The organism is Staphylococcus devriesei (genome assembly GCF_002902625.1).
GTDB classification, from domain to species: domain Bacteria; phylum Bacillota; class Bacilli; order Staphylococcales; family Staphylococcaceae; genus Staphylococcus; species Staphylococcus devriesei.
Genome location: NZ_PPRG01000031.1, coordinates 1 through 57,671, shown reverse-complemented (window position 1 = coordinate 57,671; position 57,671 = coordinate 1). Strand labels below are relative to the sequence as shown.

The window sequence follows — 57,671 nt, the reverse complement described above, 5'->3', positions numbered from 1 at the left end:
TTCAAAACCAGTTGCCAGTAAAATATAATCATACGTTACTTTCTGATTTTCAGTAATAATAGAATGATCCTCTATAGAGGTAATCTTCTCTTTATGAATTATCAAACGTCCAGATTGAACATGTTTTTTCAAGCGTAAATATAACTCTTGAGGCATAGAACCTTTGTGTCTTTCTTTTAAAAGAATTTCAAATTTTTCATCTGAAGATTTAGTATTTAAGAATGACGTCATATTTTTAGGCCCAAGCCAGCCAGGATCGGCATCGAAATGATGAATTGCTATATCTTTATTCATCCACAAATGTACCACTTTATCATGAGAGCGATTTAATAACTTCAACGTTAAATGAGCCGCCGAAATGCCACTACCCACAACATGCGATGCCTTATCATACATAATAGCATCGAAATTCTCATTGAAAATATGGCAGACATCGTCTTTATGTTGATATAAGTCAGGAATGAAAGGTTTATGGTTACAACCTTGGGCGAGCACGACACAGTCAGTTTGAAGTTCTTGAGAGTCAGATAAAGTAATCGACCAACCATTATTTTGTTGTGTCAATTCTTTTACGTAGCCCTGTATATGACAAGTATTAAGATTATAATGATGAACTTGTTCATGCACATGATGCATAAACATATCTGTTTGAGGACGTTGATAGCGTCCATAAGTTGCATTTGTATATTGTTGCACTTTAGCGAATTGCTTTAAGTGGAAAGGATTAGGGTGAATGTGATGTACGATAGGAGACCGTAAAAATGGCATGCTGATTCTATGAGTAAAGTCATTAAATTGTTCACATAAAGAGCTATAAGGATCGATAATAGTTAATTGTTCAATAGGAAGCCCTGCTTCGCGTAATTTTAGCGCGATGGTCGTACCTTGAATGCCGCCACCAATAATAGTCCAATGCATAGAAACACTTCTTTCTTATAAAACGTAATTATTACGATTTATGATAACATGTTTTTAACTTAAAGCCAATATAAAGTTACACATAAATAACTTATTATTATCGGCGAGCCTCTAAAAGAAAGGTCTTAGTGGCTAAGTTAGGCAGTAGTTGACTGAAATGAAGATGCGTTTGAGCCTCACTCTCTTCACTTCTAGTCAACCTTGCCGGGGCGTGACAACGAAATCTTAGAAATTACATTAGATTTCTGTCGCCGTTCCCCCCAGGAAATGCAATCCAATCATTACGAAGTATTAATATAAAAAAGACGTAGAGATGAATTCATATTTGAATACCTCTACGTCTATATGGAGATTTAACTCTTATTTTCAATAATAAAGAAAAGCTAAATTATATTTTCTTATTCTTAAATTCGTCTTTAATTTCATCTATTTTCGTATCTTTAGTATAAGGTGTTCTATTATTATACGAAGCTCTCATAATTAAATGGCTTGAAAGTGGACCAGTGATTAAGATAAATACAATACCTAAAATCAACTGCATATTAATGTAACCCTCTGCACCAATAAAGTATAAGAATGTTCCAAATAGTAGAAAGATCGCACCTAGTGTGGCAGATTTTCCGGCAGCATGGCCACGTGAATAGATATCTTTTAAGCGAATAATACCAATGGCTGTAACGGCACTTATTAAAGCACCTAAGATAACAAAGATAAGCGCTAAACTAATGATGATGTTTGCTATCACGTTCCATCACCTTACCTTTATCCATATATTTTGAAAAGACCGCTGTGCCTAAAAACGCTAAAATACCAATTAATAATATAGCAACAAGTAGATATTGCGCGCCTATAAAAATACTATATAGAGCGATACATGCCATTAATTGTAAACCTATCGCATCAAGTGCTAATATACGATCTGCTAAAGAGGGGCCCTTAATAATTCGAATAAACATAGCCAACATTGATATGACGACAATAATTAAAGCAATAATAATTATTATTTTTACCATCAGCCTTCGCCCACCTCTCTAACTACTTTTTCAAGTGACGATTTAATACCTTCAACTTCTTCCTCTTTAGTACTAAAATCAATTGAATGTATATAAATCTTTGTTCTGTCATCACTTATCCCAAGTACTACTGTTCCAGGTGTAAGAGTAATTAAATTAGATAATAATACAATTTGCCAATCAGTCTTTAAATCCGTGTCATAAATAAAGAAACCGGGCTGATTTTTCAATGTAGGTTGTAAGACGATTTTTAACACATCGATGTTAGCTTTAATTAACTCGATGAAAAAGACTACGACAAGTTTAATAATCTTGTACACTTTAATTAAATAAAATTTACCAGGTAAGACTTTATTAAATAAGTAGACCAAACCTATCCCTAAGATAAATCCTAATAAAAGGTTATTTAGGGTATAGCTACCACTTAAGAACAGCCATATAAAAGCTAAAATAAAATTTAAAATGATTTGAATGGCCATAATTACTTACCTCCTAACACGCTTTTAATGTAAAAGCTAGGATCATAGAATGATTTAGCCGCTTCAGAGACAAGTGGATAGAGTAAATCAGCAGATAAACCGAATAATACTGTAATGACTACTGCTACAATAGAAATAGTCATAGCATGGGTTACATTTACTTTGTGTTGTACATTATATCCTTTTGGCTCTCCGAAAAAGCCTTTTAAGAAAATACGAATAACTGAATACAATACTACTAAACTTGAAAGTAAGACGATCACGCCACTTACATAAAAGCCCTTTTCAAAAGTAGCCTGTACAATATAATACTTACCGTAAAAACCACTCAATGGCGGTATACCAGCTAAACTTAAGGCAGCTATAAAGAATGACCAACCAAGGACTGGGTACGTTTTAATGAGTCCTCCGAATTCTTTAAGGTTAGTGGATTTAGTGATTTGATACATTACACCAATTAATAGGAATAGAGAAGTCTTCACTAACATATCGTGAAGTGTATAATAAATTGCTCCTATAATTCCCGCTTCATTCATCATTGCGACACCAACTAAAATCACACCGACAGCAATCATAATATTGTAAATGATGATTTTTTTAGTGTCGTAATATGCAATGGCTCCGATTGAACCAAAGATAATCGTTAATAATGCTAAGAATAAAATTGTGTAGTGTGAGAAACTCATCGTATCGTTGAAGAATAAACTCAACGTTCTTAAAATTGCATAGACACCTACTTTTGTAAGTAATGCGCCGAAGAAGGCGATAATAGCAAAAGGTGGTGCATAGTAAGAACCAGGTAACCACACATACATAGGGAAGGCTCCGGCTTTAGTTGCAAATACGAAGATGAAAAGAATAAATACTATGCTTAACAGTCCACCATGTGTACTAGATAGACTAGTCAATTTCTCGCTAATATCAGCCATATTAAGTGTGCCAACGATTGAATATAAAATCGCCACCGCAATAACAAAGAATGTAGATGTCACAATATTTACGAGTAAATATTTTACCGTTTCACGTAGCTGAATACGTGTGCCACCTAGTACTAGTAACGCGTATGAAGACATCAAGAATACTTCAAAGAATACGAACAAGTTAAAAATATCTCCAGTTGTAAACGCACCAATAATACCTACTAACATAAACGTGATTGAAAAGTGGAAGTAATAGCGTTCTCTATCAATTCCAGCAGTCGTAATCGAATATGCAGTAATAAGTATCGTGATAATAATGCTTGTTACGATTAACATGGCACTAAAACTATCAAGTAAAAAGATAATGCCGTAAGGTGCTGGCCAAGAACCTAATTCTACTTTCAATGGGCCATCAACCACTACATTTCTTAAATTGATGATGGCAACTACTAAGGTAAGGGCAAGGCCTATCAATGTGACATAGCGTTTAATTCGATAACGTTGTCCTAAAAATATAAGGATAATAGCAGTAATGATCGGCACTACTAACGTCAGAACAACTAAATTAGTTTCTATCATCATTAGGCACTCCCTTCATCTGTTCTACGTTGTCTGTACCTAATTCTTTGTAGGTTCTAAATGCCAAGACTAAGAAGAAAGCTGTCGTTGCAAAGGCAATAACAATAGCTGTAAGTATTAATGCATGTGGGATAGGATCAACATATTGAGAGATGCCTTTTTCATAAATTGGCATTTCACCATGTTTTAATCCACCCATTGTAATTAAAAATAAATTTGAAGCATGTGTAATTAAAGTCGTCCCCATAACAATTCGTATCAAACTTTTAGATAAAACGAGATAGACACTGATTGCTGTGAGAATACCACATACAAATATCATAATTATTTCCACTATTCGTTCTCTCCAATCGCTAAAATAATTGTCATAATCGTACCAACTACTGCACATAAAACACCAAAGTCAAAGAACATAGGTGTATTCATATGAACAGGTTGGAGTAGGGGCAACGGGATATTAAACTCTGTATGAGTAAAGAATTGACTGCCGTAGAACCAACTTGCAATAGGCGTACCGACGCAGAATAATAAGCCAATACCAATTAGAATTTTAAAATCCCAAGGGAAGACTTTGCGCATCGTTTTAATATCAAACGCTATTGCAATAATAGTTAATGCACAAGATAAAAGTAATCCTCCTACGAAACCTCCGCCAGGTGTATAGTGACCGGCAAAGAATAAAGCAATACCAAATAAGGCGATTAAAAAGGCGATAATAACAGCAGCATATTGAAACATTAAATTATTGTTCTGTCTGTTCATCACGCTTCACCTCACTTGTTTTATGTTTACGGCGTAGTTTAATCATTGTATAGACGCCTAATCCAGCAATGCCTAATACAGATGATTCGAACAACGTATCCATACCACGGAAGTCTACAAGGATAACGTTGACCATGTTTTTACCATGAGCTAAGTCGTAAACGTGATCTTTATAATATTCTCCAATAGAAGTAAAGTGTCTATTGCCATAAGCAATTAAGCCTAAGATAATGACGACTAATCCTACCCCAATTGAAATTACTGCATTCGTTAGCTTAAATGAAATTTTTTCATTATAACGGTTTAAATTTGGTAAATAGTAGAAACATAATAAGAACAAGCCAGTCGAAATTGATTCAACTACGAACTGTGTTAAAGCTAAATCAGGCGCTTTAAAGAATACAAATAGCACTGATACCGTATATCCGACTACACCAAGCATGATAATGCTAAATAAACGTGACTTAGCAATCACTACCATGAATGCTGCTACTACAAGTAAAACTAAGATGATAATTTCGTAGAGATGTATCGTATTAATATCTTTAAAATCAAAGTTGAAAGGCACGCTTAACAGTGTAACTGCAGTGACTATAATTAACATGCCGAAGATAATAACTAAGCCATCTCGAACATATCCGTTAACATAGCTATTTGTCATATTTGCTGAGTATGATGGCAGCCATTTTCCAGCTGAATCATACCAATGATTAAATGTAAGACGCGTAGGTTGTGCTTGTAATAAACGAATCCAATAGCCAAATGTTAACAATAGTATAATTCCTATAATCCAAATAATTAATGTTGAAATGAATGCAGGCGTAATACCATGGAATAAGTGGAATTCTGCATGTACATTTGTCGCTCCACTAATTGCTGTTGTCGCTGGCTCAATGATAGATTGTGTTAGTAATCCAGGGAATAAACCGAAGACGATAACGAGTACAGCCAAGATAACAGGAGAGATTAACATTAATAATGAAACTTCATGCGCCTTTTTAGGTAGAACATCGGGCTTGTGTTTTCCGAAAAAAACATGTAAGACGAATTTAATCGAATATACAAATGTAAAGATACTACCTACAATAGCTAAAATTGGGAAGATTATTCCTAATGTATTGAGACTAAAAAGATCTGCGTGAGACGCTTCAATCATGGCTTCTAAGAATTTTTCTTTAGATAAGAAACCATTAAAAGGTGGTACACCGGCCATGCTCAATGCTGTGATAATAGTGATTGTAAACGAAATTGGCATGATAGTAAGTAAGCCACCAAGTTTCTTCACATCACGCGTACCAGTCGCATGGTCAACCGCGCCGGTTACCATAAATAGAGCGCCTTTGAAAGTCGCATGGTTAACTAAATGGAAGACTGCTGCAGTAAAGCCAGCTATATATAATTGGCTTTGTTGGCCTTCGAAATGATAGCTAACTGCACCAATACCTAGCATAGACATAATCATACCGAGTTGTGACACAGTAGAGAATGCTAAGATACCTTTTAAATCTTGTTGTTTAGTCGCATTGAATGATGCCCAAAAGAGGGTGATTAAACCGACTAGAGTAATTGTCCAAATCCATCCTTGTGAAATGGCAAATAAAGGCGTCACACGGGCCACTAAATATAGTCCCGCTTTTACCATTGTTGCTGAGTGTAAATAGGCACTAACGGGCGTAGGTGCTTCCATTGCGTCGGGCAACCAAACATAGAATGGGACTTGTGCAGATTTAGTGAATGCACCTAACATGATTAATATCATGGCGAATGTAAAATAAGGACTGTGCTGTATTTTAGATGCATTATCTAGTAAATGATGTACACTCATTGAATCGCCTGCTAACGATATAAGGATAAAGCCACCTAATAAGCTTAAGCCCCCAAATACAGTGATAATAAGTGACTTTTGCGCACCGTAAATTGATGCTTGTTTTTCTCGCCAAAATGAGATGAGTAAGAAACTTGAAAATGAAGTTAATTCCCAAAACAAATAAAGCATAATTAAATTATCTGAGAGTAAAACTCCCAACATTGCACCCATGAAAAGTAATAAATAACAGTAAAAGTTTCCGAGTTGTTCAGACTTACTAAGGTAGCCTACAGAGTATAATACGACGAGGCTCCCAATACCTGTAATAAGTAAACTGAATAACACGCTTAAGCCATCGAGATATAAATCAAAATTCATACCGATATGAGGCATCCAATTCAAAGTTTTTATTACTGTATTACCTGATTGAGTAGTTGAAATATGAGTTAAGAAATAAATAAATAAGACAACAGGAATAGGTAATACAAACCAACCTAAATGAATCTTTTTAAAGAATCGATAAAGGATTGGAATAATGAGTGCGAATATTAGCGGTAAGAGTACCGCAATATGTAACAAACTCACTATGTTGGCCTCCTTTAAAAATGTTTATGGCATACATTATACATGAATCATATTATTCTGAAAAACGTCAATCGTGCTTACAGACAGTGATTTTCCAGAACTTATTAAATAAGAAGAAACACGTGAAAAATGCCTAGAAAAATTTTTGTTTATATTGAATTGAGTAATGGCTTGTTGTAATGATTCTTCATATTTCATTTCTTCAACATTGAATTCACGAAGTTTTGAACGCGTAGCATAACGCTTTTCATAATGACTTAACGCGAGTCTTTCATGAAAGAACACACCTTCTACTTTCCCAGGATTATGTAAATCACCTTGTTTAGGGTGTTTAATTACTTGTTCCACTTGAACTAGCACTTGGTTATCATTTTCTTCTTTAATACTTACACCATACGTGCCTGTCTTGTGTGAGAATCGATATAACATGCTATATTACTTCCTTTCAAATATGTTAAGATGTATCTATATCATCATAACATGAATGGAGAATCTAAATGACTAACTATCCACAGTTAACTAAAGAAATACAAGACAACGAAATTAAAGTTGTTATGCATACAAATAAAGGCGATATGACATTCAAACTATTCCCAGATATCGCTCCTAAAACAGTTGAAAATTTTGTGACACATGCAAAAAATGGCTATTACGATGGTATTACATTCCATCGTGTTATCAATGACTTTATGATTCAAGGTGGCGACCCAACTGCAACAGGTATGGGTGGTGAAAGTATCTATGGTGAATCATTTGAAGATGAGTTCTCATTAGAAGCGTTTAACTTATATGGCGCTTTATCAATGGCTAATGCTGGTCCTAATACAAACGGCTCACAATTCTTCGTCGTTCAAATGAAAGAAGTACCTGAAACGATGTTAAATCAATTAGAAGACGGTGGTTGGCCAAAACCAATTGCTGAAGCTTATGCTGAAAAGGGCGGTACACCTTGGTTAGATCAAAAACATACTGTATTTGGTCAATTAATTGAAGGCGAAACAACTCTAGAAGATATTGCTAATACTAAAGTTGGCGCTCAAGACAAACCAGTTCATGATGTTGTCATCGAATCAATCGACGTTGAAGAAAAATAAGTGTAAGTCTAGCAAATAGTGTTGGACATTCAACATATAAATATTCGTTTTTATTTCATCCTAAAATGATGTCATGTTAAGTACGTTAACTGTCATGAATCATTTTAGGTTTTTTTATTGAAAAAGTTCGCAAACTGAAAGCGATAAAATACGATACTAGAGTGTATGAAAGGCATAATGTTGTACAATCAATCAACTTCTTAAAATATAATAAATGCGAACTTTTAATTTTAAAATAATTCATAAAATATTAAATTTCTGAAAAATAATAGAGTTTTCTCGTTTTATGATTAGTCCAAGTTTGTGATTTATGCTATTATTATTATGTTAAGAAATCGAAATAAGGGGTTATCAAGTTGAATAATCACTATAAAGAAGGTCAGCATATTAAAGTGCGTGTGACTGGAATTCAACCGTATGGCGCTTTTGTTGAGACCCCTGACCATACTGAAGGACTCATCCACATTTCAGAAATCATGGATGATTATGTTCATAACCTAAAAAAATTTCTATCAGAAGGGCAAATTGTTAAAGCGAAGATTTTATCAATTGACGATGAAGGAAAACTTAATTTGTCACTTAAAGATAATGATTACTTTAAGAACTACGAACGAAAAAAAGAAAAGCAGTCAGTATTAGATGAAATTAAAGAAACAGAAAAGTATGGGTTTCAAACACTCGAAGAACGCCTGCCGGTCTGGATTAAGCAGTCTAAACGTGCGATTCGTAATAATTAATTGACTGTCAACACGCTTAGCTAACATTACTTATCAATAGTAGTGTTAGCTTTTTTATGTTGGAAGAAACTATATTCTATGAATGATTTTTTTGATTTTCGGGAAGAAGAGAGTTGAGTAGTAAAGCACACATAAGCATATAGTTAGAGGATAATTATTCTTCCGTGCTATAGTGTGTGCATGATTAAGAAGGAGAGAATAGTTATGAATAATAAATATGAGAAGTTATTTGAAACTGTTACATTACCTAACGGCGTTGAACTAAGAAATCGCTTCGTATTAGCGCCACTTACACACGTATCATCAAATGATGATGGTACAATTTCTGATGTAGAAATTCCATATATTGAAAAGCGTTCTAAAGATGTTGGATTAGCTATTAGTGCTGCAAGTAACGTTAACGACATTGGGAAAGCTTTTCCAGGTCAACCATCAGTAGCACACGATTCAGATTTAGATGGTTTAAAACGCTTAGCTACTGCAATGAAGAAAAATGGTGCTAAAGCTTTAGTCCAAATTCATCACGGGGGGGCGCAAGCTTTACCTAATTTAACACCAAATGGCGACGTGGTTGCACCAAGCCCAATTTCCTTAAAAAGTTTTGGACAACAAGAAGAACATCAGGCTAGAGAGATTACTTCAGAAGAAATTGAACAAACAATTAAGGACTTTGGTGAAGCAACACGTCGTGCGATTGAAGCGGGCTTTGACGGTGTGGAAATCCATGGTGCCAATCATTATCTAATACATCAGTTCGTATCTCCTTATTACAATAGAAGAAATGATGAATGGGCAGATCATATGAAATTCCCAACAGCAGTTATTGATGAAGTTTTAAAAGCTAAAGAACAATATGCGAATAATGACTTTATCGTAGGTTATAGACTTTCTCCTGAAGAAGCAGAATCGCCAGGAATATCAATGGAAATCACTGAACAATTAGTGAATACTATCACTGAAAAAGCGATTGATTATATTCACATTTCTCTTGGTGATATTCATTCTGAAACACGTGAAGGTAAATATGCGGGTCAAGAACGCTTGAAATTAATTCATGAATGGACTAATGGACGCGTGCCAGTTATAGGTATTGGCTCGGTATTTACTGCTGACGATGCCTTAGATGCGATTGAGACAACAGGCATTGAACTTGTGGCACTTGGTCGTGAAATCTTACTAGATTATAATTTTGTGAGCAAAATTAAAGAAGGTAACGAAGACGAAATTATCTCATACTTCGATCCAAAACGTGAAGACAACCATGAATTACCCCCAAATTTATGGAAACAATTCAATGAAGGTTTCTATCCATTACCACGTAAAGATGAAAATACAGATAGCAAATCTTAATATCTAGAAATAATAAATATTATAGTATGCTCCCTTAAAGTAATCAGATACTGAAAACTTTATAGGGAGTTTTTTACGCTTAATCTTAAAAAGATCAAATCTTTTAATTATCGGAAAATTTTCATTATTTTCACTTGTAAAATATTAACATAATGTGTCATTATATCTGTAAGGGCTTTTATTTAGATACACAAGTCATCGAAAGCCGATAACGTATGGCCACTAGTTTTAATATAATTTTAAACAAAGGGGAGATATTATGACTAAGTCAGAACAAATCATTGAATTAACAAACCATTATGGAGCACGTAACTATGTACCTCTACCAATCGTTGTAGCAGAAGCAGAAGGTATTTGGGTAACTGATCCTGAAGGTAATAAATATATGGATATGTTGTCAGCATATTCAGCAGTAAACCAAGGTCACCGTCATCCTAAAATTATCCAAGCGTTAAAAGATCAAGCGGATAAAGTGACATTAGTATCACGCGCCTTCCACAGTGATAACTTAGGGGAATGGTATGAAAAAATTTGTAAATTAGCAGGTAAAGACAAAGCATTACCAATGAATACAGGAGCTGAAGCGGTAGAAACTGCATTAAAAGCTGCACGTCGTTGGGCATATGATGTCAAAGGTCTTGAACCAAATAAAGCCGAAATTATTGCTTTAAATGGCAACTTCCATGGACGTACAATGGCGCCCGTATCATTATCATCTGAAGCGGAATATCAACGTGGCTACGGCCCATTACTTGACGGTTTCCGTAAAGTCGACTTCGGAGACGTAGATCAATTAAAAGAAGCTATTAATGAAAATACAGCAGCTATCTTAGTTGAGCCTATTCAAGGTGAAGCAGGCATCAACATCCCACCAGAAGGCTATTTAAAAACGATTAGAGAGTTATGTGATGAACATAATGTACTATTTATTGCCGATGAAATTCAAGCTGGTTTAGGCCGTTCAGGTAAATTATTTGCTACTGATTGGGATAACGTTAAACCAGATGTTTATATTTTAGGAAAAGCACTTGGCGGAGGTGTCTTACCAATTTCAGTAGTCCTAGCTGATAATGAAGTGTTAGATGTCTTTACACCAGGTTCACATGGTTCAACATTTGGTGGTAATCCATTAGCATGCGCAGTATCAATCGCTGCATTAGATGTTATTATCGATGAGGATTTACCAGTACGTTCACAAGAACTAGGTGAATACTTCAAATCTGAATTACAAAAAATTAATCATCCAGCAATTAAAGAAGTTCGTGGTCGCGGTCTCTTTATTGGTGTGGAATTACATGAAAGTGCAAGACCGTTCTGTGAAGCTTTAAAAGAAAAAGGCTTATTATGTAAAGAAACACACGATACGGTGATTCGTTTTGCACCTCCTTTAGTTATTTCTAAAGAAGAATTAGACGATGCATTAGACAGAATTAGAAGCGTATTTAAATAAGTTCAAAAAGTTGTAACATTCATTTTGAAAACCCTTTAAAAAGCAAAGACATGTGTTACAATATGTATGAAAGCGAAATCATTTGTTAAAAAAGAGGCGAAAGTGATCATGACTGAGAATAATAATTTAGTGACTTCTACACAAAGTATTATTAAAGAAGCATTACACAAATTGGGATTTGACGATGGTATGTATGATTTAATCAAAGAACCATTAAGATTCTTACAAGTTCGCATCCCAGTGCGTATGGATGACGGAACAGTTAAAACATTTACTGGTTATCGTGCACAACATAACGATGCAGTAGGTCCTACTAAGGGTGGGGTTCGTTTCCACCCAGAAGTAGATGAAGAAGAAGTTAAAGCATTATCTATGTGGATGACTTTAAAATGCGGTATCGTTAACTTACCATACGGTGGTGGTAAAGGTGGTATCGTATGTGACCCACGCCAAATGAGTATTCATGAAGTAGAACGTTTATCACGTGGCTACGTGCGTGCAATTTCTCAATTCGTAGGGCCAACTAAAGATATTCCAGCACCAGATGTATTTACAAACTCTCAAATTATGGCTTGGATGATGGACGAATATAGTGTATTAGATAAATTTAACTCACCAGGCTTTATTACAGGTAAACCAATCGTATTAGGTGGTTCACAAGGACGTGACCGTTCAACTGCACTAGGTGTAGTTATCGCAATTGAACAAGCCGCTAAACGTAGAGGTAAAGAAATTAAAGGTTCTCGTGTAGTTATCCAAGGCTTTGGTAACGCAGGTAGTTTCCTTGCTAAATTCTTATACGATATGGGTGCAAAAGTAGTTGGTATTTCTGATGCATATGGCGCTTTACACGATCCAGAAGGTTTAGATATCGATTACTTATTAGATCGTCGTGATAGTTTCGGTACTGTAACAAACTTATTTGATGAAACAATTTCTAATAAAGAATTGTTCGAATTAGATTGTGATATCTTAGTACCAGCAGCGATTTCTAACCAAATCACTGAAGATAATGCACATGAAATTAAAGCAGATATCGTAGTTGAAGCCGCTAATGGACCAACAACACCTGCTGCAACACGTATTTTAACTGAACATGGCATTTTATTAGTACCAGACGTATTAGCAAGTGCAGGTGGCGTAACAGTGTCTTACTTCGAATGGGTACAAAATAACCAAGGTTATTATTGGTCAGAAGAAGAAGTAAACGAAAAATTACGCGAAAAATTAGTAGATGCGTTTGATACGATTTACGAATTAGCACAAAATAGAAAAATTGATATGAGATTAGCAGCCTACATCGTTGGTATTAAACGTACTGCTGAAGCAGCACGTTACCGTGGTTGGGCATAAGATATAGTTAGTAGTAGGAGAGCGACAGAAATCTAATGTGGTTATAAAGATTTCATCGGACTCGTTCAGTAAGTGGGATTGAGACATTTATATAGTGTCTCAATCCTTTTTTGATTTTGAAAAAAGTAAACTAATTAGATGTATAGTAATGAAATGCTAAATTGACTTTGATTGAATATGGAAGAAATTAATTTAATCGCTACACCGACTATAAGTATAATGCCTGCTTTTCTGCCGCCTAAATAATGTGTTAATAATAAAGCTATAAATGGAAGTACAGAATTAGTTGAGGTGTTCTGTATAAACATTATCAGTAATCGTAATTTAACATTTGGTTGTAATTTCATAAGCTGTCTCTCCATTCATAACCTTGCTAATATAAGATTATGTTTAAATATACAAAACCCCTATGCACACTACTAGAGTATGATAGGGGTTTTGGTTACTTATCTTGTAAGATATGTTCTGCTACTTCTAGTTGGTGTCGTACTGCATCCTGGCCAGTGGAACCGTAGCTCTTTCTACGATTCAGGCAACTTTCAGGTTTTAAATAATCATAGACATCTGTATCAATTTGCTCGTTTAATTCTTGATAACGCTCTAGCGGTATATCTAATAAATAAATACCTTGTTGAATACATTCGAAGACAATTTTACCAACGATTTCATGTGCTTTTCTGAATGGGACATTTTTAGCAACTAAATAATCTGCCAACTCAGTCGCATTTGAAAAGTCTTGATGTACCGTTTCGTTTAAACGATCCGTATTAACAGTCAATGTATCTAACATACCTTCAAATATACGTAATGAACCTTTAACCGTACGTACAGAATCGAATAAACCTTCTTTGTCTTCTTGTAAATCTTTATTATATGCGAGTGGTAAACCCTTCAATGTCATAAGCATGCTCATCAAATAACCAGTTGTGCGTCCGACTTTACCACGAATTAATTCAGCCATATCTGGATTCTTTTTCTGTGGCATAATCGATGAGCCTGTAGAGAACGCATCAGATAAAGTGATGAATTTAGCTTCGTCAGTAGACCAAAAGATAATTTCTTCTGCAAAGCGTGATAAATGTATCATTGTAAGTGAAATATTATGCAATGTTTCAATAATGTAATCACGGTCACTCACAGCATCTAAACTATTTTCATAAATATAATCAAATTCTAGAAGTTGTTGTGTCTCATGACGATCGATAGGGTGCGTTGTACCGCTAAGTGCTGCTGCTCCTAGTGGTGAAATGTTGATACGTTTCATACTATCTTCAAAACGAGAATAGTCACGTTCAAGCATCCAGAAGTACGTCATAATATGATGCGCAAAGGAAATAGGTTGCGCACGTTGAAGGTGTGTATAACCTGGCATAATTGTATCAACATGAGATTGCGCAAGTTCTAAAATTGATGCTTGGAATGAACGTATTAAAGTTTGAATGCCTTGAACTTCTTTTTTTACGTATAAATGTAAATCAGTCGCTACTTGGTCATTTCTACTACGACTTGTATGCAATTTACCACCTGCATCACCGATACGTTGAATCAGTTCATGTTCAATATTTAAATGAATATCTTCAAGGGATTTTTTGAATTCTAGCTTATTATTATGAAAATCTTGTTGTATTGCTTTTAAACCATCAATGATAGCATCTTTATCGTCGTTAGTAATGATATGTTGGTGCGCTAACATCGTGGCATGGGCAATACTGCCTTGGATATCTTCATCCAACAACGTTTGGTCGAATTCGATGGACGCGTTAAATTCATCCACCCAGTCTTCAGGTTGTTGTTGAAATCGACCTCCCCATGCTTTATCACTCATTACTATAACCTCCGTGTAATTGTGCATTTACTTGAGTAGGTAAACCGTAAATATCAATAAATCCTACTGCAGCTGATTGATTAAATGCATCTTCTTTTGTATACGTTGCTAATTTTTCATCATATAACGTATATGGTGATTTTCTACCATTTACAATAGCGTTACCTTTGAATAATTTAATTCTCACATCACCTTCGACGTGTTTTTGCGTACTATCAATAAATAGTTTTAAGCTATCTGTTAAAGGTGAGAACCACAAACCATTATATGTTTGTTCGGCAAATTGTTTTTCAATCACTGGTTTGAAGTGCGCAATATCTTTAGTTAGCGTTAATGTTTCTAAAGCTTTATGTGCTTTTAGAATGACTTCTGCCCCAGGTGTTTCATAAATTTCACGAGATTTAATACCTACGAGACGGTTTTCAACATGGTCAATACGTCCAATTCCATGTTTACCAGCTAATTCGTTTAACGTTAAGATTAATTGATCTAAGTCATAATCTTTGTTGTTAAGTTTTACCGGTATGCCTTCTTTAAATGAAAGGATAATTTCATCCGGTGTATCTGGTGTATCTTCTAATTCGGCAGTTAGATCATATGCATCTTTAGGAGGTGCTGCATATGGATCTTCTAAGATACCACATTCGTTGGCACGGCCCCATAAGTTTTGGTCGATTGAATATGGAGAGTCATAATTTATGCCTACTGGGATATTGTGTTTAAGGGCATAATCAATTTCTTCTTCACGACTCCAACCCCATTCTCTTACTGGCGCAAATGCTTTAAGGTTAGGATTTAATGCTTTGATAGCAACTTCGAAACGTACTTGGTCATTACCTTTACCAGTACAACCATGTGCAATACCGACAGAATTCGTTTTTTCAGCAATTTCGACTAATTTTTTAGCGATAAGAGGACGTGATAATGCTGAAACGAGTGGGTAGCTATTTTCATACATTAAATTACCTTTAATAGCGTAACTTACATAATCATCACTAAATTCTTTTGTAGCATCGATAATATGACATTCAACTGCGCTCATATCCAATGCTTTTGAATGAACGACGTCTAAGTCTTTACCTTCACCTACATCTAAACAAACAGCTACCACATCGTAACCTTTATCAATAAGCCATTTAACGGCTACACTTGTGTCTAATCCACCTGAATATGCTAATACGATTTTCTCGTTCATATTGTCACCTCATTATTTTTCTGAAAATTATTATAAATTTATACTAACAGATATGTAATGAAAATAAAACCATTATTTTACATAAATATACAAAAAATTATTCGAGCGTAAAATATTTTTAAATGTTATAAATAGCTTAATTTGGAGAAAATTAGGTTATTGTAGCTTTTTTGAGTATTAATAAATTATTCATTTTCAAAAAATAAAAAATGGCTAAAAATTGTCTATATTATATAGAAATATGTGAATTTATAATCATGTCAATTGAATAGAGAACATAAAGTTAGTAGAATTAAGTTAATAAGGATATACAGGAGGCTTTTAAATGACTCACATTCAATTAGATTATGGCAAAACTTTAGAATTTTTTGGGCAACATGAACTTGATCAACAAAAAGATATTGTTAAAACTATCCATAAAACAATCCATGAAGGAACTGGTGCAGGTAACGATTTCTTAGGATGGGTTGATTTACCTGAAGACTACGATAAAGAAGAATTTTCAAGAATTGTAGAAGCGTCTAAACGTATTAAATCCAATTCAGATGTATTAGTTGTTATTGGAATTGGTGGTTCATACCTAGGTGCACGTGCAGCGATTGAAATGTTGACTTCTTCATTCCGTAACAGCACTGAATACCCTGAAATTGTCTTTGTGGGTAATCATTTATCTTCTAGCTACACACAAGAATTAGTTGACTATTTAGCAGATAAAGACTTTTCAGTGAACGTAATTTCTAAATCAGGTACGACTACTGAACCAGCAGTTGCATTTAGATTGTTTAAACAATTAGTAGAAGACAAATATGGTAAAAAAGAAGCGAAAGAACGTATTTTCGCGACTACTGATAAAGCGAAAGGTGCTTTAAAACAATTAGCTGATAATGAAGGCTATGAAACGTTTGTAGTGCCTGATGATGTTGGCGGACGTTATTCTGTCTTAACAGCAGTAGGTTTATTACCAATTGCAACGGCGGGTATTAATATTGAATCAATTATGATCGGTGCTAACAAAGCACGTAAAGAACTTGCATCTGATAATTTAGATGAAAATATTGCATATCAATATGCTACTATCCGTAACATTTTATATAGCAAAGGTTATACTACTGAAATGTTAATTAACTACGAGCCTTCAATGCAATATTTCAACGAATGGTGGAAACAATTATACGGCGAATCTGAAGGTAAAGATTTCAAAGGCATCTATCCATCAAGTGCTAACTATACAACTGATTTACATTCATTAGGTCAATATGTTCAAGAAGGACGTCGCTTCTTATTTGAAACAGTTGTGAAAGTAAATAATCCTAAACATGACATTACGATTGAAGAAGATAGTGATGATTTAGATGGATTAAATTATTTAGCAGGTAAAACGATTGATGAAGTTAATACAAAAGCCTTCGAAGGTACATTATTAGCCCACACTGATGGTGGCGTTCCTAACGTAGTAGTCAATATTCCACGTTTAGACGAAGAAACATTCGGTTATGTGGTTTACTTCTTTGAATTAGCTTGTGCGATGAGTGGCTATCAATTAGGTGTTAATCCATTTAACCAACCAGGTGTTGAAGCATATAAACAAAATATGTTTGCTTTATTAGGTAAACCTGGATATGAAGATAAGAAAAAAGAATTAGAAGATCGTTTATAAGTTTAAATAAATGAATATACTTTAGAATTTTAAAGTCGGTATGGATGAAATTCCATATCGACTTTTTGAGTTTTATACGTTTATATTAAATCTAAGGTATAAATTTGAACTACTACCTGTGACTGATTTATTAAGTTTATGGTAGATTTATATAGTAAACAGTGTAAAATATTTCTATGAAACAATGATTGTTATTAATTTAGGAAGGATTTGATGTTACAGTGTTTCATCAAATTGAACAATGGTTTAACTTGCTACAAGATTTAGGATATTTCGCAGGCTTTATATTGCTTTATTTTAGAGCCATTGTACCCGTACTTCCCTTAACGTTATACGTTATTTTGAATGTTCATGCATATGGGTTTTTAGTAGGAACTATCATCAGTTGGTTAGGGATTGTAGCAGGGACGTTTACAGTCTTTTTCTTTTGCCGGAAATTTGTAAACGCTAAATTTATGCAACAAATTAGAACACGTAAATCTGTTGAAAGATTGATACATTTTATAGATAGACAAGGATTATTGCCAATATTTATATTGATGTGCTTTCCTTTTACCCCGAATACTCTAGTTAATTTCGTGGCGAGTTTATCTCACATTAAAGCGAAGTATTATTTTGTGATTTTACTCGTTTCAAAATTAATTTCTATTACTTTTATAGCGGTGATGGGAAGAAGTGTAACTACATTTTTTACACATCCTATTAGAGCGATTACGCTAGTTTTAATTACCATTGCATTATGGTTTGTTGGGAAAAAAGTTGAACGCCACTTTATGGGCATTAACAAGGAGTGACATAGTGCGTCGAATAATCAAACTACTTATAACTATTGTACTAGCTATATTATTTGTGTTGTTTATCCAAACATTCATTATTAGAGGTGGTATTGTTCCTAATAATGAAATGGCTTCTACCTTGAATAAAGGCGATCGCGTTATAGTCAATAAAATCAAGGTGACTTTTAATTTATTGAATGATGGGGATATTATTATGTATCGTCAAAATAATAACCTTCATTTTAGTAGAATTATAGGAAAGCCTGGCGAATCGATTGAAGTAAGAGATGGCAAATTATATAGAGATGATAGACAAGTTAATAAAAATTATGCTAAAAATAGAGATATTAATAATTTTGCATTGCGTGATATAGATGAAGCTGACGGAGATATTATACCGCCAAATTCATATTTTGTGTTAAACGATAATGGTAATGAAAAAAGTGATTCTCGTACATATGGACTCATTGACGAAAAAGACATCGTGGGAGATGTGAGTTTAAAGTATTATCCATTTAAGGAATTTACCTATCAGTTTAATAAGTAGATGAGGTGTTAAGTTTGAAGAAAGAAATAATCGAATGGATTGTCGCTATAGCAATAGGTTTATTACTTGTATGGGTAATGATAAACTTTGTCGCTAAATCGTATACAATAAAGGGCGACTCAATGGATCCGACTTTAAAAGACGGCCAACATGTGATGGTTAATATCTTAGGTTATAAAGTAGGCGATGTTAAAAAGGGCAATGTCATTGTCTTTCATGCAAATAAAAGCGATGATTATGTAAAACGTGTAATTGGCGTACCTGGGGACAACGTAACTTATAAAGACGATAAACTTTATATTAACGGTAAGAAAATTAAAGAACCTTACTTAGACTATAATGAGAAACGTAAACAGGGTGAATATATTACTGGTTCATTTGAAACTAAAGATTTACCAAATGCTAATTCAAACTCAAATGTTATTCCTAAAGGTAAATATTTAGTACTTGGAGATAATCGTGAAGTGAGTAAAGACAGTCGTGCATTCGGTTTGATTGATAAGGACCAAATAGTAGGTAAAGTTTCATTTAGATTTTGGCCATTAAGTGATTTTAAATTTAATTTTAACCCGGATAATGATAAATAGAATAATTTGGATATGTGGTTTTAAAGTAATTATGAATAGTGGGGATTGGATATAGAAATTCAAGTTTGAATTCTAGTCCAATCCCTTTTTATAACTTTGTAAAATTATAATGATAAAACTTTTTAAGAACATATGTTCTATGATAAAATAGTTTCAAAGGAGTGTGGGGAAGAATGGAATTAAATACATATCTTGGTAGAGCGGGGACAGGCAAATCCCACTATATGATTGAAAATATTAAACAGCAAATGAAAAAAGATCCTTTAGGAGATCCAATCATTTTAATTGCACCTACACAAAGTACGTTTCAATTAGAGCAATCATTTGTAAATGACAAAGAGTTAAATGGTAGCTTAAGAACGGAAGTACTCCACTTCGAACGTTTAAGTTATAGGATTTTTCAAGAAATTGGAGGATTAACTGAAGAACGATTAACGCAAGCAGCTACAGAGATGATGATATATAATCTTGTTCAACAACATAAGTCAGAGTTAAAACTGTACAAATCCCAAGTGAATTATTATGGATTTAGTGAGAAGTTAACTGAGCAAATACAAGATTTTAAAAAATATTCAGTAACACCAGACCATTTACAAGCCTTTTTACAAGAAAATGAAATTCAAACAAGAACGCGCCATAAATTAGAAGACATCTCTCTGATTTATCATTACTTTGAAGAGCGTATTAACGATAAATTTATTACTGCAGAAGATAGTTTAAATCATTTTATTGAAATTATGCATCAATCAGAGTGGATTAAACGTGCTGAAATCTACATAGATGGTTTCCATAACTTTTCGACATTAGAATATCAAATTATTAAAGCATTCGTTCAAAATGCTAAACAAGTTACCGTACTTTTAACAACAGATGGTAATGAAGACCCGTTTAGTTTGTTTAGAAAACCGTCAGAAGTACTTACACATTTACAAGAGATAGCTAATGACTTAGGTATTACCTTAAACCGTCAATATTTTAGAAAACAATATCGTTTTAATAATAAAGATTTACTCCAATTAGAACAGCAATTTGATGCGTTGCAAGTGACACCTAAAGCTCATGAAGGTAATATCAAAATTTTAGAATCTTCAAATATGCGAGAAGAAGTCAATGAAATAGCGCGTCAAATTATTAAAGATACTCGTGATGAGCATTATAGATACCAGGATATTGCAATTTTGTATCGTGATGAAACATACGCATATCTGTTTGATTCAGTGTTACCCCAATATAATATCCCGTTTAATATTGATACTAAAAAATCTATGACACATCATCCAATTATGGAGATGGTTCGTTCGCTTTTAGAAGTTATTCAAACAAATTGGAATATCAGTCCAATGATGCGTTTATTTAAAACGAATATCTTGTCACATCAATTTAAAGATAGCGATTATTTAATTGATTTACTGGAGAATTTTGTCGTTGAAAGGGGCATTTATGGTAAGCGCTGGTTAGACGAACAATTATTTAGTGTAGATAATTTCACTAAAATGGGACGCAAAGAACATAAACTTTCAGAAGAAGAGCGTGAAACATTTGAACAAGTGGTTAATTTGAAAGTTGATGTTATAGATAAAATATTAAGTTTCGAAAAAGCTATGAACAATGCTTCGAATGTAAAAGGCTTTGCGACGGCTTTCTATGAGACTATGGAGTCCTTTGATTTACCGAAATATTTGATGGCTAAGCGAGATCAACTTGATGTGGATGGTTATCATGAAGAAGCGGAAGAAATTGATCAAATTTGGAACGGTCTAATTCAAATATTAGATGATTTAGTTACTGTATTTGATGAAGAAGAAATGACGCTTAAACGCTTTTTAGAGGTATTTGATATTGGGCTAGAGCAACTTGAATTTGTGATGATTCCACAAACGCTTGATCAAGTAAGTATTGGTACAATGGATTTAGCGAAAGTTGATAATAAAAAGCATATTTATATGGTGGGAATGAATGATGGCGCTATGCCACAACCCGTATCTTCATCAAGCTTGATTACTGATGAAGAAAAGAAAATATTTGAGCAACAAGCACAAGTCGAATTAAGTCCGACTGCTGATATTTTACAAATGGATGAAGCGTTTGTATGTTATATCGCTATGACACGCGGGTGTGACCGTGTAACATTTTCTTATAGTTTGATGGGAGTACAAGGTGACGACAAAGAGAAGAGTCCTTTCCTTAATCAAATTGAAGAGTTGTTTAATGGCCTTGAAGTAACAAATATACACTATATTCATAATTCACAACCATTAACATTGATGGAACATCCACATCAAACAAAAGTTGCATTATTCGAAGCTTTAAAAGCTTGGCTCGAAGATGAAGCGGTAGCAGAAACATGGCTAGATGCATATCAGGTTATGCGTGATAACGATGATTTAAACGACGGGTTAACTTACTTATTAACCTCTCTTACCTACGACAACGAAACTATTCAACTAGGTGAACAATTAGCTACGTCACTATACGGTACAACGATTAATGCTAGTGTATCGCGTTTTGAAGGTTATAATGATTGTCCATTTAAGCACTATGCAAATTACGGTTTACGCTTAAATGAGCGTACGAAGTATAAGCTTGAAAATTTTGATTTAGGAAATATATTCCACACAGCATTAAAATATATATCCGACAAAATAGAAGGCGATTTTAGACATCTAGATAATAAAAAAATTCACGCTTTAACTGTCGAAGCGTTAGAAAATGTGTTGCCACATGTTCAGTTTAATTTAATGGACTCGAATGCTTATTATCGTTATGTCTCTAAACGTATTGGAGTAATAGTTGAAAGTACGCTTAAAGCACTTCGCTATCAAAACGAAAATACCAAATTTAGACCTCAACGATTTGAAACAGGATTTAGAAAGACACCACGTAATGAGGAAGAACTAATAGCACAACCTCTTATTACTAAACAGGGGATTCCAATTAATATACGTGGTCAAATTGACCGCATTGATGCTTATACGAAAGACAATATAAGCTATGTTAATATCGTTGATTATAAATCCTCAGATACTAGCGCTAAGCTAGATTTGAAAAAAGTATATTATGGTAAGCAAATGCAGATGATGACGTATATGGATGTAGCATTACAAAATGCACAACGTTTAGGTCTTACTGAAGAAATAAAACCGGGCGGACTACTTTATTTCCATGTCCATGATGAACGACTCAAGTTTGATTCATGGGGAAAAATGAAAGATGATGCTTTAGAAGAAAATAATTTAAATAAAGCTTTTCTCAAAAAATATAAATTACGTGGATTAGTTAATAGTGATATGGACGTTGTCGATGCGTTGGATATTCGATTGGATGATACACCTCGATCAGATATTGTGCCTGTAACATTGAAAAAAGACGGTAACTTTTCGACTAGAGATAGTAGCGTAGCAGATGAAACAACAATTCATAAATTTATAAAACACAATAAAGACAACTTTATAGAAACGGCATCAAATATTTTAGACGGCCATACAGAAGTTGCGCCACTTAAATTTGATAATAGATTACCATGTGAATTTTGTAGTTTTAAGTCGGTCTGTCATGTAGATAACCTTATTGATAATAAAAACTATCACTATGTAGATGAATCGATAGATCCGATACAAGCAATTCAAGACGTAGAGTTAGAAAGCGGTGAAAATGATGAATAATATACCAGTTAAACCACCAGAGGCACAATGGACGGATGCCCAATGGCAGAGTATCTATGCGAACGGGCAAGATACGCTTGTGGCTGCCGCAGCTGGCTCAGGTAAAACGGCTGTTTTAGTAGAACGTATTATTCAAAAAATTATTAGAGATGAAATAGATGTTGATAAATTATTAGTAGTAAGCTTTACCAACTTAAGTGCTCGAGAGATGAAACATCGTGTTGACCAACGTATTCAACAAGCATCAATCGACGACCCAAGTAATGAGCATCTCAAAAATCAACGTATAAAAATTCATCAAGCTCAAATTTCAACCTTACACAGTTTTTGTTTGAAAATTATTCAACAACATTATGATGTGATTGACCTTGATCCTAACTTTCGTACTATAACTGATATGGAGAATGAATTATTATTAGATCAATCTATTGATGAAGTTCTAGAAACACATTATGAAGATCCTGCCGTGGAGTTCGTAACGTTAGTAGAGCAACTTTCTAATGACCGTAACGATGAAAACTTTCGTAGAATATTAAAAAACTTTTATAAATTTAGTATCGCTAATCCTTCTCCATATGAATGGTTAGATCGTTTGGTTAAGCCTTATGAAGATGAAGAGATGTATCAATTATTGCTAAACGAATTGTCTAATATAGCTAATGTTCAAATTACGGCAGCTTATGATGCACTAAGAGAAGCGGAAAGTCTCTTATTAAGCTGTAATGCCGTTGAAAAACATATTGATGTAGTTAAGACTGAAAGAGCTTTTTGTGAAAAAGTAATAGAAGGTGGCTTGCTTAATAAAGAAATATTAATTGAACATGAACCAAGTAAATTTCCAATGATGTCTGCCAAAATAAAAAAAGAAAATGATAATGATGAGTTATTAGAAAATATTAAAGAATTCTATAAGAGTTATAGAAATAAAGTCATTGATGTAAAAAATGAATACTTCATGCGTTCGACTGAAGATTTAAAACAAGATATGCGTAAGTTAGTTCCGAGAGTGCAATATCTTATACGTGTAGTTAAAGATATTATTGAGACATTTGGCCACAAAAAACGTAATAGAAATGTATTAGATTTTTCTGATTATGAACAATTTGCATTGCAGATTTTAACAGATGAACAAGGCAACCCATCTTCAATTGCACAAGATTACCGTCGCCAATTTGAAGAAATACTCATTGACGAATATCAAGATACCAACCAAGTTCAAGAAGCTATTATTTCAAAGATTAAGCGTGGAGATGAATCCAACGGTAACTTATTTATGGTAGGAGATGTTAAGCAATCGATCTATAAATTTAGACAGGCCGATCCTACATTATTTATGGGTAAGTACAATAGATTTGAAAAAGACAATGACGGTACTGGATTGCGTATTGATTTATCTAAGAACTTTCGTTCAAGACAAGAAGTACTCTATACTACTAATTATCTTTTTAATCATATGATGGATAAAGAGGTAGGAGAAATTGATTATGACGCTGATGCTCGTTTATATTATGGTGCTACTCAATACTCACAAAAGAGAATGCCATTTGAATTACATGCATTAGTGAAGTCGGAAGATGTCTCACTTGATAAAGATAAAAAAGAGCAAGAAGCATATTACATTGTTGAACAGGTCAAACATATTTTAGAAGAGCAAGAAGTTTATGATATGAAGACAGGTAGGCATCGCAAGCCATCTTATAAAGATATTGTGATTTTAAGTAGAGATGTGAAGAATTCACGTAATATACAGAAAGCCTTTAAGAACAGTCGTATTCCATTTCACGTTAACAGTAAAGAAGGATATTTTGATCAGACCGAAGTTCGTCTAGTCTTGTCATTTTTAAGAACAGTAGATAACCCGCTTCAAGATATCTATCTTGTTGGGTTAATGCGTTCAGTCATCTATCAATTTACTGAAGATGAATTAGCACAAATTCGTGTTACAAGTTCTAATGATGATTATTTTTATCAATCTATTATGCATTACATACAAGATGATGCATCTCCAAAAGAAGTGGTTGCGAAATTGCAGTACTTTATTAATGATTTAGAAATGTATCAAGACTATAGTCAAGACCATGCCGTGTATCAATTAATAGACAAATTTTATAATGACCATTTTGTGATTCAATATTTTAGTGGCTTAATAGGAGGGAAAGCTAGACGTGCTAACCTTTACGGGCTATTTAATAAAGCTATTGAATTCGAAAATTCAACGTTTAGAGGGTTATATCAATTTATTAGATATATCGATGAATTAATTGAACGAAATCAAGATTTTGGTGAAGAAAATGTGATAGGCCCTAATGATGATGTTGTTCGTATGATGACAGTTCACAGTAGTAAGGGACTTGAATTTCCTTTCGTCATTTATGTCGGATTGACTAAAGAATATAAAGTAAAAGAATTAGGTGCGCCACTTCTGCTTAATCAAAAATATGGACTCGGCTTGCAATATTATGATTTAGAACAAAATATTTCTTTCCCATCTCTTCTCTCGTTAATTATTAAAGAAAATGCGAAAAGAGAAATGATTTCTGAAGAGATGCGTTTGATTTATGTTGCTTTAACTCGTGCTAAAGAGCAACTAATCCTTATTGGAACAGTTGATAAAGAAGATAAATTGCTCAGTTATGAAAAGAAAACTATTTCAAATGATCTATTAGCATCACATGAACGACTTGAAGCTAAATCATCATTCGAATTAATTTTCAGTATACTAGCAAAGCATAAGTCGACATCGCTCGTTCCAGAATATCAATTTGAACGCTCAATTGAGGACTTAGAAGATAGCCTATATCCAACTGTTGACGTTAAGGTCCAACACTTTGATGACCTTGATATTGCGATAGATAATGAAGAAAGCGAGTATCGTACTATTGAAGATATTGAAACGGGTGGTTCAAACGATGATAGGTTAAAACAACAAATTAATGAACAGTTATCGTTTAAGTATCCTTTTATAAAAGATACAGAAAAGCCTTCGAAACAATCAGTATCTGAGTTGAAACGTCAATTAGAAACTGAGGAAAGTGGGACTAGCTACGAGAGAGTACGTCAATATAGAATAGGCGTTTCAACATATGAACGACCTAAGTTCCTTCGAGAAGATAAGAAACGTAAGGCTAATGAAAGAGGTACGTTAATGCATACGGTTATGCAACACTTACCATTTAAAGAAGAACGGTTAACTGAAACTGAGTTAGACGATTATATAGATAAGTTGATTGACAATCATATTATAGAAGAAGATGCTAAAAAAGATATTCAGTATGAAGAAGTTATGAGATTTATTCGAAGTGACTTGTATATGAGAATAACGCAAGCAGATAAAGTCTTTCGAGAGTTGCCATTCGTCGTTAATCAGGCAAGGGTAGATGAAATGCCAGAGGAAGATGAGGATGTATCTATTATACAAGGGATGATTGATTTGATTTTCTTAGAAGATAATCAATACTACTTTGTAGATTATAAAACGGATGCTTTTAACAGACGACGTGGTTTAACTGATGAAGAGATTGGTGTTCAACTTCGCGATAAATATAAAATTCAAATGAAATATTATAAAAACACATTAGAGACTATTTTAAAGTCTAAAGTATATGGCTATCTTTATTTCTTCCAATTTGGCCAATTGAGTATAGAAGAAGATAAATAATATATCCGTATCATGAGATATTAAAAAAAGAACATACTAAATTTCTAAAATTTCAGATAGATATATTTGTGATTTAATTATATTTAAAGTTATAATATGAACTAAGATATAGATGAGGAGTTGATACTGAATGAAATTTTTATCATTCAAATATAAAGACGCTGAATCTTACGGCGTTAAAGTTAAGCGTGAAGACGCAGTATGGGATTTGAAACAAGTTTTTGCTGAATTTGGTGAAGGAGATTTTCATCCTAAAACGTTATTAGAAGGTTTACAACAAAACCAAACGATTGATTTCCAAGAACAAGTTCGTAAAGCTGTTGTAGCTGCAGAAGATAGTGGCAAAGCTGATAATTATAAAATTGCGTTTAGTGACATTGAATTTTTACCACCAGTAACGCCTACAAATAACGTAATTGCGTTTGGTCGTAATTATCAAGATCATGCAAGCGAGTTAAACCATGAAGTACAACGCTTATATGTGTTTACTAAAGCCGCTTCATCTTTAACTGGTAGTGAATCAACAATTCCAAATCATAAAGATATCACAGACCAATTAGATTACGAAGGTGAACTAGGTATTGTAATTGGTAAATCTGGAGAAAAAATTCCTAAAGCTTTAGCATTAGACTATATTTACGGTTATACAATTATCAATGATATCACTGACCGTACTGCTCAAAATTCCCAAGATCAAGCATTCTTATCTAAAAGTTTAACTGGTGGTTGCCCAATGGGTCCATACATTGTAACCAAAGACGAATTACCAACGCCGGAAAATGTTAACATTGTCACTAAAGTGAATAATGAAATTCGCCAAGATGGTAATACGAGTCAAATGATTAACAAAATTGACGGTTTAATCGAAGAAATTTCTAAATATGTAGCATTACATCCTGGTGATATTATTGCTACAGGTACGCCAGCTGGTGTAGGTGCAGGTTTAGAACCACCTCGTTTCTTACAACCGGGTGATGAAGTTAAAGTTACAATTGACAATATCGGTACGTTAACTACGTACATTGCAGAAGACAGTGAATAATTCGAATGATTAATTTAAAGGCTGGGACATTTCTATAAATGTTTCAGTCTTTTAGTTTATGTAGTAATAGATGGAAATGAATATGAGTTAAAATCCTACTTGATTCATTTCTAGTTACTTTTAGTAGTTAGGAGAACAAAATCATTGAAGTTTCATTAGATTATTAGTGGCATTTTCTTATTTTGAAATTTTTAATCTTTATAAAAGTCGTATATGTTATGATAAATAGGTGAAATGAAATTATAAGTATTGGGGGAATTCGGTCTTGTTACATATGCATATATTAAGTTGGGTATTAACAATTGTGTTATACGTAATTGCTTTCTTACACATTTCTAAATCTCAAGGTCCAACACCTATGTTCAAACCTTTACAAATGGCGTTAAGAGTCTTTATGTTATTAACACTATTCTCAGGTTTTTGGATTTTAATTCAAGAATTTATCGCCGCTAGTCATGGTGGTGGAGGCAACCACATGCTATTAACATTGAAAATGTTATGTGGCCTTGCCGTAGTCGCACTTATGGAAGTATCGATTGCGAAAAGAAAGAAACACGAAGCAAGTCACGGTTTATTCTGGACAACCATCGTCTTAATCATTATTACAATGTTATTAGGCGTTATTCTACCTTGGGGACCACTAACGAAAATGTTTGGCCTAGGTTAGACGCATTAAAATAAACAAGTAAAAACTCGAACGTGTGAGAAACGTCCATCTAAGGATTTCCTTCTCACACGCTCGAGTTTATTTTTTGCTTTTCTGTCAAATTAGAGTGATAAAAATCGATTTGATTTAGTATAGAAGATTTTTTACAAATCGCGTGACTTATAACCTATCATATTGATTAAATCTTTAGGATGGCTATATGGTGGGGCATAAGCGACTTCAAATTCTGTAAGTTCATCAACTGTCATACCATTCATCATTGCCATTGTTAATACATCAATGCGTTTATCTACGCCTTCTTTACCTACTGCTGCAGCACGTAAAAGTTGACGATCATCTTTATTAAAGTAAACACGTAAATGTATATCACTATTTCCAGGGTAATAACCGGCATGAGCACCTGAAGTTACTTCCACCATTTTATAATCAAACTGATTTAATTCAGAAGGTTTCACACCAACACTTGAAAATGTATAATCAAAGAATTTTACAATATTTGCTCCAAGATATCCTTTAAAAGTGATGTTTTGATTGCCTGCAAATTGTTCAGCTATCACACTAGCACCACGATGAGCACCCCAAGCTAAAGGCACTTGTGCTTTTAAATCTACATGACGATAAAATGAACTAATCACATCGCCTAATGCATAAATGTTAGGTATGTTTGTTTCAAATTTGTCGTTCACAGGTATGAAACCTTTTTCATCTAACTTAATATTTGATGATTGAATAAAGTTTGAATTAGGATGTGTTCCAACACCTTCGACAATTAAGTCGTAATCTTCTTGAATACCAGATTTAAATGTCACTGTATGTCCTTCGACCTTTGTTATTTCTTCATTTAAGCGATAAGTAATATTGCGGTTATTTAATTCATCAAAGATAGCTTGATTCATATCTTGGTCCATTAGTTTATTCACACTTTCAGAACGATGAATCAATGTCACATCTAAGCCACGATGATAAAGATTCTCCAACACTTCTAATGAAATATAGCCGGCACCTACAACTAGTGCTTTTTTAGCTTGATGTTTATTAATATATTGATCAATAGCATCGGTATCTTCCATATTTCTTAAAGTGAATATCATGTCGCTTTCGAAACCTAAAGTATTAGCGCTAGCGCCAGGACTTAATATTAATTTATCGTAAGTTTCTTCAAATTTCTCATTAGTTTGGCGATTTAATACGGTTACAGTTTGTTTGCTATCGTTAATTTCAATTACTTCATGATATGTTTTCACTGTAATATCTTTTTTATTTTTAAACGTTTCTGGGGTGATTGGTAGGAGTTTATCTCGTTCTGTAATAACTTGACCGATATAGTAAGGTAAGCCACAATTGGCAAAACTCATATCGCGATCCTTTTCAAAAATTATAATTTCGCTTTCTTTATCAAGACGACGTATTTGGCTGGCACAAGTAGCGCCACCTGCGACTGCTCCGACGACTATAATCTTATTCATATACAATCCTCCATAATTATCTATCATTAAAAAGAGGTGAGCGTGCATATTAGTTAAAGTGTTATTCTCACCTCTAGAACTTGGTTTATCCTTTGTAAGGTATATTAAGTTTAAAGAAATCGTTAAGATAACGGCCGATGCCATCTTCATTGTTAGAAAATGTAATGTGGTTAGCAATATGTTTCAATTCATCAAGACCGTTCTCCATTGCGATACCATATTTAGCATATTTAATCATTTCAATATCATTATCTTCATCGCCGAATGCAATAATACGAGATGAATCAATATTCAAGTAATCTTTTACATGGTCGATACCTCGTGCTTTACTTATGCCACGTTTGACGATTTCAATAACCGGGAACGGAGCGCCCCAACGACGATGTTCAATATTTTCCGCATAAAAACGCGTCAACATTTGTTTAAGACGAGGAATATTAACTTCTTCTGCTTCTACTAAGATAGAAGTTGGCGCTTCATTTAAACCTTCCAGTAGATTACCTGTTTCTATTTTAGGATTGCCCATTGAGAAGCCTTCAAAGAGGCGGGGGTCATGACTATTAATAAATACATGATCTCGAACTTCAGCAATAATGTTAGTAACATTTGCTTTTTGAAGCATTTCTATCATATTTCTAGCTAAATCAACGTCTAATACTTCATGAGTTGTTTCGAAATCATCTGATTTTGGATGATGGACATAGGCACCATTAAAATTGACAATTGGCGTATTCATATCTAGTTCGTGATAGTAAATTTGACTAGCACGGTATGGGCGACCAGTTGCAATCATAATTTGATGGCCTTGTTTTTTCAATGTTGTTAAAACTTGTTTTGTATAAACATTAATTTCTTTATCATCATTTAATAACGTTCCGTCTAAATCTAGACAAATTAAATAAGGTTCCATAAGTTTCTCCTTGTTACTTTTCATCAATTTTCTTATTTAGTTGTATCATAGCATTTTATTGGCGTTTTGTCGGATATTTGATATATTAGTGTAAGATAAGTATTGAGAGGTGATACTAATGGAAGAGGCTTTAAAAGACAGTATCCTAGGTGCGCTTGAAATGGTAATTGACCCTGAATTAGGAATTGATATTGTTAATTTAGGTTTAGTATATAAAGTGAATGTAGATGATGATGGTATATGTACAGTTGAAATGACATTAACATCAATGGGTTGTCCACTTGGACCCCAAATCATCGACCAGATTAAAACGGTATTAGCAGAAATTCCTGAGATTCAGGATACAGAAGTCAATATTGTTTGGAATCCACCTTGGAATAAAGACATGATGTCAAGATACGCTAAAATAGCTTTAGGCGTAGGTTAAGCTATCACTATATAAACAATAGTACACACTTTCGTTGTGCTATTGTTTTTATTTTTAGAAAAAAATTATAATTATCTCCTCTAAATAAAAATAGCACGTGACAAAGTGACCTATTAACATGACATAATTGTAATACAATTTGAATTTGATTATGCGTTATACTAAAATACATAAGACTTATATTGATTAAATTTAACATAGATTATAGAGTGAATTATTTTCATTCATATTGTTAATCATCGGCTCTCGTTTTATCATGATTTTCAACACTTTTATATTTAATGAATTTATTTGAAATTTATTATTATAGGGAAAGAATGTGAACAATGACACAGGAATTAAAAAGAGGGAAGCATCGCAAAACGAAAATGCGTTATATGCCTGGCTTAGATGGCTTAAGAGCTATTGCTGTGTTAGGTATCATCATCTATCATCTCAATAGAAGATGGCTAACGGGCGGCTTCATAGGCGTAGATACATTTTTTGTCATTTCGGGATACTTAATTACAAGTTTACTATTAAAGGAATACGAAGAAAAAGGAATTATTAATCTTAGACAATTTTGGATACGACGAATTAAACGATTACTTCCAGCAGTTGTCACGCTCTTAATGGTAGTCGGCATTGCTACATTAATCTTTGAGCCACAACAAATTGTACGGGTGAAGCACGATATTCTAGCAGCGTTATTTTACGTCTCAAACTGGTGGTATATTGCTAAAGATGTAAATTACTTTGAACAATTTTCGTTTATGCCTTTAAAACACTTATGGTCACTTGCAATAGAAGAACAGTTTTATTTATTCTTTCCATTCGTGTTAGTTATTTTATTATTAACAATTAAAAAATATCGAAATGTTACCCTGATCTTTTGGATTATTTCGCTTGTTTCATTATTAGCGATGGTAATTATTTCACAACCTAATATTGGCTATTCACGTGTGTACTTCGGAACAGACACACGCTTACAAACATTATTACTCGGTGTAATTTTAGCGTTTATATGGCCACCTTTTAAGCTGAAAGCAAACCCTCCAGTTGTCTTACAGCGTGCTATCGATGGCATAGGAATTATAGGATTAATTACATTAATTCTTCTGTTCTTTACAGTCAGTGATAGTAGCGCTTGGATTTATAACGGTGGTTTTTATTTAATATCAGGAATGACATTATTTGTTATTGCAAGTGTTGTTCATCCAACGAGCTTATTAGCTAAATTAATTGGGAATCCAGTCTTTGTCTATATTGGGCAACGTTCATATAGTTTATACTTATGGCACTTTGCAGTTATCAGTTTTATACATATCCATTTCATAGATGGTCAGATACCAGCCTATGTGTATATAGTTGATATTATATTAACTGTCTTATTTGCCGAGTTATCTTACCGCTATGTTGAAACACCATTTAGAAAAGAAGGGTTTAAAGCATTTTCATTCAATCGATTACAACGTCCTAAATTCATTAGAACAATTGTGGCTATTGTCGTAGCTCTACCGTTATTATTGATATTTGTTGGGGTATTTGACCGTTTTGGAAAAGATGAAATTGACAACAAGGCAAATTCATTTAATACAGAAGAAGTAGATAAATATTTGGTAAGAATGATGCCTGGCGAAAACATTCATCTTGATGGTTCAACAAGTGAAAGCAAGACTAAAGACCAAGTTGATACTAACATTAGTCCATTATTAATAGGTGATTCGGTAATGGTAGATATTGGTGAAACATTCAAATCACGAGCACCTAAAGCAACTATCGATGGTAAGGTTGGACGTCATTTACAAGAAGCTTTAACTATAGCTAGTAATTATTCAAATTATAATAAACCATCAGATCAAGTGGTATTAGAACTTGGAACAAATGGGGACTTCTCCGAAGATGAGTTGAATCAACTTATTAGTAAATTTGGAGATGCTCAAATCTATTTAGTGAATACACGTGTACCACGTGACTGGCAAGATGATGTTAATAAACATCTTGCTAATGCTACTAAAAAGCATAAAAACGTTACATTAGTTGACTGGTATAAACGTTCAGAAGGACATTCTGAATATTTCGCATCAGATGGTATTCATTTAGAAAATAGTGGCGTTCGAGCATTGTCAGATGAAATTATTAAGACAATCAAAAATAATAAGAAAAATAAATAAAAGTGACTAGGGAAAATGTACTGAACCCCAAAAGTTGTACCGCTTTTAAGTGCTTTTTCTAGTCGAGTCTAATCAAGTTTTGTAGGAGCAAGGCAACGAAATCTGAAAAATTTAATTCGATTTCAGTCTTGCTCTTATTTTTAATTATAAAATGTTTGACCATAATATCTGAAAATATCAATAAGTTTGATGTTTAAAATAAGTGTAAGCGTGATAAATATTTTAAGTAATAGTAATTAAAATGTTGTCATAGTAGGCTTTGGGCTTTGGACAAATTAACTTAAAAAGTTAAGTATAATTGTTGCTTAATAGTCAAATAGGGATTATAATATATTTAAGGTCAAAGAAAGTCAAAGTCAAAAAAGAAGTATTTGGCCTGGCTCTTATCAAATAAGTAGGGGTGACAAATGTGGATATTAATCAAATGACATATACCGTTCAAAGTGCTTTACAAAAGGCAGTTGAACTTAGTAAAGAACATGAATTACAAAACATTGAAGTTGAAGCCATATTAAAAGGCACATTAGATGAAAGTGATAGTTTATTTAAAAGTATATTAGAACGTGCAAATATCGATACTGAAGAATTAAATCAAGCTTACACTAATAAATTAAAAAATTATCCTTCAGTACAAGGTGATAATGTTCAATATGGACAATATATTAGTCAAAAAGCAAATGAGTTATTAAATAAAGCAGAATCGTATATGAATGATTACGAAGATCAATATATTTCAATGGAACATATCTTGCGTGCTGCAATGGACATTGATGAAACAACTCAACAATATGTCGGAAATAAAGCGGAAGTTGTTAAAGAAATTATTACTAAAGTTAGAGGGGGAAATCATGTGACTTCACAAAATCCAGAAGTAAACTATGAAGCATTAGAAAAATATGGCCGTGACTTAGTAGAAGAAGTTCGCCAAGGCAAAATGGACCCTGTTATCGGTAGAGATGAAGAAATTCGCAATACGATTAGAATTTTAAGTCGTAAAACAAAAAATAACCCAGTATTAATTGGGGAACCTGGTGTAGGTAAAACGGCTATCGTCGAAGGCTTAGCTCAACGTATTGTACGTAAAGACGTACCAGAATCTTTATTAGATAAAACTATCTTTGAATTAGATTTAAGTGCTTTAGTTGCTGGTGCAAAATTTAGAGGTGAGTTTGAAGAACGTTTAAAAGCTGTGCTTAAAGAAGTTAAAGAAGCAGATGGACGTATTATCTTATTCATCGATGAAATTCATATGTTAGTAGGTGCTGGTAAAACAGATGGCGCTATGGATGCAGGTAATATGTTAAAACCAATGTTAGCACGTGGTGAATTACACTGTATCGGTGCAACAACACTCAATGAATATCGTGAATATATTGAAAAAGATTCAGCATTAGAACGTCGTTTCCAAAAAGTAGGCGTAAGTGAACCAGATGTAGAAGATACAATTTCTATCTTACGTGGATTAAAAGAACGTTATGAAGTATACCACGGTGTACGTATTCAAGACCGTGCATTAGTAGCAGCTGCTGAATTATCAGACCGCTATATTACAGATAGATTTTTACCTGATAAAGCAATCGACTTAGTAGACCAAGCTTGTGCAACTATTCGTACAGAAATGGGTTCAAATCCAACTGAATTAGACCAAGTCAATCGACGTGTCATGCAATTAGAAATTGAAGAAAGTGCATTGAAAAATGAATCTGACAATGCTAGTAAACTACGTCTTGAAGAACTTCAAGAAGAGCTTTCAAATGAAAAGGAAAAACAAAGCGCATTACAATCTCGTGTAGAACAAGAAAAAGAAAAAATTGCTAAAGTACAAGAAAAACGCGCCGAGTTGGACCGCAGTCGTCAAGCTTTAGAGGATGCACAAACAGAAGGTAATCTTGAAAAAGCAGCTGAATTACAATATGGTACGATTCCTCAATTAGAGAAAGAATTAAAAGAATTTGAAGAGGCGTATCAAGACGAACAAGGCGACAGTGAACGTATGATTCGCGAAGTTGTATCTGATGAAGAAATTGGCGATATCGTTAGTCAATGGACAGGAATTCCAGTATCTAAATTAGTTGAAACAGAAAGAGAAAAACTACTCAACTTAGGTGATATCCTACATGAACGTGTAGTAGGACAAGATAAAGCAGTTGATTTAGTTTCTGACGCCGTCGTAAGAGCGCGTGCTGGTATTAAAGATCCTAATAGACCAATTGGCAGTTTCTTATTCCTTGGACCGACTGGTGTAGGTAAAACTGAATTAGCTAAATCACTCGCTGCATCATTATTTGATTCCGAAAAACACATGATTCGAATAGACATGAGTGAATATATGGAAAAACATTCTGTGTCTAGATTGATTGGAGCGCCTCCAGGTTATGTAGGCCATGATGAAGGTGGTCAATTAACTGAAGCGGTTAGACGTAATCCTTATTCAGTAATCTTATTAGACGAAGTTGAAAAAGCGCACAGTGACGTTTTCAACGTGTTACTACAAATTCTAGACGAAGGACGTTTGACAGATTCTAAAGGTCGTAGTGTAGACTTCAAAAATACGATTATTATTATGACAAGTAACATCGGGTCACAAGTACTTCTTGAAAATGTTAAAGATACTGGTGAAATTACAGATGATACTGAAAAAGCAGTCATGGATAGCTTACACGCATTCTTTAAACCTGAAATCTTAAACCGTATGGATGATATCGTCTTATTTAGACCATTATCAGTAAATGATATGAGCATGATTGTCGATAAAATCTTAACTCAACTAAATATACGTTTAATGGATCAACGTATTTCAATCAAAGTTTCAGATGAAGCTAAAAAATGGTTAGGTGAAGAAGCTTACGAACCACAATTTGGTGCAAGACCATTAAAACGTTTCGTTCAACGACAAATTGAAACACCGTTAGCACGTATGATGATTAAAGAAAATATGGCTGAAGGCACATCAATCAACGTAGATTTAAATGAAGAACAAGATTTAACATTTGATGTACAACAACCAGCAACTGAATAACATTAAAGACAAAAAAGTGAATAAATGAATAAAAGCTCTCTTCAAAGTCGACTTAAAGTACTTTGAAGAGAGCTATATTTATAATAAAAATACACGCTCAACTGTGAATATTAATTCAAAGTTGAAACGTGTATAGTATAAGACATAGTTAAAAGATAATTATCTGTTACCTTTGCGGGAAAAATCATTAGGTTTAATTAACGCGCCAAAAATCGCAATAAATATTGTGAAAATTACTGCTAGAATAATAGGTGTAACAAAGTTTAATGAACCGCCACCGTTTAAACTATTTAGCACGAAGTTCACCATTTGCAATAAAATTAATGCCCAAATAAATGTTACTAGGTATTTCATACCAATGACCTCCATAGTTTATATAATTCCATTTTAATGTAAACTATCTTCTTTGTATAGGGATACTATTTAAGTGTTTCAAAAATGTCTTAAATTTTTATCTTCATGTATATTTTTTAATTTTCAATAATAAAGCGTAATATTGAAAGGGTAACTACTTGAGTTGATATAAAAAAGTGTGTTAAATTAATACCTGGTATTAAAAAATGAAGTAAGAAGGTGTGCGTTCATGAACGTAGGTATAAAAGGATTTGGCGCTTATGCGCCAGAAAAAGTTGTAGATAACGCCTATTTTGAAAGCTTTTTAGAAACTTCAGATGAATGGATTTCTAAAATGACTGGTATTAAAGAAAGACGTTGGGCTAGAGAAGATCAAGATACTTCTGATTTAGCTTATGAAGCAAGTAAAAAAGCTATTGCAGATGCAGGTATTGAACCTAAAGATATAGATATGATTATTGTTGCAACAGCTACTGGGGACACACCATTCCCGTCAGTTGCGAATATTTTACAAGATAAATTAGGTACCGACAAAGTACCAACAATGGACCAATTAGCAGCATGTTCAGGATTTATGTATTCAATGATTACAGCAAAACAATACATACAATCAGGTGATTACAAAAATATTTTAGTTGTAGGTGCAGATAAATTATCTAAGATTACTGATTTAACTGATCGTTCAACAGCTGTTTTATTCGGCGATGGCGCTGGCGCCGTAGTGATTGGCGAAGTTTCTGAAGGCCGAGGCATTATTAGTTATGAGATGGGATCTGATGGTTCAGGTGGAAAATACTTATACTTGAACAAAGATACTGGTAAACTAGTAATGAATGGACGTGAAGTGTTTAAATTTGCTGTAAGAATTATGGGTAATGCGTCTACACGCGTCGTAGAAAAAGCAGGTTTACAATCTGAGGATATTGATATGTTTATTCCTCACCAAGCAAACATTAGAATTATGGAATCCGCACGTGAAAGATTAGGTATAGAAAAAGAAAAAATGAGTGTTTCTGTGAATCGCTTTGGTAACACTTCTGCAGCTTCAATACCTTTAAGTATTCAACAAGAATTAGAAAATGGAAAAATTAAAGACGACGATACTTTAGTATTAGTAGGTTTCGGTGGTGGCCTAACTTGGGGCGCTATGGTTATCAAATGGGGTAAATAGGAGGATATAATGTATGACTGAAAATAAAAGAGTTGTAATTACAGGTATGGGTGCATTATCACCTATCGGAAATGATGTCCAGACAAGTTGGGACAACGCGTTAAAAGGCGTTAATGGTATTGATACAATTACGCGTGTAGATACTGAAGGCTATAACGTTCATCTAGCTGGTGAATTAAAAGACTTTAATATTGAAGACCATATTGAGAAGAAAGAAGCACGTCGCATGGACCGCTTTACTCAATACGCAGTTGTAGCTGCAAGACAAGCGGTAGAAGATGCGAAATTAGCTATCAATGAAGATACTGCAAACCGTATTGGTGTATGGATTGGTTCAGGTATTGGCGGTATGGAAACATTTGAAATTGCCCATAGCACGTTACAGAAGAAAGGCCCAAGAAGAGTAAGTCCATTCTTCGTACCAATGTTAATTCCAGATATGGCTACTGGCCAAGTATCTATTGATTTAGGCGCAAAAGGGCCAAACGGATCAACGGTTACTGCATGTGCTACTGGCACAAATTCTATCGGTGAAGCATTTAAAATCATCCAACGTGGAGACGCTGATGCAATGATTACTGGCGGTACTGAAGCACCTATTACACATATGGCACTTGCTGGATTTAGCGCAAGTCGTGCATTATCAACGAATGATGATAAAGAAACAGCTTGCCGTCCTTTCCAAGAAGGCCGTGATGGATTTGTTATGGGTGAAGGTGCCGGTATTTTAGTGATTGAATCATTAGAATCTGCCCAAGCTCGTGGCGCACAAATTTATGCTGAAATTGTGGGCTATGGTACAACAGGTGACGCATATCATATCACTGCTCCAGCTCCAGAAGGTGAAGGTGGTTCACGTGCTATGCAAGCCGCTTTAGATGATGCAGGTATTGAAGCTAAAGATGTTCAATATTTAAATGCACATGGTACAAGTACACCTGTAGGCGATATGTACGAAATTAAAGCGATTAAAAACACATTCGGTGACGCTGCAAAGAACTTGAAGATTAGTTCAACTAAATCAATGACTGGTCACTTATTAGGCGCGACAGGTGGACTAGAAGCCATCTTCTCAGCATTATCAATTCGTGATTCTAAAGTTGCTCCAACGATTCATGCACACACACCAGATCCTGAATGTGACTTAGACATTATCCCTAATGAAGCACAAGATTTAGATATTACGTACGCTATGAGTAATAGTCTTGGCTTTGGTGGACATAATGCAGTATTAGTATTTAAAAAATTCGAAGCTTAACTTTATTTTTTGAAAATGAAGAACAAATAGGACATGCCTCAAAATAATCTCATGTAGAGTGAAGATTGTTTTGAGGCATTTTTTTACTTACTAAAATAAATCCATTACGAAGTAAGCTATAAATTAAGTGAAACTACAATGGTTAACAGAAAAAATAATGCATTACATAATAAAGCTGGTGCTACCCATGATCCTATAATATAATATTCTCTTTTAGCTTGTTGTGGATTAAAGAATTCATCATGTTCCATTGTTTTTTTCTTTGCACGAGAAGACATTTGGTAGCGAATTCTTCTAAAGCCATAACTCGTAGCATCAAAAATTCCTTCTTGCACTAAAAGGATAAGAAACACAACTATAAAAATGATAAGTGATATGTAGAATAAAACATCTAAAAATGAAATGAGTGTATGAGATGTGAAAAACAACCATACAATAAGCGTTAGAAGTGGTGTAAGACTAAACCATATTATCCAGTTTTTTAAATTCTTCATAATTTAACCCCTCGCTAGAAGATTAAACTTATTTTAACTTAAATTTCCCAATTAAACACCTTAAACTTTAAATAATTAAAATTATATATTGGAAAATTACTTCCTTAGAAATTTATATTAGCGCTGACTTTTTTAATTTTATAAAAATCATATTGCAATTATATGAAAATTATATATATAATGTTACTAAATATTTCTGAAAATTTTGAAGGGAATGTTAATTTCGAAAATTCGATAAGGGGGTTATGGAATGACGCGATATGTTTTAAAACGTTTAGGATATATGTTCTTATCGCTATTCATTATTATTACTATTACATTTTTCCTAATGAAGATGATGCCGGGTTCACCTTTTAACGATGCTAAGTTAAGTGTTGAACAAAAAGCGATTCTTAATGAAAAATATGGGCTCAATGATCCTGTAGCAGTGCAATATCTACATTATTTGAAAAATGTAATTACCGGAGACTTTGGCTATTCATTTCAATATCACAATCAACCGGTATGGGAGCTTATAAGACCGAGATTGATTCCATCAATGGAAATGGGTATAACTGCGATGATTATCGGTGTGATTTTAGGTTTAATCCTTGGTGTTGCAGCAGCTACTAAGCAAAACACATGGGTCGATTATACAACTACTGTTATTTCAGTAATTGCAGTATCTGTTCCTTCTTTCGTATTAGCCGTACTTTTACAATATGTATTTGCAGTACGTCTAAGATGGTTTCCAGTTGCAGGATGGGAAGGATTTTCAACAGCAGTATTACCTTCGCTAGCGTTATCAGCCAGTGTAATGGCGACAGTTGCACGGTATATTAGAGCTGAAATGATAGAAGTTTTAAGTTCGGATTACATATTATTAGCAAGAGCAAAGGGGAACTCTTCAATGCGTGTCTTATTTGGGCATGCTTTAAGAAACGCATTAATTCCAATTATCACAATTATTGTACCTATGTTAGCAGGAATTTTAACAGGTACATTAACCATTGAGAATATCTTCGGTGTACCAGGTTTAGGGGACCAATTCGTACGCTCAATTACTACAAATGATTTCTCAGTGATAATGGCAACTACTATTTTATTTAGTACACTATTTATCGTTTCAATTTTTATCGTAGATATTTTATATGGCGTGATTGACCCTAGAATTCGTGTTCAAGGAGGTAAGAAATAATGGCAAATGATAAATTTAGTAAACCATTTGATGATCATTCAAATGCAGCTATGACACATACCTCTGAAGGCATTGCAGCATCTGATTTCGTGATAAGAGAAGTAGATTTAAATAGAGAACCAGAAATGCAACGTGAGAGTAAAAACTTCTGGCAAGATGCTTGGACACAATTAAAAGGGAATAAACTTGCAGTGGTAGGTTTAGTAGGGTTAATTCTAATTGTTATCTTAGCTTTTGTAGGGCCACTATTGAGCAATCATGATTATGCAGAACAAGACGTCGTTCGTCGTAATCTACCTGCAAAGATTCCAGTGCTAGATAAAGTGCCTTTCTTACCATTTGATGGTACTGGTGCAGACGGTACGGATGCTTATAAAGATGCCGGTGTCAAAGAAAACTTCTGGTTTGGTACAGATCAATTAGGACGCGATTTATGGACACGCACTTGGAAAGGCGCTCAAATCTCACTCTTTATCGGTGTCGTAGCAGCTATCTTAGATATTTTTATCGGTGTTGTTTATGGTGCAGTATCTGGTTTCTTTGGCGGACGTATAGATAATATTATGCAAAGAATTCTTGAAATTATTGCATCAATTCCAAACCTTATCGTTGTAATTTTATTTGTACTTATCTTTGAACCATCAATTTGGACAATTATTTTAGCGATGTCTATTACAGGTTGGTTAGGAATGAGTAGGGTTGTACGTGGAGAATTTTTAAAACTAAAAAATCAAGAATTTGTAATGGCATCACGAACGCTAGGTGCTTCTAAGTTCAATTTAATATTCAAACATATCTTGCCTAATACATTAGGCGCTATCGTAGTAACCTCAATGTTTACTGTGCCAAGTGCCATCTTTTTCGAAGCATTCTTAAGCTTCATTGGTATCGGAGTACCAGCACCTCAAACTTCATTAGGTTCACTAGTCAACGATGGGCGCGCGATGTTACTTATCCATCCACACGAATTATTTATACCAGCTACAATATTAAGTTTATTGATTTTATTCTTCTATCTATTTAGTGATGGATTACGTGATGCATTTGACCCTAAAATGCGTAAATAATAAAAGGAGGCAAACGTTATGTCAGAAAGAATTTTAGAAGTTAATGACTTGCATGTTTCCTTTGATATTACGGCAGGGGAAGTGCAAGCAGTTAGAGGCGTCGATTTTTATTTGAATAAGGGAGAAACGTTAGCAATTGTAGGTGAATCAGGTTCAGGTAAATCTGTAACTACAAAGGCGATTACAAAGCTATTCCAAGGGGATGCAGGAAGAATTAAACAAGGAACGATTAACTTTCTTGGTGAAGACTTAGCTGTTAAATCTGAAAATGAACTAATTAAATTACGTGGTAAAGATATTTCAATGATATTCCAAGATCCGATGACTTCTCTTAACCCGACAATGCAAATAGGGAAACAAGTTATGGAACCATTGATGAAACATCGTAATTATAGTAAATCTGAAGCTAAAAAACGAGCTTTAGAAATATTGAATTTAGTAGGCTTACCAAATGCTGAAAAACGATTTAAAGCTTATCCACATCAATTCTCAGGTGGACAAAGACAAAGAATTGTTATTGCCACAGCATTAGCGTGTGAACCTAAAGTATTAATCGCCGACGAACCAACTACGGCATTAGATGTAACGATGCAAGCTCAAATATTAGACTTAATGAAAGAATTACAACAAAAAATTGATACATCAATTATTTTTATCACACATGATTTAGGTGTAGTCGCTAATATCGCTGATAGAGTAGCGGTAATGTATGGAGGACAAATGGTAGAAACAGGCGATGTAGATGAAATCTTTTACGATCCTAGACATCCTTATACTTGGGGCTTACTATCATCTATGCCAGATTTAACAACTAGTAATGACACAGAATTACTTGCAATTCCAGGTACACCACCTGATTTATTACATCCACCTAAAGGCGACGCATTTGCAAGAAGAAGTCAGTACGCTTTAGATATTGATTTTAAACAAGAGCCTCCATGGTTCAAAGTGTCACCAACCCATTTCGTAAAATCTTGGCTATTAGATGAACGTGCACCTCAAGTCAATCCACCAGAAATGGTTAAAAAGAGACAACGACCAATGCCTAATAATTACGACAAGCCACATCAAGTAGAAAGGGTGTCGTTCAATGAAGGATAATTCAGTATTATTAGAGATAAAAAACTTAAAACAATATTTTAATGAAGGTAAGCGTAACGAAGTAAGAGCTATTGAAGATATCTCTTTTAATATATATAAAGGAGAAACATTAGGATTAGTAGGAGAATCTGGGTGTGGCAAATCAACTACTGGTAAAGCGATTATCAAGCTAAACGATATTACGAGTGGAGAGATTTTATACGAAGGTCAAGATATTCAAAAAATATCTAAACGAAAAGATTTATTGAAATTTAATAAAAAAATTCAAATGATTTTCCAAGACCCATATGCATCTCTTAACCCTAGATTGAAAGTTATGGATATTGTCGCAGAGGGCATCGATATTCATAAATTAGCTAGCGATAAGAAAGATCGTAAACGACGTGTCTATGATTTGCTTGAAACAGTTGGGTTGAGTAAAGAACATGCTAATCGTTACCCGCACGAATTTTCTGGAGGGCAACGACAACGTATAGGAATTGCACGAGCGTTAGCGGTAGAACCAGAGTTTATTATTGCAGATGAACCAATCTCAGCGTTAGACGTTTCTATCCAAGCACAAGTTGTAAACTTAATGTTGAAACTTCAAAAGGAGAGAGGCATCACTTTCTTATTTATTGCGCATGATTTATCAATGGTGAAATATATTTCAGACCGCATTGCAGTCATGCATTTTGGTAAAATTGTCGAACTTGGTTCAGCAGATGAGATTTACTACCACCCATTACATGATTATACAAAATCACTATTATCAGCTATTCCACAACCTGACCCAGATAGTGAAAGAACGCGTAAACGTGTCGTTTATAAAGAAGATGAATCTAAAAATTCAGAGCGTAGGCTTCAAGAAATCAGACCACAACATTATGTATTTGTGACTGATGAAGAAGCAACGCAATTAAAAAAAGAACTTCAAACGCCAAGCGTTTAAAACTGGGGAAGGAGGATAAGGAGATTATGAAATATTATAAGTATATCGCGATATTATTAACAATAACTTTAGTGCTTTCTGCGTGTAGTAATAAAAAAAGCTTGTATTCAGATGAAGGCCAAGTATTTAGAAAAGTGATTACACAAGATATGACTACTTTAGATACAGCATTAATCACTGATGCCGTTTCTGGTGATATAGCAGGGCAGGCGTTTGAAGGTTTATATTCTATCGATAAAGATGACAAAGTTGTCTTAGGTGTAGCTAAAGATATGCCTAAAAAAAGTAATGGTGGTAAAACCTTAACAGTAGACTTAAGAAAAGATGCTAAATGGTCAAATGGAGACCCTGTTACTGCAGAAGACTTTGTATTCGCATGGAGAAAAGTAGTAGACCCCAAAACAGCATCTGAATTTGCATACATAATGAGTGATATTAAAAATGCGGATTTAGTTAATACAGGTAAAAAACCGGTAAACCAATTGGGTATTAAAGCATTAAATAAGTATAAGTTACAAATTGATTTAGAAAGACCTGTTCCATATATTAATGAGTTACTTGCTTTAAATACATTCGATCCTCAAGATGCTAAAGTTGCTAAAAAGTATGGCGAAAGATATGGAACTAATGCTGATAGAGCAGTATACAATGGACCTTTTAAAGTAGCAAATTGGCAAGTTGAAGATAAAATTCAATTAGTTAAAAATAATCAGTACTGGGATAAGAAAAATGTAAAATTAGATAAAGTGAATTATAAAGTTTTAAAAGATAACCAAGCAGGGGCATCACTATATGATACTGGTTCAGTAGACGATACAATTATTACATCAGAACAGGTAGATAAATATAAAGGAAATAAAGAATTAAATTATAGATTAACTGCTGCAACTTTCTTTATTAAAATGAATGAAAAAACAGTACCAGAATTTAAAAATAAACATCTTAGATTAGCAATTGCTCAAGCTATCAATAAAAAAGGATATGTTAAATCAGTACTAAATGATGGTTCATTAGCTTCAAATAACTTCACTGGCGTTGGTACATCTAAGACACCGGAAGGTAAAGATTTTGCAAGTACAGTTAAATCTCCATTAGTTTATAACCCTAAAGAGGCTAAAGAAAACTGGGAATTAGCCCAAAAAGAACTAGGTAAAAAAGAAGTGACATTTACAATGAATACTCAAGACACACCTATTTCTAAAGTTGCTGCTGAATATATTAAATCTCAAATTGAAACTAATTTGCCAGGCGTAACATTAAAAATAAAACAAATGCCATTTAAACAAAAAACAACATTAGAATTAGCAGGTGATTTTGAAGCTTCATACTCAGGATGGAGTCCAGATTATCCTGATCCAACTGCATTTTTAGAAACGATGACTAAAGATAATGCTCAAAATAATACAGATTGGGATAATAAAGAATATAATGAAATCATTAAAGAAACAAATGGTTCTTTATTACGTGAACCAGAAAAACGAAATGAAGCTTTAAAACAAGCTGAAAGTATATTACTTCATGATGCACCAGTAGCTCCTGTTTATCAAAAAGGGGAGGCACATTTAACTAACCCTCAAGTAAAAGGTCTACAATACCATAAAGTAGGACCAGATACTACGTTAAAACATGTGTATATCGATAAATCAATCGATCGTGAAACTGGTGAGAAAAAGAAAGATAAATAATTAAATTTCTATGAAACAGTCTTGATTTATATCGAGGCTGTTTTTTAGTATTTTTTACAAGAATTTATGGGTTAACTAATTTGAAAATTTTAAAATTATAATTATCAGAAAATTCTAAAATAAAACTTGTTATTTTTTCTTTTAGAAGTAAAATAAGAAAAACACCATAGAATCAACTGGAGGATTGATAGGAATGAAGATTTTAATGAAGTATTTAATACTGGTGTTAGTAGCAACATTAGTATTAAGTGCATGTGGTAAGAATGGTGGGGGTTCACTAGACAAAGCTACATCCAAAACTGAAACGTCGAATCATAAAGGTGGAGAAATGAATATCGCCTTAGGGGCTCCACCTTCAGGAACATTTTCAACACTTTTAAGTTCAGACGCATCTGACGCAAATGTAGAAGGCTATTTTAATGAGTCATTAATAAAATTGATAAAAATATGAAACTTAAGCCATATATTGCTTCTTGGAAGGATATTGACCCTGCTAAAAAGGTACGTTTCACAATTAAAAAAGGTATTAAGTGGCAAGATGGTAATGAGTTAACAGTTGATGACTGGATTTATTCTTTAAATGTATTAGCCGACAAAGATTATGAGGGTAGTTATTATCCAATCGTAGAAAATATTGAAGGTGCTCCGCAAAAACATGCCGGACAAGCTGACACAATCAATGGCCTTAAAAAAATCGATAATTACACTATGGATGTAACTTTTAAAGAGAAAAAAGTAAATTACTTAGAAGGATTTTTCGCAGGTCCATTACTTAGTAAAAAATATTTAAGTGATGTTCCAATTAAAGACTTAGCTAAATCAGATAAAATTAGAAAACACCCAATTGGCATAGGACCTTATAAAGTAACAAAAGTTGCACAAGGTGAAGCGGTTCAATTAAAGAAATTTAAAGACTATTGGCAAGGCGAACCAGCTTTAGACAAAATTAACTTAAAAGTAATTGATCAAACTCAAATCGTAAAAGCAATGAAAAATGGCGAAATCGACATGGCCGATCAAGCTACAGGAACGATTGCTCAAGAAGCTAAAAAATCAGGTGATGGCAAGCTTAAAGTTTTATCAGCTCCTGGTCTTGACTACTCTATTTTAGGTTTCGTATCTCATGACTATGATAAAGATAAAAATAAAACTGGTGCAGAACGTCCTAAATATAAAGAGAAAAAATTAAGACAAGCGATGTTATATGCTATTGATAGAAAAAAATGGATTAAAGCGTTCTATCAAGGTTATGGTAAAGAATTAAACTCTTTAGTTCCATCAATACATTGGATTGCAGCAGACCAAAAAGATTTAAACAGTTATGAATATAGCCCAGAAAAAGCGAAGAAATTGTTAGATGAACTTGGTTATAAAGATAGAAATGGCGATGGTTTTAGAGAAGATCCGAATGGTAAGCCTTTTGAAATTAATTTAAAACAATATTCAGGATCAAATCCAACATTTGAACCTAGAACAGCAGCGATTAAAGATTTCTGGGAAAAAGTTGGCTTAAAAACAAATATGAAATTAGTTGAATTTGGTAAATATAACGATGATTTAGCCAAAGCATCTAAAAATATGGAAGTATACTTCAGAACTTGGGCCGGCGCAACTGACCCTGACCCTTCAGATTCATATCACTCAGATCGACCACAAAATGAAATGAGAACTGTTGATAAAATATCAGATAAATACTTAGATGATGCTTTAGATTTCAATAAAGTTGGAACTGACGATAAAAAACGTAAAGATATTTATGTAAAATGGCAAAAACACGTCAATGAAACTCTTCCAGCACTCCCAATTGTTCAATTAGATTCAATCGCAATTGTAAGCGACAAAGTTAGAAATTATGACTTACAAATGGGATCAGATTTAGACTTATACAAATTAACTAAAGAATAAAAAACAACCTCGACTAAGGTCGAGGTTTATTGATTGGAGTAGATTATGGATAAGTATTTATTAGAAATTAAAGATTTAGAAACATCTATTAAAATTGGTGATTCATGGTTTCCTACAATAAATCAAATATCTTTAAAACTTAAATCGAATGAAATATTAGGGATTGTTGGAGAATCAGGGTGTGGTAAGTCGATATTAAATAAATCGGTTATCAGACTATTACCAGATAAAATCGCTAAAGTTACAAATGGCAATATTCTGTTTAACGGCAAAAATGTTATAGATATGAAAGAGAAAGAGTATCAAAAAATACGAGGAAAAGATATAGGAATGATCTTCCAAGAACCGATGACGGCATTAAACCCTGTATTTAAAATCCAAAATCAATTAATCGAACCAATAATGTTGCATTTGAATAAAAGTAAGACAGAGGCTAAACAATTAGCAACCAAACTACTTGAATATGTAGGAATATCTAGAGTGAATGAAATATTAAATAGCTATCCTCATCAATTATCCGGGGGTATGCGACAAAGAGTCATGATTGCTATGGCAATTTCATGTAATCCAAAATTATTAATTGCTGATGAACCTACTACTGCTATAGATGTAACAATACAGGCGCAGATTTTAGATTTATTAAAAAAATTACAACAAGAAAATGATATGGCAATTATATTAGTTACTCACGACTTAAGCGTAGTATCAGAGTTTTGTGACAAGGTCATGGTAATGTATGCAGGACAAATCGTAGAATATGGTGATATCGATCAAATTTTAAATCATCCTCAACATCCTTATACAAAAAAACTGTTAAGTACTATTCCTAAATTAGATGAAGATGTTGAATATTTAGAAGTTATAGAAGGAATGGTGCCTAATATAACTGAATTTAAAGAAAATAGTTGCAGATTTGCTAATAGATGTACTGAAAAGATAGCAATATGTGAACAATGTGAGCCGGCGCTTTTAAACAAAGGAAAGAGCCAAATACGTTGTCATTTGTTTAATTAACAGAGAGGTATACGATATGGATAACATCTTAGAACTACAACATTTAAAAACATACTATTTTATTAAGAAAAAGTTCTTTAAAGCAACACAATATGTAAAAGCCGTCGATGATGTTTCATTTTCAATTAAAAAGGGTCAAACATTTGGTTTAGTTGGAGAATCAGGATGCGGCAAATCAACGCTTGGACGATCTATTGTACATTTAGAGAAAGTCACTTCAGGAGAAATTAAAATTAATGGTATTAATACCACTCATTTAAAAGGTAAAAAGTTGAGAGAAGCACGTAAAGACTTTCAAATGATATTTCAAGACCCCTATGGTTCGTTGAATCCTATGCAAATGGTAGGAGACATTATAGGGGAGCCTATACGAAATTTCAAAAAAATCGATAAACAGACATTAAAAGAAGAAGTATTATATTTACTAAAGTGTGTGGGCTTGAGTGAAGATGCTTACTACAAATATGCCCACCAGTTCTCGGGTGGTCAGAGACAGCGTATTGGCATTGCTCGAGCGTTAGCCGTCAGACCTAAATTAATTGTTGCAGATGAGCCAGTCAGTGCACTAGATGTATCGGTACAGTCGCAAGTATTAAATTTATTAAAAAGTCTTCAAAAAGAATTTGACTTAAGTTATTTGTTTATAGCGCATGATTTGAGCGTAGTAAAGCATATTAGTGATGTTATTGGTGTTATGTATTTAGGACATATGGTTGAAATAGCAGATAGCAATGAGTTATATAACCAACCGCTTCATCCCTATACAAAAGCACTTATTTCATCTGTCCCACAACTTAATAAAACTAAATCAGAAAGAATTATTTTAGAGGGAGAATTACCTTCACCTAGCAATCCGCCAAAAGGGTGTCCATTCCATACGAGATGTCCTATTGCACAGGATAGATGCAGTCAAGAACTACCACAATTAAAAGAAGTGAAACCAAATCATAAAGTAGCATGTTTTTATAGCAAGGAAGAGTGAAGATTAAAATGATTAAATTAATTATAAAAAGATTTTTGTTAATGATACCGTTACTTTTTTTGATATCAATAGTTGTGTTTTCTTTAGCTATTATTCAACCGGGAGACCCATTTACGGGGAAGTATGATCCTCGTGTAAAACAGGAAGCCATTGAAGCACAAAAAGAAAAACTGGGGTTAAATGATTCAATACCTAAACAATATATACGTTGGATAGATAATGTTGCGCATGGAAATTTAGGAGAATCTATTAAATATAAAAGACCAGTGAGTGAATTAATTAGTGAACGCTTACCCAATACTATATTACTAGGGTCTGTTTCGTTAGTTATTACATACATTATTGCTTTTATCTTGGGAATTCTATCAGGAAGATACCCGTATACGCTTGGAGATTATACGATTCAAATTTTTAATTACATTATGTTAGCTGTCCCATCATTTATTGCAGGGGTATTTGCAATTTATATATTCGCTTTTCAAATTCCAATTTTTCCTTTTCAAGGGTCTGTAGATATCAGTTTGGATGAAGGGACGTTGGCCTATTATGTAAGTAAATTACATCATACTTTATTACCAGCGTTTACTCTAGGGTTATTATCTACGGCAGGATATATACAATATTTAAGAAATGATATTATTGATAACTCTAGTAAAGATTATGTCCTAACTGCTAAAGCTAAAGGATTATCAATTAATACAATATATAACAAACATATTCTTCGTAACTCTTTAATCCCTATAGTAACTTTTTTAGGTGCTGACATCGTTAGTATTTTAGGGGGCGCTGTTATTACAGAAACTATTTTTTCTTACAATGGAATAGGTAAGCTATTTTTAGAATCGGTGACTGGGCAAGATTATCCATTAATGATGGCACTTACATTATTCTTTTCATTCTTAGGTCTATTTGGAAATCTGATATCAGATATAACCTATAATTTTGTTGATCCAAGAATCCGAAGTAATTAATAAGGTAAGTGAGGTTGAACAACATGATTGAACATAAAGTAAATAAACAAAAGCTATATTCTCCAACAAGAACGGCTTTTAAAAAGTTTTTAAAAAATAAAATTGCAATGGCGTCATTAATATTTTTAATTATAGTTATTATTATTTCAGTTATAGCACCTTTAATTGCTCCACTTCCTATAAATCAACAAGATTTATTGAATATAAAAGGAGATATGAGCGCTCATAATTTACTTGGCACAGATTCTGGTGGTAGAGATAATTTTAGTAGATTATTGTTCGCTGGTAGGGTCTCATTAGCTATCGGCTTTACATCTACAGTTGGCATGATTATTATCGGTGTAACTATAGGTGTGATTTCAGGATATTTTGGGGGGATAGTCGATACGATATTAATGAGGGTAACTGAATTTGTAATGCTATTTCCATTTCTTATTTTTGCTATCGTGCTTAATACGGCATTAGGAGATAAAATTAAAAATCCTTATGGTTCAGCTATTATTTTAATCTTCGTGATTATTATTTTAAGTTGGGGTGGCGTAGCCAGATTGGTAAGAGGGAAAGTTTTACAAGAGAAAGAAAATGAATACTTTTTAGCGGCAAAATCGATTAGCACTCCAACATATAAAATTATCCTTAAACATTTATTACCTAATATTCTTAGCGTCATTATAGTTCAAGCTACGTTAACTTTTGCGGGTATGATTGTTGTTGAATCGGGCTTAAGCTTTTTAGGTTTTGGAATTAGTAAATCAATTCCTTCATGGGGGAATATGTTAAGTGATGCTCAAGAAGGAGATATTATTAGTTCAAAACCTTGGATTTGGATGCCACCCGCATTAATGATTATGTTCACTATTTTAAGTATTAATTTTGTAGGTGAAGGGCTAAAAGATGCTTTTAATCCTAAAGGAAGAAAATAATAGACAGACGTGAACATAAGAATTTTTATGCTTTGGGACCCAGCAAACGGCGTTTAAAAGTAGATTTTTTAGCAGGTTATCTTAAATATTAATAAAATGAAAAGAGCGACAACAGCCATCTGTGAATTATATCAGATTCCTGTCATCGCTCTTTTTAGCTTATCGTTTGCGACCTAAGCCCATTGCACGTTCCATTTTTTTCAATACTTTGAACGATGCTTTTTGAGCTTTGTCACGGCCATGGTCTAAGATATCATCTAATTTATCCGATTTATAGAATTCGTTATATTTCTCTTGGAAGTTTACTAAGAAATCTTTAACGATTTCGGATAAATCAGTTTTAAATTTACCGTAGCCTTCATTGGCATATTTTGTCTCTAAGTCTTTGATAGATTCATTAGTTAAACTTGAGTAGATAGTCAATAAATTTGAAATTCCTGGTTTATTATCACGATCAAATTTAATGATGCCATCAGAATCTGTAACAGCACTTTTGATTTTTTTAGCTGCTACATTAGGTTCATCTAATAATGAGATAAAGTTTTTTTGGTTATCATCACTTTTACTCATTTTTTTAGTAGGGTCTTGTAAGCTCATTACACGGCCACCTACTTTTGGCATGCGAATTTCTGGTTTAACTAAGATATCATTATAACGACTATTAAATCGTTCAACTAAGTTACGTGTAAGCTCTATATGTTGCTTTTGGTCCTCACCAACTGGCACGATATTAGTATTGTAAATAACAATATCTGCAGCCATTAATGGGGGATATGTTAATAACCCTGCTGGAATTCCGTCCGTACGTTTTTGTGCTTTATCTTTATATTGAGTCATACGTTCAAGTTCACCAACACTTGAAATTGTCGTGAGCATCCAACCAGCTTGAACGTGAGCAGGAACCTCAGATTGAATAAATAATGTTGATTTTTCTGGGTCAATTCCAGAAGCTAAATAAATAGCTGCAAGTTGACGTATCTGCTTACGTAGTTTGATTTTGTCTTGTGGTACTGTAATTGCATGTTGATCAACTATACAGAAAAAACACTCATAATCGTTTTGTACTTCTGCAAATTGTTTCAATGCACCAATATAGTTACCAATTGTAGGTATGCCACTTGGTTGTATTCCTGAAAATAATGTCTCCATATTAGATGCCTACTTTCTATAATTTAATTCATATTAACTTGATTATAACAGTATTTCTTTAAATTGTAAGTTATGTTAGTATATATGTGTACGTTAAGATTTGAGAGAGTAATATAGAAGAAATTAGAAATTTTTAAATTTCTCAGAAAAATTAGGATTTTCTCATTTAATTTTAATGTTCAACAAGTATACTTTCATTGTAAGGTTAAGAGGACTGAATAATTTATCATTTCTTAATCAATAAATTTATAAATAATGAACAATATTCTTTCAATAGGAGAGTGAGATGTATGGTAACATTATTTACTTCACCAAGTTGCACATCTTGCCGTAAAGCGAAAGCATGGTTACAAGAACATGACATTCCATATACGGAGCGTAACATTTTTTCTGAACATTTAACAATTGATGAAATTAAACAAATTTTAAAAATGACTGAAGACGGAACAGACGAAATTATTTCAACTCGTTCTAAAACATATCAAAAATTAAACGTAGATATCGATTCTTTACCATTACAAGATTTATATTCTATCATTCAAGATAACCCAGGCTTATTACGTCGCCCAATTATCTTAGATGAAAAACGTTTACAAGTTGGTTATAACGAAGATGAAATTAGACGTTTCTTACCAAGAAAAGTTCGTACTTTCCAATTACAAGAAGCTCAACGTTTAGTTGACTAATTTTAAAATTTAATTAACGATAATAATATGAAGCAGCACTAGTATTAGTGCTGTTTTTTGTAACTTAAAAAGGGAATATGTTAGTATTAGAGACGAATATCGAATAGTTAAATTTAATCAAACAAATAAATTGTAATTTACTCTACGTTCTAATACAATATGATTACTATTCATCGACTGTAAGGAGTGAGATGATATGAGAATAGAACGCGTTGATGATACTACTGTCAAATTATTTATAACTTATAGTGATATTGAAGCGAGAGGATTTAGCCGCGAAGATCTATGGACTAACCGTAAGCGTGGAGAAGAATTCTTCTGGTCCATGATGGATGAAATTAATGAAGAGGAAGATTTCGTTGTTGAAGGCCCTCTCTGGATACAAGTACATGCTTTCGAAAAAGGCGTGGAAGTCACAATTTCTAAATCTAAAAACGAAGAAGCAATGAATATGTCAGATGAAGATGCTAATGAGCAATTTGAAGAACAAGTAAATGAATTATTAGCTAATACACTTGAAAATGATGAAAGCATTGAAGATTTATTCGAACAACGTGCTCAACAAAAGCAACAACAAAAATCTGAACAGCAACAACCTAAACAACGTGCTAGTATAAGAAGTGTTATTGTTAAATTTGATGATTTAGAACAAGTTATTAATTATGCTTATCACAATAATCAAGTTACAGATGAATTTGAAGATTTATTATATATGAACGATTCTAATTATTACTATGCAGTTCATTTTGACGATTCAGTTAGTCAAGAAGCAATAAACGATAGCTATAGTCAAATGCTTGAATTTGCCTATCCTACTGATAAAACTGAAGTATATCTAAATGATTATGCGAAGATTATCATGAGTCATAATGTTACTTCTCAAGTACGTCGTTATTTCTCAGATTCAGCTGAATAATTATAGAATCTCTACCAAAGTAGTTTTAGGCTACTTTGGTTTTTTTATTATTTAAAAGTAAAATTCTCATTACTCTCGTTTATATATATATGAGGTGAGGATATGCTTGTAGCAATTAATCAATTTGGAGAGCGCATTGAAGCTCATCGTGCATTAAAAAATGAAAATTATGTTTGTCCTTATTGTAAGACTGAAGTTATTTTGAGAAAGGGTATGAAAGTAGTACCTCATTTTGCTCATAAATATAATATTCATCATCTGTGTGCAAAAAGTGAAACAGCTCAACATTATTATGTTAAATACTATATTGCGAACCAACTTAAACAATCTGGCTATAAAGTAGAAATTGAACCTTTTTGTCCCGAAGTAAAGCAATATCCTGACGTATTAGTAAATTCTAAACATGTGATTGAAGTTCAATTTTCAAGAATAAATTATGAAGAAATTAGAGCACGGTCTAAAGGGTTTAAGCAATTGAATATATCAGTCATATAGATTATTGAAGATTGTCGTTATATTAAAGGCACCTTATTTCTTAATACCTTTCAAGCATACTTTATCAATCCTATGACACGTATTCTCTATACATGGAATAAGCAAAAGCAATTCATAATCAAATACTATGAAATTCAACATATAGGAGGGGAGCGATTCTACGCTAAAAGAATAATATGCGATATTAAGCGGCTATTTGATAATAAAGTCTCTATTTATCCATATATGTATAAACTTACTAATCGACAAGTATCGCAATATATTCATCAGTGTAGACGCAAACATTCTGTTTTAGAACCTACTTTAAGTGCGATGTATCAATTACGGTTAACTGACGAAGAGACATGTGAAAACTTTGGTTATATCTTCCCGGAACAGCTATTTATTGAGACACATCCAGTGCAATGGCAGTTACAACTCGCTTTACTAATCCAACAAAAAGCTAATCTCCAATATCAATTTAAAAAGCTAATAAGACTTCGCAAATTTTACATAGGTTGTATCTCACAAGAAGAAATTACAAACAGGCTAATCAAAAAATTTATAAATAAAATATATAATAGTTAAAACGTGCAATATAGAGTGATTAATGAGAAAATTATAGCATTAGGTAACATAGGAGGTTTACAAATGACACAACAATTAACAAGAGAAGAACAGGAACGTAAATATCCAAATAACACATGGGATTTAACAACTATCTTCGAAAGCGATGAGGCTTTTGAAACAGCCTTGAAAGAAGTTGAAAATTATATCGGCGAAGAAGAAAAATTCAAAGGTCATCTAGGAGATAGCTCTGAAACGCTATATAAAGCGTTAGCGTTAGAAGACGAAATTGGCACTAAATTGGAACAAGTGTATGTATACGCTCATTTAAAACAAGACCAAGATACATCGAATGATAAATATACAGGCTTTGAATCTCGCGCTCATCAACTCATTATTAAAATTAGTTCAGCATGGAGTTTCTTAGTACCAGAAATCTTACAAATTGATGAAGACAAATTACAATCATTCATTAAAGAAAATGACGACTTAAAACGTTACGAATTTGATTTAAAACTAATTAATGAAAAACGTCCTCACATCTTAAATGCCGAACAAGAAAAATTATTAACTGAAGCTCAAGGCGCCTTAACTACGCCAGAAAATGTATACGGTATGTTTAGTAACGCAGACTTAGAATTTGAGGACGCCATTGATAAAGATGGTAAAAAACATCCATTAACTCAAGGCACATTTATTAAATATCTTGAATCTGATGATCGCGAATTACGTCAATCTGCCTATAATAATGTATATAAAGGTTATGGGGCCTACAATAATACTTTAGGCGCAACTCTAGCAGGTGAAGTTAAAAAGAATGTCTTTAACGCGAGAACTCATAATTATAAAACAGCGCGTGAACGTGCATTAAGTAATAATCATATTCCAGAAGAAGTTTACGATAACCTTGTTAAAACAGTTCATAAATATTTACCGTTATTACACAGATACACAGAACTGCGTAAAGAACTTTTAGGTATTCAAGATTTAAAAATGTACGATCTTTATACGCCTTTAGTTAAAGACGTTAAATTTGAAATGCCTTATGAAGAGGCTAAAGATTGGATGTTAAAAGCTTTAGAGCCAATGGGTGAAGAATACCTAGATGTTATTAAAGAAGGCTTGAACAACCGTTGGGTCGATGTTTATGAAAATAAAGGCAAACGTTCAGGTGCCTATTCATCAGGTGCTCATTTAACTAACCCATTTATTTTATTAAACTGGTCAGATACAGTATCTGATTTATATACGTTAGTACATGAGTTTGGTCATTCAGCACATAGTTACTTTAGCCGTAAACACCAACCTTCAAATTCAAGTGATTATTCAATCTTTGTGGCAGAAGTTGCCTCAACATGTAATGAAGCGTTATTAAGTGATTATATGGATAAACATTTAGACGATGAACGTCGTTTATTATTATTAAACCAAGAATTAGAACGCTTCAGAGCAACATTATTCCGTCAAACAATGTTCGCTGAATTCGAACACACAATCCATCATATTGAAGAATCGGGTGAACCACTTACTGCTACACGTATGAATGAAGAGTATGCGAAATTAAATAAACAATACTTTGGCGATGTAGTTGAAACTGATGAAAATATTAGTAAAGAGTGGTCACGTATTCCTCACTTCTATATGAATTATTATGTTTATCAATATGCGACAGGTTATAGTGCTGCACAAAGTTTAAGCCATCAAATCTTAACTGAAGGTAAACCAGCTGTCGAAAGATATATTAATGAATTCTTGAAAAAAGGTAGTTCAAATTATCCAATTGAAATACTAAAAAATGCTGGTGTAGACATGACTACACCTGAACCAATTGAACAAGCTTGCGAAGTCTTTGAACAAAAATTAGATGCATTTGAAAAGCTTATGAAAGCTTAATATCACTGTATCCGTTTACAATATGTCAAGTTTGTGACAATTTGAAATTTAGGGGGCTTTAATATTGAAACACCCATTTGAGCGTGTTATATTATGAGCATGAAATTAATCACATAACAAACATACCCCTTTGTTTGAAGTGAAAAATTTCTCCCATCCCCTTTGTTTAGCGTCGTGTAATCAGACACGGCGTTTTTTTATGTTTAATTTTCCCTTTGATCATATTACTAACTCAGAAATGTTGGTTTAGCTTTCTTGGATGACATTACCTTAATAACTCACTAATTTAGTCATATTCATCATAAATCTATATTC

At 33.5% G+C, this 57,671-nt stretch carries 48 protein-coding genes and 1 pseudogene (1 of these 49 running past the window's edge); 32 read left to right on the top strand and 17 right to left on the bottom strand.

From position 1 onward, the window contains the following. The 9 genes from CD147_RS05275 to kapB form a co-directional block, all read right to left on the bottom strand. Positions 1-918: the 5' portion of an NAD(P)-binding domain-containing protein gene (locus CD147_RS05275; RefSeq protein WP_103166391.1), read on the bottom strand. The gene continues 246 nt to the left of window position 1, outside the view; only the first 918 of its 1,164 coding nucleotides appear in the window; it begins with the start codon at positions 916-918; its stop codon lies off the left edge, out of view. 388 nt (positions 919-1,306) lie between these two features. Continuing rightward, on the bottom strand, positions 1,307-1,663 hold the full coding sequence (locus tag CD147_RS05270; RefSeq protein WP_103166390.1) for a Na+/H+ antiporter subunit G1: 357 nt from the start codon (positions 1,661-1,663) through the stop codon (positions 1,307-1,309). Next, a complete protein-coding gene (locus CD147_RS05265; protein ID WP_103166389.1) occupies positions 1,641-1,931 on the bottom strand; it encodes a Na(+)/H(+) antiporter subunit F1 in 291 nt (96 codons plus the stop codon). Before CD147_RS05265 ends, CD147_RS05270 begins: the two co-directional genes overlap by 23 nt. After that, entirely contained in the window at positions 1,931-2,410 is a 480-nt protein-coding gene (locus CD147_RS05260; RefSeq protein ID WP_103166388.1) for a Na+/H+ antiporter subunit E, read from the bottom strand. The genes CD147_RS05265 and CD147_RS05260 overlap by 1 nt, the downstream gene beginning before the upstream one ends. A gap of 2 nt (positions 2,411-2,412) precedes the next feature. After that, entirely contained in the window at positions 2,413-3,909 is a 1,497-nt protein-coding gene (locus CD147_RS05255) for a Na+/H+ antiporter subunit D (protein ID WP_103166387.1), read from the bottom strand. Continuing rightward, complete coding sequence (gene mnhC1, locus CD147_RS05250) at positions 3,896-4,243, bottom strand: Na+/H+ antiporter Mnh1 subunit C (protein WP_103166386.1); 348 nt, start codon at positions 4,241-4,243, stop codon at positions 3,896-3,898. The genes CD147_RS05255 and mnhC1 overlap by 14 nt, the downstream gene beginning before the upstream one ends. Continuing rightward, positions 4,243-4,671: a Na(+)/H(+) antiporter subunit B gene (locus CD147_RS05245; protein WP_103166385.1), complete on the bottom strand. Its 429-nt coding sequence runs from the start codon at positions 4,669-4,671 to the stop codon at positions 4,243-4,245. Before CD147_RS05245 ends, mnhC1 begins: the two co-directional genes overlap by 1 nt. Then, a complete protein-coding gene (locus CD147_RS05240; protein WP_103166384.1) occupies positions 4,652-7,063 on the bottom strand; it encodes a Na+/H+ antiporter subunit A in 2,412 nt (803 codons plus the stop codon). Before CD147_RS05240 ends, CD147_RS05245 begins: the two co-directional genes overlap by 20 nt. A 36-nt stretch (positions 7,064-7,099) precedes the next feature. Next, complete coding sequence (kapB, locus tag CD147_RS05235) at positions 7,100-7,492, bottom strand: sporulation phosphorelay system protein KapB (RefSeq protein WP_103166383.1); 393 nt, start codon at positions 7,490-7,492, stop codon at positions 7,100-7,102. 68 nt (positions 7,493-7,560) lie between these two features. Between kapB and CD147_RS05230 the strand changes: the two genes are divergently transcribed. The 5 genes from CD147_RS05230 (at position 7,561) to CD147_RS05210 (ending at position 13,047) form a co-directional block, all read left to right on the top strand. After that, positions 7,561-8,157 (top strand): peptidylprolyl isomerase, encoded by a 597-nt coding sequence (locus CD147_RS05230; protein WP_103166382.1) that lies wholly within the window; start codon positions 7,561-7,563, stop codon positions 8,155-8,157. 356 nt (positions 8,158-8,513) lie between these two features. Further along, complete coding sequence (ygs, locus tag CD147_RS05225; protein WP_011276262.1) at positions 8,514-8,894, top strand: S1 domain-containing post-transcriptional regulator Ygs; 381 nt, start codon at positions 8,514-8,516, stop codon at positions 8,892-8,894. Between the two features lie 204 nt (positions 8,895-9,098). After that, positions 9,099-10,244 carry an NADH-dependent flavin oxidoreductase gene (locus CD147_RS05220; protein ID WP_103166381.1) on the top strand — a complete coding sequence of 382 codons (1,146 nt, stop codon included), beginning with the start codon at positions 9,099-9,101 and terminating at the stop codon, positions 10,242-10,244. 259 nt (positions 10,245-10,503) lie between these two features. After that, positions 10,504-11,694 (top strand): ornithine--oxo-acid transaminase, encoded by a 1,191-nt coding sequence (locus CD147_RS05215; protein ID WP_103166380.1) that lies wholly within the window; start codon positions 10,504-10,506, stop codon positions 11,692-11,694. A 108-nt stretch (positions 11,695-11,802) separates the two neighbouring features. Beyond that, positions 11,803-13,047, top strand: coding sequence for a Glu/Leu/Phe/Val family dehydrogenase (locus CD147_RS05210; protein WP_103166417.1), 1,245 nt, complete (start codon positions 11,803-11,805; stop codon positions 13,045-13,047). A 134-nt stretch (positions 13,048-13,181) separates the two neighbouring features. Here CD147_RS05210 and CD147_RS05205 read toward each other — a convergent pair whose 3' ends face one another. The 3 genes from CD147_RS05205 to CD147_RS05195 form a co-directional block, all read right to left on the bottom strand. After that, complete coding sequence (locus CD147_RS05205) at positions 13,182-13,394, bottom strand: hypothetical protein (RefSeq protein ID WP_103166379.1); 213 nt, start codon at positions 13,392-13,394, stop codon at positions 13,182-13,184. A 95-nt stretch (positions 13,395-13,489) separates the two neighbouring features. Then, positions 13,490-14,872, bottom strand: a complete 1,383-nt coding sequence (gene argH, locus CD147_RS05200) for an argininosuccinate lyase (protein WP_103166378.1) — start codon at positions 14,870-14,872, stop codon at positions 13,490-13,492. After that, positions 14,865-16,067, bottom strand: coding sequence for an argininosuccinate synthase (locus tag CD147_RS05195; RefSeq protein WP_103166377.1), 1,203 nt, complete (start codon positions 16,065-16,067; stop codon positions 14,865-14,867). Before CD147_RS05195 ends, argH begins: the two co-directional genes overlap by 8 nt. A 325-nt stretch (positions 16,068-16,392) precedes the next feature. On the opposite strand from CD147_RS05195, the gene CD147_RS05190 reads away from it, so the two are divergent. The 8 genes from CD147_RS05190 (at position 16,393) to CD147_RS05155 (ending at position 28,663) form a co-directional block, all read left to right on the top strand. Then, positions 16,393-17,724: a glucose-6-phosphate isomerase gene (locus CD147_RS05190; protein ID WP_103166376.1), complete on the top strand. Its 1,332-nt coding sequence runs from the start codon at positions 16,393-16,395 to the stop codon at positions 17,722-17,724. Between the two features lie 221 nt (positions 17,725-17,945). Next, positions 17,946-18,518: a TVP38/TMEM64 family protein gene (locus CD147_RS05185; RefSeq protein ID WP_103166375.1), complete on the top strand. Its 573-nt coding sequence runs from the start codon at positions 17,946-17,948 to the stop codon at positions 18,516-18,518. A 4-nt stretch (positions 18,519-18,522) separates the two neighbouring features. Then, complete coding sequence (lepB, locus tag CD147_RS05180) at positions 18,523-19,047, top strand: signal peptidase I (protein WP_103166374.1); 525 nt, start codon at positions 18,523-18,525, stop codon at positions 19,045-19,047. A 14-nt stretch (positions 19,048-19,061) separates the two neighbouring features. After that, a complete protein-coding gene (lepB, locus tag CD147_RS05175) occupies positions 19,062-19,634 on the top strand; it encodes a signal peptidase I (protein WP_103166373.1) in 573 nt (190 codons plus the stop codon). Positions 19,635-19,807: 173 nt separating this feature from the next. Beyond that, complete coding sequence (gene addB / locus CD147_RS05170) at positions 19,808-23,296, top strand: helicase-exonuclease AddAB subunit AddB (RefSeq protein ID WP_103166372.1); 3,489 nt, start codon at positions 19,808-19,810, stop codon at positions 23,294-23,296. Beyond that, positions 23,289-26,954, top strand: coding sequence for a helicase-exonuclease AddAB subunit AddA (gene addA / locus CD147_RS05165; protein WP_103166371.1), 3,666 nt, complete (start codon positions 23,289-23,291; stop codon positions 26,952-26,954). Before addB ends, addA begins: the two co-directional genes overlap by 8 nt. Positions 26,955-27,084: 130 nt before the next feature. After that, positions 27,085-27,996 (top strand): fumarylacetoacetate hydrolase family protein, encoded by a 912-nt coding sequence (locus CD147_RS05160; RefSeq protein ID WP_103166370.1) that lies wholly within the window; start codon positions 27,085-27,087, stop codon positions 27,994-27,996. A gap of 265 nt (positions 27,997-28,261) precedes the next feature. Continuing rightward, positions 28,262-28,663: a YisL family protein gene (locus CD147_RS05155; RefSeq protein WP_103166369.1), complete on the top strand. Its 402-nt coding sequence runs from the start codon at positions 28,262-28,264 to the stop codon at positions 28,661-28,663. Positions 28,664-28,806: 143 nt separating this feature from the next. Here CD147_RS05155 and CD147_RS05150 read toward each other — a convergent pair whose 3' ends face one another. Beyond that, positions 28,807-30,129, bottom strand: a complete 1,323-nt coding sequence (locus CD147_RS05150) for a CoA-disulfide reductase (RefSeq protein WP_103166368.1) — start codon at positions 30,127-30,129, stop codon at positions 28,807-28,809. 85 nt (positions 30,130-30,214) lie between these two features. Beyond that, positions 30,215-31,039, bottom strand: a complete 825-nt coding sequence (locus CD147_RS05145; RefSeq protein ID WP_103166367.1) for a Cof-type HAD-IIB family hydrolase — start codon at positions 31,037-31,039, stop codon at positions 30,215-30,217. Between the two features lie 118 nt (positions 31,040-31,157). Here CD147_RS05145 and CD147_RS05140 point away from each other — a divergent pair, with 118 nt between their 5' ends. The 3 genes from CD147_RS05140 to clpB all read left to right on the top strand — a co-directional run bounded on the left by CD147_RS05140 (position 31,158) and on the right by clpB (position 36,638). After that, positions 31,158-31,466 (top strand): metal-sulfur cluster assembly factor, encoded by a 309-nt coding sequence (locus CD147_RS05140; RefSeq protein WP_103166366.1) that lies wholly within the window; start codon positions 31,158-31,160, stop codon positions 31,464-31,466. 326 nt (positions 31,467-31,792) lie between these two features. Next, positions 31,793-33,619, top strand: a complete 1,827-nt coding sequence (locus CD147_RS05135; RefSeq protein WP_103166365.1) for an acyltransferase family protein — start codon at positions 31,793-31,795, stop codon at positions 33,617-33,619. Between the two features lie 409 nt (positions 33,620-34,028). Continuing rightward, positions 34,029-36,638 (top strand): ATP-dependent chaperone ClpB, encoded by a 2,610-nt coding sequence (gene clpB, locus CD147_RS05130; RefSeq protein WP_103166364.1) that lies wholly within the window; start codon positions 34,029-34,031, stop codon positions 36,636-36,638. Between the two features lie 159 nt (positions 36,639-36,797). Here clpB and CD147_RS05125 read toward each other — a convergent pair whose 3' ends face one another. Further along, complete coding sequence (locus CD147_RS05125; RefSeq protein WP_103166363.1) at positions 36,798-36,992, bottom strand: YjzD family protein; 195 nt, start codon at positions 36,990-36,992, stop codon at positions 36,798-36,800. Between the two features lie 229 nt (positions 36,993-37,221). On the opposite strand from CD147_RS05125, the gene CD147_RS05120 reads away from it, so the two are divergent. Beyond that, on the top strand, positions 37,222-38,163 hold the full coding sequence (locus CD147_RS05120) for a beta-ketoacyl-ACP synthase III (RefSeq protein ID WP_103166362.1): 942 nt from the start codon (positions 37,222-37,224) through the stop codon (positions 38,161-38,163). A 13-nt stretch (positions 38,164-38,176) separates the two neighbouring features. Further along, positions 38,177-39,421: a beta-ketoacyl-ACP synthase II gene (gene fabF / locus CD147_RS05115; protein WP_103166361.1), complete on the top strand. Its 1,245-nt coding sequence runs from the start codon at positions 38,177-38,179 to the stop codon at positions 39,419-39,421. Between the two features lie 116 nt (positions 39,422-39,537). On the opposite strand, the gene CD147_RS05110 is transcribed toward fabF, so the two are convergent. Beyond that, a complete protein-coding gene (locus CD147_RS05110; protein ID WP_103166360.1) occupies positions 39,538-39,915 on the bottom strand; it encodes a DUF3899 domain-containing protein in 378 nt (125 codons plus the stop codon). A 250-nt stretch (positions 39,916-40,165) separates the two neighbouring features. Between CD147_RS05110 and opp3b the strand changes: the two genes are divergently transcribed. The 10 genes and pseudogenes from opp3b to opp4C all read left to right on the top strand — a co-directional run bounded on the left by opp3b (position 40,166) and on the right by opp4C (position 51,671). Next, on the top strand, positions 40,166-41,092 hold the full coding sequence (gene opp3b, locus CD147_RS05105) for an oligopeptide ABC transporter permease (protein WP_103166359.1): 927 nt from the start codon (positions 40,166-40,168) through the stop codon (positions 41,090-41,092). Further along, positions 41,092-42,159: an oligopeptide ABC transporter permease gene (gene opp3C / locus CD147_RS05100; RefSeq protein ID WP_103166358.1), complete on the top strand. Its 1,068-nt coding sequence runs from the start codon at positions 41,092-41,094 to the stop codon at positions 42,157-42,159. Before opp3b ends, opp3C begins: the two co-directional genes overlap by 1 nt. Before the next feature lie 18 nt (positions 42,160-42,177). Then, a complete protein-coding gene (locus CD147_RS05095) occupies positions 42,178-43,260 on the top strand; it encodes an ABC transporter ATP-binding protein (RefSeq protein ID WP_103166357.1) in 1,083 nt (360 codons plus the stop codon). Beyond that, positions 43,250-44,191 carry an ABC transporter ATP-binding protein gene (locus tag CD147_RS05090; RefSeq protein WP_103166356.1) on the top strand — a complete coding sequence of 314 codons (942 nt, stop codon included), beginning with the start codon at positions 43,250-43,252 and terminating at the stop codon, positions 44,189-44,191. The genes CD147_RS05095 and CD147_RS05090 overlap by 11 nt, the downstream gene beginning before the upstream one ends. Positions 44,192-44,217: 26 nt before the next feature. Beyond that, a complete protein-coding gene (locus CD147_RS05085) occupies positions 44,218-45,876 on the top strand; it encodes a peptide ABC transporter substrate-binding protein (RefSeq protein WP_103166355.1) in 1,659 nt (552 codons plus the stop codon). 193 nt (positions 45,877-46,069) lie between these two features. Beyond that, positions 46,070-47,781, top strand: a pseudogene (opp4A, locus tag CD147_RS05080) (oligopeptide ABC transporter substrate-binding protein). 45 nt (positions 47,782-47,826) lie between these two features. Then, positions 47,827-48,795: an ABC transporter ATP-binding protein gene (locus tag CD147_RS05075; RefSeq protein WP_103166354.1), complete on the top strand. Its 969-nt coding sequence runs from the start codon at positions 47,827-47,829 to the stop codon at positions 48,793-48,795. A gap of 16 nt (positions 48,796-48,811) precedes the next feature. Further along, positions 48,812-49,777 (top strand): ABC transporter ATP-binding protein, encoded by a 966-nt coding sequence (locus CD147_RS05070; RefSeq protein ID WP_103166353.1) that lies wholly within the window; start codon positions 48,812-48,814, stop codon positions 49,775-49,777. An 8-nt stretch (positions 49,778-49,785) separates the two neighbouring features. Further along, positions 49,786-50,748 carry an oligopeptide ABC transporter permease gene (gene opp4B, locus CD147_RS05065; protein ID WP_103166352.1) on the top strand — a complete coding sequence of 321 codons (963 nt, stop codon included), beginning with the start codon at positions 49,786-49,788 and terminating at the stop codon, positions 50,746-50,748. A 23-nt stretch (positions 50,749-50,771) separates the two neighbouring features. Next, the gene (gene opp4C / locus CD147_RS05060) at positions 50,772-51,671 is read left to right on the top strand and encodes an oligopeptide ABC transporter permease (protein ID WP_103166351.1); all 900 of its coding nucleotides are present in this window, start codon (positions 50,772-50,774) and stop codon (positions 51,669-51,671) included. A gap of 159 nt (positions 51,672-51,830) precedes the next feature. Here the strand turns inward: opp4C and trpS are convergent, their stop codons facing one another. After that, positions 51,831-52,820, bottom strand: coding sequence for a tryptophan--tRNA ligase (trpS, locus tag CD147_RS05055; RefSeq protein WP_103166350.1), 990 nt, complete (start codon positions 52,818-52,820; stop codon positions 51,831-51,833). A 290-nt stretch (positions 52,821-53,110) separates the two neighbouring features. Here trpS and spxA point away from each other — a divergent pair, with 290 nt between their 5' ends. From spxA to pepF, 4 genes are all read left to right on the top strand, one after another. Next, entirely contained in the window at positions 53,111-53,506 is a 396-nt protein-coding gene (gene spxA, locus CD147_RS05050) for a transcriptional regulator SpxA (RefSeq protein WP_103166349.1), read from the top strand. Between the two features lie 196 nt (positions 53,507-53,702). Next, entirely contained in the window at positions 53,703-54,422 is a 720-nt protein-coding gene (gene mecA, locus CD147_RS05045) for an adaptor protein MecA (protein WP_103166348.1), read from the top strand. A gap of 102 nt (positions 54,423-54,524) precedes the next feature. Further along, on the top strand, positions 54,525-54,917 hold the full coding sequence (locus tag CD147_RS12310; RefSeq protein ID WP_233642820.1) for a competence protein CoiA: 393 nt from the start codon (positions 54,525-54,527) through the stop codon (positions 54,915-54,917). Between the two features lie 630 nt (positions 54,918-55,547). Continuing rightward, a complete protein-coding gene (gene pepF, locus CD147_RS05035; protein ID WP_103166347.1) occupies positions 55,548-57,356 on the top strand; it encodes an oligoendopeptidase F in 1,809 nt (602 codons plus the stop codon). Positions 57,357-57,671 lie beyond the last annotated feature (315 nt).

Excerpts from the sequence above, each read along its gene's own strand:
- CD147_RS05265 (WP_103166389.1), bottom strand. The coding sequence starts at position 1,931 with ATGGTAAAAATAATAATTATTATTGCTTTAATTATTGTCGTCATATCA.
- CD147_RS05260 (WP_103166388.1), bottom strand. The coding sequence starts at position 2,410 with ATGGCCATTCAAATCATTTTAAATTTTATTTTAGCTTTTATATGGCTG.
- CD147_RS05255 (WP_103166387.1), bottom strand. The coding sequence starts at position 3,909 with ATGATAGAAACTAATTTAGTTGTTCTGACGTTAGTAGTGCCGATCATT.
- CD147_RS05245 (WP_103166385.1), bottom strand. The coding sequence starts at position 4,671 with ATGAACAGACAGAACAATAATTTAATGTTTCAATATGCTGCTGTTATT.
- kapB (WP_103166383.1), bottom strand. The coding sequence starts at position 7,492 with ATGTTATATCGATTCTCACACAAGACAGGCACGTATGGTGTAAGTATT.
- CD147_RS05230 (WP_103166382.1), top strand. The coding sequence starts at position 7,561 with ATGACTAACTATCCACAGTTAACTAAAGAAATACAAGACAACGAAATT.
- CD147_RS05220 (WP_103166381.1), top strand. The coding sequence starts at position 9,099 with ATGAATAATAAATATGAGAAGTTATTTGAAACTGTTACATTACCTAAC.
- CD147_RS05215 (WP_103166380.1), top strand. The coding sequence starts at position 10,504 with ATGACTAAGTCAGAACAAATCATTGAATTAACAAACCATTATGGAGCA.
- CD147_RS05210 (WP_103166417.1), top strand. The coding sequence starts at position 11,803 with ATGACTGAGAATAATAATTTAGTGACTTCTACACAAAGTATTATTAAA.
- CD147_RS05205 (WP_103166379.1), bottom strand. The coding sequence starts at position 13,394 with ATGAAATTACAACCAAATGTTAAATTACGATTACTGATAATGTTTATA.
- argH (WP_103166378.1), bottom strand. The coding sequence starts at position 14,872 with ATGAGTGATAAAGCATGGGGAGGTCGATTTCAACAACAACCTGAAGAC.
- CD147_RS05195 (WP_103166377.1), bottom strand. The coding sequence starts at position 16,067 with ATGAACGAGAAAATCGTATTAGCATATTCAGGTGGATTAGACACAAGT.
- CD147_RS05190 (WP_103166376.1), top strand. The coding sequence starts at position 16,393 with ATGACTCACATTCAATTAGATTATGGCAAAACTTTAGAATTTTTTGGG.
- addB (WP_103166372.1), top strand. The coding sequence starts at position 19,808 with ATGGAATTAAATACATATCTTGGTAGAGCGGGGACAGGCAAATCCCAC.
- addA (WP_103166371.1), top strand. The coding sequence starts at position 23,289 with ATGAATAATATACCAGTTAAACCACCAGAGGCACAATGGACGGATGCC.
- CD147_RS05160 (WP_103166370.1), top strand. The coding sequence starts at position 27,085 with ATGAAATTTTTATCATTCAAATATAAAGACGCTGAATCTTACGGCGTT.
- CD147_RS05150 (WP_103166368.1), bottom strand. The coding sequence starts at position 30,129 with ATGAATAAGATTATAGTCGTCGGAGCAGTCGCAGGTGGCGCTACTTGT.
- CD147_RS05145 (WP_103166367.1), bottom strand. The coding sequence starts at position 31,039 with ATGGAACCTTATTTAATTTGTCTAGATTTAGACGGAACGTTATTAAAT.
- CD147_RS05140 (WP_103166366.1), top strand. The coding sequence starts at position 31,158 with ATGGAAGAGGCTTTAAAAGACAGTATCCTAGGTGCGCTTGAAATGGTA.
- CD147_RS05135 (WP_103166365.1), top strand. The coding sequence starts at position 31,793 with ATGACACAGGAATTAAAAAGAGGGAAGCATCGCAAAACGAAAATGCGT.
- CD147_RS05125 (WP_103166363.1), bottom strand. The coding sequence starts at position 36,992 with ATGAAATACCTAGTAACATTTATTTGGGCATTAATTTTATTGCAAATG.
- CD147_RS05120 (WP_103166362.1), top strand. The coding sequence starts at position 37,222 with ATGAACGTAGGTATAAAAGGATTTGGCGCTTATGCGCCAGAAAAAGTT.
- fabF (WP_103166361.1), top strand. The coding sequence starts at position 38,177 with ATGACTGAAAATAAAAGAGTTGTAATTACAGGTATGGGTGCATTATCA.
- CD147_RS05110 (WP_103166360.1), bottom strand. The coding sequence starts at position 39,915 with ATGAAGAATTTAAAAAACTGGATAATATGGTTTAGTCTTACACCACTT.
- opp3b (WP_103166359.1), top strand. The coding sequence starts at position 40,166 with ATGACGCGATATGTTTTAAAACGTTTAGGATATATGTTCTTATCGCTA.
- opp3C (WP_103166358.1), top strand. The coding sequence starts at position 41,092 with ATGGCAAATGATAAATTTAGTAAACCATTTGATGATCATTCAAATGCA.
- CD147_RS05095 (WP_103166357.1), top strand. The coding sequence starts at position 42,178 with ATGTCAGAAAGAATTTTAGAAGTTAATGACTTGCATGTTTCCTTTGAT.
- CD147_RS05090 (WP_103166356.1), top strand. The coding sequence starts at position 43,250 with ATGAAGGATAATTCAGTATTATTAGAGATAAAAAACTTAAAACAATAT.
- CD147_RS05085 (WP_103166355.1), top strand. The coding sequence starts at position 44,218 with ATGAAATATTATAAGTATATCGCGATATTATTAACAATAACTTTAGTG.
- CD147_RS05075 (WP_103166354.1), top strand. The coding sequence starts at position 47,827 with ATGGATAAGTATTTATTAGAAATTAAAGATTTAGAAACATCTATTAAA.
- CD147_RS05070 (WP_103166353.1), top strand. The coding sequence starts at position 48,812 with ATGGATAACATCTTAGAACTACAACATTTAAAAACATACTATTTTATT.
- opp4B (WP_103166352.1), top strand. The coding sequence starts at position 49,786 with ATGATTAAATTAATTATAAAAAGATTTTTGTTAATGATACCGTTACTT.
- opp4C (WP_103166351.1), top strand. The coding sequence starts at position 50,772 with ATGATTGAACATAAAGTAAATAAACAAAAGCTATATTCTCCAACAAGA.
- trpS (WP_103166350.1), bottom strand. The coding sequence starts at position 52,820 with ATGGAGACATTATTTTCAGGAATACAACCAAGTGGCATACCTACAATT.
- spxA (WP_103166349.1), top strand. The coding sequence starts at position 53,111 with ATGGTAACATTATTTACTTCACCAAGTTGCACATCTTGCCGTAAAGCG.
- mecA (WP_103166348.1), top strand. The coding sequence starts at position 53,703 with ATGAGAATAGAACGCGTTGATGATACTACTGTCAAATTATTTATAACT.
- CD147_RS12310 (WP_233642820.1), top strand. The coding sequence starts at position 54,525 with ATGCTTGTAGCAATTAATCAATTTGGAGAGCGCATTGAAGCTCATCGT.
- pepF (WP_103166347.1), top strand. The coding sequence starts at position 55,548 with ATGACACAACAATTAACAAGAGAAGAACAGGAACGTAAATATCCAAAT.